The organism is Streptomyces sp. NPDC104106 (assembly GCF_055584345.1).
This window is the reverse complement of sequence record NZ_JBVJMF010000014.1, coordinates 1-56,010: the sequence shown is the minus strand read 5'-3', so window position 1 is coordinate 56,010 and position 56,010 is coordinate 1. Positions and strand designations below refer to the sequence as shown.

The 56,010-nt window shown below is 72.7% G+C and carries 53 protein-coding genes and 2 pseudogenes (1 of these 55 only partly in view); 31 read left to right on the top strand and 24 right to left on the bottom strand.

All coding sequences use genetic code 11. The annotated features are described in order from the left end of the window. The 6 genes from ACZ60X_RS28925 to ACZ60X_RS28900 all read left to right on the top strand — a co-directional run. On the top strand, positions 1-625 hold the final stretch of the coding sequence (locus ACZ60X_RS28925; protein ID WP_469604911.1) for a beta-N-acetylhexosaminidase. Its footprint begins 959 nt before the window's first position; 625 of the gene's 1,584 nt are visible here — the last part of the coding sequence; the start codon falls outside the window, past its left edge; it ends in the stop codon at positions 623-625. A gap of 96 nt (positions 626-721) precedes the next feature. Beyond that, positions 722-1,279, top strand: a complete 558-nt coding sequence (locus ACZ60X_RS28920) for a hypothetical protein (protein ID WP_469604500.1) — start codon at positions 722-724, stop codon at positions 1,277-1,279. A 306-nt stretch (positions 1,280-1,585) separates the two neighbouring features. Further along, the gene (locus ACZ60X_RS28915) at positions 1,586-1,972 is read left to right on the top strand and encodes a hypothetical protein (protein WP_469604498.1); all 387 of its coding nucleotides are present in this window, start codon (positions 1,586-1,588) and stop codon (positions 1,970-1,972) included. A gap of 202 nt (positions 1,973-2,174) precedes the next feature. Then, positions 2,175-2,774 (top strand): RNA polymerase sigma factor, encoded by a 600-nt coding sequence (locus ACZ60X_RS28910; RefSeq protein WP_469604495.1) that lies wholly within the window; start codon positions 2,175-2,177, stop codon positions 2,772-2,774. Between the two features lie 289 nt (positions 2,775-3,063). Beyond that, positions 3,064-3,726 carry an RNA polymerase sigma factor gene (locus tag ACZ60X_RS28905; RefSeq protein ID WP_469604492.1) on the top strand — a complete coding sequence of 221 codons (663 nt, stop codon included), beginning with the start codon at positions 3,064-3,066 and terminating at the stop codon, positions 3,724-3,726. Then, positions 3,726-4,808 (top strand): hypothetical protein, encoded by a 1,083-nt coding sequence (locus ACZ60X_RS28900; protein ID WP_469604489.1) that lies wholly within the window; start codon positions 3,726-3,728, stop codon positions 4,806-4,808. The genes ACZ60X_RS28905 and ACZ60X_RS28900 overlap by 1 nt, the downstream gene beginning before the upstream one ends. Positions 4,809-5,010: 202 nt before the next feature. Here the strand turns inward: ACZ60X_RS28900 and ACZ60X_RS28895 are convergent, their stop codons facing one another. After that, a complete protein-coding gene (locus tag ACZ60X_RS28895) occupies positions 5,011-5,820 on the bottom strand; it encodes a L,D-transpeptidase family protein (protein ID WP_469604486.1) in 810 nt (269 codons plus the stop codon). Positions 5,821-5,900: 80 nt separating this feature from the next. Between ACZ60X_RS28895 and ACZ60X_RS28890 the strand changes: the two genes are divergently transcribed. Together ACZ60X_RS28890 and leuE are read left to right on the top strand one after the other, a co-directional pair. Beyond that, a complete protein-coding gene (locus tag ACZ60X_RS28890) occupies positions 5,901-7,481 on the top strand; it encodes an acyl-CoA mutase large subunit family protein (RefSeq protein WP_469604483.1) in 1,581 nt (526 codons plus the stop codon). A 52-nt stretch (positions 7,482-7,533) separates the two neighbouring features. Next, entirely contained in the window at positions 7,534-8,187 is a 654-nt protein-coding gene (leuE, locus tag ACZ60X_RS28885; RefSeq protein WP_469604480.1) for a leucine efflux protein LeuE, read from the top strand. On the opposite strand, the gene ACZ60X_RS28880 is transcribed toward leuE, so the two are convergent. After that, on the bottom strand, positions 8,162-9,562 hold the full coding sequence (locus tag ACZ60X_RS28880; protein ID WP_469604477.1) for an FAD-dependent monooxygenase: 1,401 nt from the start codon (positions 9,560-9,562) through the stop codon (positions 8,162-8,164). The two genes, leuE and ACZ60X_RS28880, sit on opposite strands and share 26 nt — an antisense overlap. Before the next feature lie 70 nt (positions 9,563-9,632). Between ACZ60X_RS28880 and ACZ60X_RS28875 the strand changes: the two genes are divergently transcribed. Then, positions 9,633-10,283, top strand: a complete 651-nt coding sequence (locus ACZ60X_RS28875) for a TetR/AcrR family transcriptional regulator C-terminal domain-containing protein (RefSeq protein ID WP_469604474.1) — start codon at positions 9,633-9,635, stop codon at positions 10,281-10,283. Positions 10,284-10,296: 13 nt separating this feature from the next. Here the strand turns inward: ACZ60X_RS28875 and ACZ60X_RS28870 are convergent, their stop codons facing one another. The 3 genes from ACZ60X_RS28870 to ACZ60X_RS28860 form a co-directional block, all read right to left on the bottom strand. After that, a complete protein-coding gene (locus ACZ60X_RS28870; protein WP_469604471.1) occupies positions 10,297-11,436 on the bottom strand; it encodes an acyltransferase family protein in 1,140 nt (379 codons plus the stop codon). A gap of 86 nt (positions 11,437-11,522) precedes the next feature. Beyond that, positions 11,523-12,857, bottom strand: a complete 1,335-nt coding sequence (locus ACZ60X_RS28865; protein WP_469604469.1) for a polysialyltransferase family glycosyltransferase — start codon at positions 12,855-12,857, stop codon at positions 11,523-11,525. Next, positions 12,854-13,831: a glycosyltransferase family 2 protein gene (locus tag ACZ60X_RS28860; protein ID WP_469604466.1), complete on the bottom strand. Its 978-nt coding sequence runs from the start codon at positions 13,829-13,831 to the stop codon at positions 12,854-12,856. Before ACZ60X_RS28860 ends, ACZ60X_RS28865 begins: the two co-directional genes overlap by 4 nt. Positions 13,832-14,029: 198 nt before the next feature. Here ACZ60X_RS28860 and ACZ60X_RS28855 point away from each other — a divergent pair, with 198 nt between their 5' ends. The 4 genes from ACZ60X_RS28855 to ACZ60X_RS28840 are packed head-to-tail and all read left to right on the top strand — an operon-like array spanning position 14,030 to position 18,773. Then, positions 14,030-15,340: a DUF6716 putative glycosyltransferase gene (locus tag ACZ60X_RS28855; protein WP_469604462.1), complete on the top strand. Its 1,311-nt coding sequence runs from the start codon at positions 14,030-14,032 to the stop codon at positions 15,338-15,340. 17 nt (positions 15,341-15,357) lie between these two features. Continuing rightward, positions 15,358-16,596: a cytidylyltransferase domain-containing protein gene (locus tag ACZ60X_RS28850; protein ID WP_469604459.1), complete on the top strand. Its 1,239-nt coding sequence runs from the start codon at positions 15,358-15,360 to the stop codon at positions 16,594-16,596. Positions 16,597-16,609: 13 nt separating this feature from the next. Continuing rightward, positions 16,610-17,548 (top strand): N-acetylneuraminate synthase family protein, encoded by a 939-nt coding sequence (locus ACZ60X_RS28845; protein ID WP_469604456.1) that lies wholly within the window; start codon positions 16,610-16,612, stop codon positions 17,546-17,548. Between the two features lie 52 nt (positions 17,549-17,600). Further along, complete coding sequence (locus ACZ60X_RS28840; RefSeq protein ID WP_469604452.1) at positions 17,601-18,773, top strand: hypothetical protein; 1,173 nt, start codon at positions 17,601-17,603, stop codon at positions 18,771-18,773. Positions 18,774-20,041: 1,268 nt separating this feature from the next. Here the strand turns inward: ACZ60X_RS28840 and ACZ60X_RS28835 are convergent. Then, entirely contained in the window at positions 20,042-20,695 is a 654-nt protein-coding gene (locus ACZ60X_RS28835; protein WP_469604449.1) for a class I SAM-dependent DNA methyltransferase, read from the bottom strand. Between the two features lie 233 nt (positions 20,696-20,928). On the opposite strand from ACZ60X_RS28835, the gene ACZ60X_RS28830 reads away from it, so the two are divergent. The 8 genes and pseudogenes from ACZ60X_RS28830 to ACZ60X_RS28795 all read left to right on the top strand — a co-directional run bounded on the left by ACZ60X_RS28830 (position 20,929) and on the right by ACZ60X_RS28795 (position 30,232). After that, positions 20,929-22,164, top strand: coding sequence for an amidohydrolase (locus ACZ60X_RS28830; RefSeq protein WP_469604446.1), 1,236 nt, complete (start codon positions 20,929-20,931; stop codon positions 22,162-22,164). 322 nt (positions 22,165-22,486) lie between these two features. Then, positions 22,487-23,542 carry a BMP family lipoprotein gene (locus ACZ60X_RS28825; RefSeq protein WP_469604442.1) on the top strand — a complete coding sequence of 352 codons (1,056 nt, stop codon included), beginning with the start codon at positions 22,487-22,489 and terminating at the stop codon, positions 23,540-23,542. Positions 23,543-23,854: 312 nt separating this feature from the next. Next, positions 23,855-25,381, top strand: a complete 1,527-nt coding sequence (locus tag ACZ60X_RS28820; protein WP_469604908.1) for an ABC transporter ATP-binding protein — start codon at positions 23,855-23,857, stop codon at positions 25,379-25,381. Further along, on the top strand, positions 25,378-26,505 hold the full coding sequence (locus tag ACZ60X_RS28815; RefSeq protein ID WP_469604440.1) for an ABC transporter permease: 1,128 nt from the start codon (positions 25,378-25,380) through the stop codon (positions 26,503-26,505). Before ACZ60X_RS28820 ends, ACZ60X_RS28815 begins: the two co-directional genes overlap by 4 nt. Beyond that, positions 26,505-27,791 (top strand): ABC transporter permease, encoded by a 1,287-nt coding sequence (locus ACZ60X_RS28810; protein WP_469604438.1) that lies wholly within the window; start codon positions 26,505-26,507, stop codon positions 27,789-27,791. The genes ACZ60X_RS28815 and ACZ60X_RS28810 overlap by 1 nt, the downstream gene beginning before the upstream one ends. Next, positions 27,788-28,192 (top strand): cytidine deaminase, encoded by a 405-nt coding sequence (locus tag ACZ60X_RS28805; RefSeq protein WP_469604435.1) that lies wholly within the window; start codon positions 27,788-27,790, stop codon positions 28,190-28,192. The genes ACZ60X_RS28810 and ACZ60X_RS28805 overlap by 4 nt, the downstream gene beginning before the upstream one ends. Positions 28,193-28,269: 77 nt before the next feature. After that, the gene (locus ACZ60X_RS28800; protein ID WP_469604432.1) at positions 28,270-29,553 is read left to right on the top strand and encodes a thymidine phosphorylase; all 1,284 of its coding nucleotides are present in this window, start codon (positions 28,270-28,272) and stop codon (positions 29,551-29,553) included. Between the two features lie 95 nt (positions 29,554-29,648). Continuing rightward, positions 29,649-30,232 (top strand): annotated as a pseudogene (locus ACZ60X_RS28795) (Uma2 family endonuclease). A gap of 13 nt (positions 30,233-30,245) precedes the next feature. Here ACZ60X_RS28795 and ACZ60X_RS28790 read toward each other — a convergent pair. Then, positions 30,246-30,362 (bottom strand): annotated as a pseudogene (locus ACZ60X_RS28790) (AEC family transporter); the annotation flags it as partial. A gap of 77 nt (positions 30,363-30,439) precedes the next feature. On the opposite strand from ACZ60X_RS28790, the gene ACZ60X_RS28785 reads away from it, so the two are divergent. Next, complete coding sequence (locus tag ACZ60X_RS28785) at positions 30,440-30,835, top strand: STAS domain-containing protein (RefSeq protein WP_469604906.1); 396 nt, start codon at positions 30,440-30,442, stop codon at positions 30,833-30,835. On the opposite strand, the gene ACZ60X_RS28780 is transcribed toward ACZ60X_RS28785, so the two are convergent. The 3 genes from ACZ60X_RS28780 to ACZ60X_RS28770 all read right to left on the bottom strand — a co-directional run bounded on the left by ACZ60X_RS28780 (position 30,719) and on the right by ACZ60X_RS28770 (position 34,381). Then, a complete protein-coding gene (locus ACZ60X_RS28780) occupies positions 30,719-31,732 on the bottom strand; it encodes a sigma-70 family RNA polymerase sigma factor (RefSeq protein ID WP_469604429.1) in 1,014 nt (337 codons plus the stop codon). The genes ACZ60X_RS28785 and ACZ60X_RS28780 overlap by 117 nt on opposite strands. Positions 31,733-31,841: 109 nt before the next feature. Then, positions 31,842-32,978: a DNA polymerase III subunit beta gene (gene dnaN, locus ACZ60X_RS28775; RefSeq protein ID WP_469604427.1), complete on the bottom strand. Its 1,137-nt coding sequence runs from the start codon at positions 32,976-32,978 to the stop codon at positions 31,842-31,844. Positions 32,979-33,082: 104 nt separating this feature from the next. Continuing rightward, entirely contained in the window at positions 33,083-34,381 is a 1,299-nt protein-coding gene (locus ACZ60X_RS28770; protein WP_469604423.1) for an MFS transporter, read from the bottom strand. 63 nt (positions 34,382-34,444) lie between these two features. Between ACZ60X_RS28770 and ACZ60X_RS28765 the strand changes: the two genes are divergently transcribed. Next, complete coding sequence (locus ACZ60X_RS28765; RefSeq protein ID WP_469604421.1) at positions 34,445-35,407, top strand: LysR family transcriptional regulator; 963 nt, start codon at positions 34,445-34,447, stop codon at positions 35,405-35,407. A gap of 31 nt (positions 35,408-35,438) precedes the next feature. Here ACZ60X_RS28765 and ACZ60X_RS28760 read toward each other — a convergent pair whose 3' ends face one another. After that, positions 35,439-36,200, bottom strand: coding sequence for a dienelactone hydrolase family protein (locus tag ACZ60X_RS28760; protein WP_469604418.1), 762 nt, complete (start codon positions 36,198-36,200; stop codon positions 35,439-35,441). Positions 36,201-36,345: 145 nt separating this feature from the next. Here ACZ60X_RS28760 and ACZ60X_RS28755 point away from each other — a divergent pair, with 145 nt between their 5' ends. Both ACZ60X_RS28755 and ACZ60X_RS28750 read left to right on the top strand, forming a co-directional pair. Then, complete coding sequence (locus ACZ60X_RS28755) at positions 36,346-37,509, top strand: adenosine deaminase (RefSeq protein ID WP_469604415.1); 1,164 nt, start codon at positions 36,346-36,348, stop codon at positions 37,507-37,509. Positions 37,510-37,660: 151 nt separating this feature from the next. Beyond that, entirely contained in the window at positions 37,661-38,002 is a 342-nt protein-coding gene (locus tag ACZ60X_RS28750) for an ATP-binding protein (RefSeq protein ID WP_469604412.1), read from the top strand. Between the two features lie 85 nt (positions 38,003-38,087). On the opposite strand, the gene ACZ60X_RS28745 is transcribed toward ACZ60X_RS28750, so the two are convergent. From ACZ60X_RS28745 to afsQ1, 5 genes are all read right to left on the bottom strand, one after another. Continuing rightward, positions 38,088-38,288, bottom strand: a complete 201-nt coding sequence (locus ACZ60X_RS28745) for a PspC domain-containing protein (protein ID WP_469604409.1) — start codon at positions 38,286-38,288, stop codon at positions 38,088-38,090. A gap of 115 nt (positions 38,289-38,403) precedes the next feature. Further along, positions 38,404-38,973, bottom strand: a complete 570-nt coding sequence (locus tag ACZ60X_RS28740; RefSeq protein WP_469604407.1) for a VanZ family protein — start codon at positions 38,971-38,973, stop codon at positions 38,404-38,406. Between the two features lie 51 nt (positions 38,974-39,024). Further along, positions 39,025-39,642 carry a hypothetical protein gene (locus ACZ60X_RS28735; protein ID WP_469604404.1) on the bottom strand — a complete coding sequence of 206 codons (618 nt, stop codon included), beginning with the start codon at positions 39,640-39,642 and terminating at the stop codon, positions 39,025-39,027. After that, positions 39,639-41,237 carry an ATP-binding protein gene (locus ACZ60X_RS28730; protein ID WP_469604401.1) on the bottom strand — a complete coding sequence of 533 codons (1,599 nt, stop codon included), beginning with the start codon at positions 41,235-41,237 and terminating at the stop codon, positions 39,639-39,641. The genes ACZ60X_RS28735 and ACZ60X_RS28730 overlap by 4 nt, the downstream gene beginning before the upstream one ends. Then, complete coding sequence (gene afsQ1 / locus ACZ60X_RS28725) at positions 41,234-41,911, bottom strand: two-component system response regulator AfsQ1 (protein ID WP_106980762.1); 678 nt, start codon at positions 41,909-41,911, stop codon at positions 41,234-41,236. The genes ACZ60X_RS28730 and afsQ1 overlap by 4 nt, the downstream gene beginning before the upstream one ends. Positions 41,912-42,153: 242 nt before the next feature. On the opposite strand from afsQ1, the gene ACZ60X_RS28720 reads away from it, so the two are divergent. Beyond that, entirely contained in the window at positions 42,154-42,891 is a 738-nt protein-coding gene (locus ACZ60X_RS28720) for a SigE family RNA polymerase sigma factor (RefSeq protein WP_469604397.1), read from the top strand. Positions 42,892-43,048: 157 nt separating this feature from the next. Here the strand turns inward: ACZ60X_RS28720 and ACZ60X_RS28715 are convergent, their stop codons facing one another. Beyond that, positions 43,049-43,684 (bottom strand): uridine kinase family protein, encoded by a 636-nt coding sequence (locus ACZ60X_RS28715; protein ID WP_469604395.1) that lies wholly within the window; start codon positions 43,682-43,684, stop codon positions 43,049-43,051. A 127-nt stretch (positions 43,685-43,811) separates the two neighbouring features. Here ACZ60X_RS28715 and ACZ60X_RS28710 point away from each other — a divergent pair, with 127 nt between their 5' ends. Next, positions 43,812-44,216 carry a hypothetical protein gene (locus ACZ60X_RS28710; protein ID WP_469604392.1) on the top strand — a complete coding sequence of 135 codons (405 nt, stop codon included), beginning with the start codon at positions 43,812-43,814 and terminating at the stop codon, positions 44,214-44,216. 337 nt (positions 44,217-44,553) lie between these two features. Here ACZ60X_RS28710 and ACZ60X_RS28705 read toward each other — a convergent pair whose 3' ends face one another. From ACZ60X_RS28705 to deoC, 3 genes are read right to left on the bottom strand one after another with little or no spacing between them, the layout of a single operon-like run. Continuing rightward, on the bottom strand, positions 44,554-45,438 hold the full coding sequence (locus tag ACZ60X_RS28705) for an aldehyde dehydrogenase family protein (protein WP_469604390.1): 885 nt from the start codon (positions 45,436-45,438) through the stop codon (positions 44,554-44,556). Further along, positions 45,431-46,867 carry an aldehyde dehydrogenase family protein gene (locus ACZ60X_RS28700; RefSeq protein WP_469604387.1) on the bottom strand — a complete coding sequence of 479 codons (1,437 nt, stop codon included), beginning with the start codon at positions 46,865-46,867 and terminating at the stop codon, positions 45,431-45,433. Before ACZ60X_RS28700 ends, ACZ60X_RS28705 begins: the two co-directional genes overlap by 8 nt. A gap of 5 nt (positions 46,868-46,872) precedes the next feature. Beyond that, entirely contained in the window at positions 46,873-47,832 is a 960-nt protein-coding gene (gene deoC / locus ACZ60X_RS28695; protein WP_469604903.1) for a deoxyribose-phosphate aldolase, read from the bottom strand. A 147-nt stretch (positions 47,833-47,979) separates the two neighbouring features. On the opposite strand from deoC, the gene ACZ60X_RS28690 reads away from it, so the two are divergent. Further along, positions 47,980-48,651, top strand: a complete 672-nt coding sequence (locus ACZ60X_RS28690) for a PH domain-containing protein (RefSeq protein ID WP_469604385.1) — start codon at positions 47,980-47,982, stop codon at positions 48,649-48,651. Between the two features lie 108 nt (positions 48,652-48,759). Here ACZ60X_RS28690 and ACZ60X_RS28685 read toward each other — a convergent pair whose 3' ends face one another. The 4 genes from ACZ60X_RS28685 to ACZ60X_RS28670 all read right to left on the bottom strand — a co-directional run bounded on the left by ACZ60X_RS28685 (position 48,760) and on the right by ACZ60X_RS28670 (position 52,156). After that, on the bottom strand, positions 48,760-50,406 hold the full coding sequence (locus ACZ60X_RS28685) for a phospho-sugar mutase (RefSeq protein ID WP_469604382.1): 1,647 nt from the start codon (positions 50,404-50,406) through the stop codon (positions 48,760-48,762). Between the two features lie 51 nt (positions 50,407-50,457). After that, entirely contained in the window at positions 50,458-51,282 is an 825-nt protein-coding gene (locus ACZ60X_RS28680) for a purine-nucleoside phosphorylase (protein ID WP_469604379.1), read from the bottom strand. A 106-nt stretch (positions 51,283-51,388) separates the two neighbouring features. Next, positions 51,389-51,667 (bottom strand): type II toxin-antitoxin system RelE family toxin, encoded by a 279-nt coding sequence (locus ACZ60X_RS28675; protein ID WP_469604376.1) that lies wholly within the window; start codon positions 51,665-51,667, stop codon positions 51,389-51,391. 51 nt (positions 51,668-51,718) lie between these two features. Beyond that, on the bottom strand, positions 51,719-52,156 hold the full coding sequence (locus ACZ60X_RS28670) for a gamma-glutamylcyclotransferase family protein (protein WP_469604372.1): 438 nt from the start codon (positions 52,154-52,156) through the stop codon (positions 51,719-51,721). 116 nt (positions 52,157-52,272) lie between these two features. On the opposite strand from ACZ60X_RS28670, the gene ACZ60X_RS28665 reads away from it, so the two are divergent. The 3 genes from ACZ60X_RS28665 to ACZ60X_RS28655 all read left to right on the top strand — a co-directional run bounded on the left by ACZ60X_RS28665 (position 52,273) and on the right by ACZ60X_RS28655 (position 55,072). Beyond that, on the top strand, positions 52,273-53,721 hold the full coding sequence (locus ACZ60X_RS28665) for an NAD(P)H-quinone dehydrogenase (RefSeq protein ID WP_469604369.1): 1,449 nt from the start codon (positions 52,273-52,275) through the stop codon (positions 53,719-53,721). A gap of 166 nt (positions 53,722-53,887) precedes the next feature. Beyond that, positions 53,888-54,820 carry a DeoR/GlpR family DNA-binding transcription regulator gene (locus tag ACZ60X_RS28660; protein WP_469604366.1) on the top strand — a complete coding sequence of 311 codons (933 nt, stop codon included), beginning with the start codon at positions 53,888-53,890 and terminating at the stop codon, positions 54,818-54,820. Between the two features lie 63 nt (positions 54,821-54,883). Further along, entirely contained in the window at positions 54,884-55,072 is a 189-nt protein-coding gene (locus ACZ60X_RS28655) for a ScoMcrA-related endonuclease (protein ID WP_469604364.1), read from the top strand. The last annotated feature ends 938 nt before the right edge of the window (positions 55,073-56,010 follow it).

The following is a 56,010-nucleotide window of genomic DNA, read 5'->3' as shown; positions in this document are numbered from 1 at the left end:
GCACCTCGGCGGCGACGAGTACCAGGCGCTGACCGTGAAGGACCCGCAGGCCTCGTACCCGCAGCTCGCGGCCGCCGCGCGCAAGGCGTACGGCTCCGGCGGCACGGTCGCCGACCTGGCCACCGGCTGGCTCAACGACCGCGCCGGCACCGTCCGCGCCCACGGCCGGACCATCCGCGTCTGGAACGACGGCTTCTTCCGCGGCACGTCCGTGCAGCCGGCCAAGGACCTCCAGGTCGCCTACTGGACCGGCAAGGAGCTGGGCGCCCGGCCGCCGACGGACTACCTGGGCGCGGGCCGGAAGGTCATCAACTACAACGACGAGTTCCTCTACTACGTCCTCGGCCAGCCGCAGACCTTCGTCTACCCGACCGGGCAGCGGATCTACGAGCAGTGGAACCCGCTGGTGCTGCGCGGCACGAGTGCCGTACCGGCGCGCTACGACGGGCAGATCCTCGGCGGGTCGTTCGCGGTGTGGTGCGACTTCCCGAACGCACAGACCGAGGCACAGATCGCGGCGGGCATCCGGCTGCCGCTGCGGGCGACCGTGCAGAAGCTCTGGGACCCGGGCAAGCCCTCGCTGTCCTGGGCGGACTTCCAGCGGCTTTCGGCCAAGCTGGGCTGAGGCGGCGCTCCCTGTGACACCCGGAGGGGCCCGGACGCAGTAAGGGGAAGTGCGGGCTCCGTACCGGTCGGCGCCCTGGCGTCGAGGGAGACATTGATGAGCCTGGTGGAACAGATCGCTCAAGCCGACGAACGAGGGCTGGCCGCCAGCGGGTTGGCTTGTTTGGACCGGTGCCTTCCGCTGCTCGGTGCCGACGACGAGCTGCTGCGGCCACTGTGGGCGAGTCTCGCCGACGGCTCCGACTGGGGCGCGAGCCTGGAGCGGGCCCGGGGCGGTGTCGCGATCGCGAACTCCGACGACGACGAGGCCGCCCGGCTGGCCCGGCGCATGCTGGACGCCGCCCCGGCCGCGCGCACCACCGACACGGTACGGCCCTGGGCCGACGCCTGCTCGGTCGCCTCGCTGCGGATCCACCGGCTGCTCGACCCCGCGGTGGACGGCACGGCGGGCGGCGCGGGGCTCGACGCCGGGCGCGCGGGCGACACGGAGCACCTGCCGCCGCTCGTCGCCGCCGAACTGCGCCGCCAGCGCACGGTTCTGGACCTCCTCGCCGAACACGGCACCCACGGCCTGCGCGGCGCGCTCGACGTCTCGGTGGAGGGACGCCGGGTGCTGCGCGCGGTGGTGTCGCGGCGGGCGCGGAGCACGCCGTAGGGCCGGACGGCGTCCGGCCCTCGCGGGGGCCGGGGGCGTCCGGCGCGCGGGGCGAGGGCCGGGCTGACGGTGCCGGGGTCCGCCGTGCGTCATGGTCCCGCGGTGCCGACGGGCCGGCGGTGTCCGGGCCCGGCGGCGGCATGCCCCGGTCCCCGGCGGGGCGGTGCCCGGATCCCGCGGACGCGGCGATCCTGTGAGCACCCTGGGGTGGACCCGGGGCGATCCTGCGACAGTCGGCGAGATGGCGCGAAACGCGGTGACGCCCGACCCGTCCGGGCCGCTCTTCCCTATGTGACAGCCCAGGACGTGACAGCACAGCAGCAGACCCGGCCGCACGCCGCGGCGAAGCCGGCGCGGTGGGCGGCCGACACCGTGGCGATGGCGCGCGAGGGCGCCCGGGTACGGCTCGACTACTCGGCGCAGAGCCTGTGGCGGGTGGACCGGATGATCGACGACATCCGCCGCGAGGGTCCGCCGTTCGCCGCCGTGCAGAGCGTTCTGCGCGGCTTCGGCGCCTACGCCGGCGAGGTGATCGTCCGCCAGACCGGAGCCGAGTGGTGGGCGAGCGCCGGCGAGCACTGGCTGCGCACCCCCGACGGCCGGATGTGGGACCCCATCGACGAGGCCCGCCGCGCCTACGGCGGCCACGGCTCGCTGCGCCTGCTGTGCCGCGACGCGACCACCCCGCACTGACCCCGGGCCGCCGGCGCCGGGTCGGCCGGAGGTCCCGCCGGAAGTGCCGCGACACGCCGTCGGTCGGCCGCGGGTCCGCCGTGACCGCCCGGTGACGGCGTCATCGTGCCAGGCCCGGGAGGGCGATCGGGACTGTGACATTTCTGTGAGCCCTGACGCTGATGTCGCTGGGGGTGCGTGTTCGTACGGACGAGGACGGTTCTTGGGCCACGGAGGGGAACGCCGGCGCCGGCCGGGGAACGACGGCGAGCTGGCAGAGGCCGTCGCGCGGGCGCAGGAGGGGGACGAGGCGGCCTTCGCCGCCGCGTACCGCATCGTCCAGCCCGGACTGCTCGGCTACCTGCGCGGCATCGTCGGCGACGACGCGGAGGACGTGGCCTCGGACGCCTGGCTGGAGATCGCCCGGGACCTGGGGCGGTTCCGGGGCGACGGCGCGGGCTTTCGCGGCTGGACCGCCGCCATCGCCCGCCACCGCGCCCTGGACCACCTGCGCAGACAGCGCGTACGACCCCGGGCGGGCGCGCCCGATGCGGAACTGCTCCAGTTGCCCGGCCCGCACAGCACCCATGAGCAGGCGCTGGAGTCCCTGTCCACCGAGCGGGCCCTCGCACTGGTCCGGGATCTGCCCCGCGACCAGGCGGAGGCCGTGCTGCTGCGGGTCGTCGTCGGCCTGGACGGCCCCGCCGCCGCCCGCGTCCTCGGCAAACGGCCCGGCGCCGTGCGGACGGCCGCGCACCGGGGGCTGAAACGACTCGCGCGGCAACTGGGCGTGCCGGGTGCGGGAGAGGCCGACGGCATCTGAAGCCGGCGCGACCAGCGGTCCGCCGGGGCAACGGCCGGGGCCGCCACCCCCCACAGGAGAGGCCCCGGCCGTCGCGCGGACGGGCCGCGCACGGCCCGTACTCCCTTCAGCGCCGTGCGTGCGTTTTCTGTCACACCCCGAGACCGCCGGTCCGGAGCCCGCGCGGTTCCCGGCCCGGTCACGAGTGGGTTGCATCGTCTACAGACTGTCGACAGACGTGGACGAGGAGAGGTTTCACGCCGTAACGTGCCTTTCGCGCCGACCGGGAACCAGGCGTAAAGGGAGTACGGTGCTGGGGGACGACGCGGAGCTGACCGCCGCGGTGCGTAAGGCACAGGACGGGGACGAGGCCGCATTTCGTACGGTGTACCGCGCCGTGCATCCGCGGCTGCTCGGATACGTCCGCACGCTGGTCGGTGATCCGGACGCAGAGGACGTCGCGTCGGAGGCCTGGCTGCAGATCGCCCGCGACCTGGACCGGTTCAGCGGAGACGCCGACCGCTTCCGCGGCTGGGCCGCCCGGATCGCCCGCAACCGCGCCCTGGACCACATACGGATGCGCGGCCGCCGCCCCGCGATAGGCGGTGACGAGACGGAACTGACCGGTCGGGCCGCCGAGTCCGACACCGCGGGCGAGGCCATCGAGGCCCTGGCCACCGACAGCGCCCTCTCCCTCATCGCGCGGCTCCCGCAGGACCAGGCCGAGGCGGTCGTGCTGCGCGTGGTGGTCGGCCTCGACGCCAAGACCGCCGCCGAGACACTCGGCAAACGCGCCGGTGCCGTACGCACCGCGGCGCACCGAGGCCTGAAGCGGCTCGCGGAGCTGCTCGGCCAGGATCCGGAATCCGCGGGCGCCCTCGACGCGCTCCCACCCCAGCGAGAACCGCGCCGCGGCGCGGTGTCGTCCGCAACTGTGACGCACACGCGAACGCGGACGCAGAAGGACATGTGATGGCCGACGAGCAGGACAAGTGGCTGAACCGTGAGACGGCGGAACGTCTGCTGCGCGGTGAGTCGCTGGAAGCCGTCGACGCCTCCGCCCGTGACCGGGCAGAACGTCTTTCCGAGGTGCTCGGCGCGCTGTCCGCGCAGGCGGCCCCGGCCACCGGTGAACTCCCCGGCGAACAGGCCGCCCTGGCCGCGTTCCGCAAGGCCCGCGAGTCCGCCGGGGCCGAGCGGACCGCCGTCGAGGACGCCCCCGGCCGGCGCTCCGGCGCGGCCGTCCCGCCCGCCGACGCGGGCCTGGTCCGCATCGGCGCGCCCGCCCGCACGGCCCGTACCGGAATCCCGGGCGGCCGTCCGCGCCGCCCCCGCTGGGCCCGCCCGGCCCGCCTGGCGCTGGCCGCGGGTGTGAGCGTGGGACTGCTCGGCGGGGTCGCCATGGCCGTCGGGAGCGGGGTGCTGCCCTCGCTCGGCAGCGACCAGCCCGACCCCGCCGCCTCCGTGTCGACCGGGCAGAACTCCGGCTCACCGCTCGCGTCGGTCTCGCCGTCGGCCCCCTCGGGCTCCGGCTCGGGCGTGCCCGGCGGCTCGGGCGGTGCCTCCGGCCCGGCCACCGGAGCGGACCGCGGGGCGAGCCCCGACCCCGGCCCGAGCACCAGCACGCCGGACAGCCGTGGGCAGGACCTGGCCGGGCTCTGCCGGGACATCCGCGACGGCGGGGCGCCGGACTCGGGCCGGCTGCGCGCGCTGGAGGATCTGGCGGGCGGCTCCTCCCGCGTCGGCCGCTTCTGCAAGGTGATCCTCGCTCCCGGCGACTCCGGCTCGGGCGGCCTGCTCGGCGGCGACGGGGGCGGTGCCGGTGACGAAGGCGCCGGCCGGGGACAGCACCCGGGCAAGGGCGACGGCCGGGGGAACGGCAACGGCCAGGGAAACGGGAACGGCAAGGGCGGTGACGACGGCGACCACTCCGGCAGCGGCGGTCACCTCGGCCCCGGCGGCGGTACCGGCGGCCGCCACGGCGGCGACCGGCTCCACGGCGCCGTGGCCCCACTCCCGCCGGCTCCTGAGCTGCCCTTGCCGCACCCAAGCTGACCTGCGGTTTCTCGGTCGGCAGAAATTTTTCGGCGCGAGGTGTGACGTTTCCGGGGCCCGCGACGCAGTACAGAGTGAGCCGACTGGTCATCGGCCGTCGCACTGAGCCGGGGTTCCCCCCGTACCCACGGCTCGTGCACCCGGCGCGGGCGGGACACGTTCCCCCGGTCCCGCCCGCGCCCGTCTTCCCTCCCCCGTGTGCCTACCAGTGGACGACGACCGTGTCGCCCACCCGCACCTGCGCGAACAGCCGCTGGATCGCCGCCTCGTCGCGGACGTTCACGCAGCCGTGCGAGCCGCCCGCGTAGCCGCGCGCCGCGAAGTCGTAGGAGTAGTGCACCGCCTGACCCCCGCTGAAGAACATCGCGTACGGCATCGGTGAGTGGTAGAGCGTGGACGTCCAGGTCCGGGCCTTGAAGCGGACGTGGAAGACGCCCTCGCGGGTCGGGGTGTACTGCGTGCCGAACCGCACCGGCATGGCCGACACCGTCCGGCCGCCGACCATCCAGCGCAGCGTCCGGGTGGTCTTGTCGATGCACAGCACCCGGCCGGTCAGACAGCGCGGGTCGGGTGGCCCGGCCGGCTGACCGCCCATCAGGTACAGCTCCCACTCGCCGGGCCGGTGCGTCATCGCCACCAGCCGCTGCCAGGTGACGGTGTCCGTCCGGCCGGTCCGGGGCAGGCCGCGCTTGCCCTGGAAGCCCTCGACCGCCCGCTCGGTGAGATCGTCGTACGACCCCGTCGGCCCGTCGAACAGCCAGTCCAGCTGGCGCAGCCGGGCCTGGAGTTCCCGTACGCCGGGCCCGCTGTCGCCGCGTGCCCACAGGACGCGGGAGGCCGGTACGACGGCCGGGGCCGAGGGCGGGCGGGTGGTGCCCGGGCTCCGGCTCGCCGGCGGGCGGGCGTCGCTCCCGAGGCCGGGCCCGCCGGCGCCGGCCACCGGCCGGACGGTGCAGCCGGCGAGGGCGGCGCAGGAGACGAGTACGGCGGCGAGCGGGCCCCTGATCCTCATGCCGGGGATGCTTCCCCGCGTGACCGCCGCCGAACTCCGGGGCATGGTGGGGGGAGACCACACGTCCTGCGGAGGCATCCATGGCACGCGAGTCGGAGTCGGGCCTGCCCATCGAGCCGGTCTACGGTCCGGGCGAGCTGACCGGCTGGGACCCGGCGCGCAAGCTGGGCGATCCGGGCGGGTATCCGTTCACGCGGGGGGTCTACCCGACCATGTACACCGGCCGCCCCTGGACCATGCGCCAGTACGCCGGTTTCGGCACGGCCGCCGAGTCCAACGCCCGCTACCGGCAGCTGATCGAGCACGGCACCACCGGCCTGTCCGTCGCCTTCGACCTGCCCACCCAGATGGGCCACGACTCCGACGCGCCCCTCGCGCACGGCGAGGTCGGCAAGGTCGGCGTGGCGGTCGACTCGGTCGAGGACATGCGGGTGCTGCTCGACGGCATCCCGCTGGACCAGGTCTCCACGTCGATGACGATCAACGCCCCGGCCGCCCTGCTGCTCCTCCTCTACCAGCTGGTGGCCGAGGAACAGGGGGTCCCGGCGGACCGGCTGACCGGCACGGTCCAGAACGACGTGCTGAAGGAGTACATCGCGCGCGGCACCTACATCTTCCCGCCCAAGCCGTCGCTCCGGCTGACCGCCGACATCTTCAGGTACTGCACCGCCGAGATCCCGAGGTGGAACACGATCTCGATCTCCGGCTACCACATGGCCGAGGCGGGCGCCTCGCCCGTGCAGGAGATCGCGTTCACGCTCGCCGACGGCATCGAGTACGTCCGCACGGCGGTCGCGGCGGGTATGGACGTGGACGACTTCGCGCCCCGGCTGTCCTTCTTCTTCGTGGCGCGCACGACGCTGCTGGAGGAGATCGCCAAGTTCCGCGCGGCGCGCAGGATCTGGGCGCGGGTGATGCGGGAGGAGTTCGGGGCGCGGAACCCCAAGTCGCTGAGCCTGCGCTTCCACACGCAGACGGCCGGGGTCCAGCTGACCGCGCAGCAGCCCGAGGTGAACCTGGTCCGGGTCGCCGTCCAGGCCCTGGGCGCGGTGCTCGGCGGGACGCAGTCGCTGCACACCAACTCCTTCGACGAGGCGATCGCGCTGCCGACGGACAAGAGCGCACGGCTGGCGCTGCGCACGCAGCAGGTGCTGGCGTACGAGACGGACGTGACGGCGACGGTGGACCCGTTCGCGGGGTCGTACGCGGTGGAGCGGATGACCGACGACGTCGAGGAGGCGGCCGTCGCGCTGATGCGGCGGGTCGAGGACCTCGGCGGCGCGGTGGCCGGGATCGAGCGGGGCTTCCAGAAGGCCGAGATCGAGCGGAACGCCTACCGCATCGCGCAGGAGACCGACTCCGGCGAGCGGGTGGTCGTGGGCGTCAACCGGTTCCGGCTGGACGAGGAGGAGCCGTACACGCCGCTGCGGGTGGACCCGGCCATCGAGGCCCGGCAGGCGCAGCGGCTGGCGCGGCTGCGGGCGGAGCGCGACCGGGGGGCGGTGGACTCGGCGCTGGCCGCGCTGAAGAAGGCGGCCGGGGGCGAGGACAACGTGCTGTACCCGATGAAGGAGGCGCTGCGGGCGCGGGCCACGGTGGGCGAGGTGTGCGACGCGCTGCGGGAGGTGTGGGGGAGGTACGAGCCCAGCGACGTCTTCTGAGGCCGAGGGACGTCTCACCCGGTTGTCGTACCCGCGTGCGACACTCCTTTCCATGTTCGGCGTCATCGATCTCCCCACCTACCTGGCAGGCCTCGCCCTGATCGTGGTGCTGCCCGGTCCCAACTCGTTGTACGTGCTGTCCGTCGCCGCCCGGCGCGGGGTGCGGGCCGGGTACACCGCCGCGGCGGGCGTGTTCTGCGGGGACACCGTGCTGATGACGCTGTCGGCCGCCGGCGTCGCCTCGCTGCTGAAGGCGAACGCCGTGCTGTTCGGGGTCGTGAAGTACGCCGGCGCCGGATACCTGACCTGGCTGGCGGTCGGGATGCTGCGCTCGGCCTGGCAGTTGTGGCGGACGCGGCGGGAGCGGACCGTGGCCGAGGCGGCGGCGCCCGCGCGGGAATCCGAGGAGCGGCCCTTCCGCCGGGCCCTCGTCGTCAGCCTCTTCAACCCCAAGGCGATCCTGTTCTTCGTCGCCTTCTTCGTGCAGTTCGTCGACCCCGGCTACGCCTATCCGGCCCTCTCCTTCGCCATCCTCGGCGCCCTCGGCCAGCTGGCCAGCTTCCTGTACCTGAGCACACTGATATTCGGCGGCACGAGACTTGCGGCCGCGTTCCGCCGCCGCAAGCGGCTGTCGGCCACGGCCACGTCGGCGGCGGGGGCGCTGTTCCTCGGGTTCGCGGTCAAACTGTCGCTGGCCGGCTCGTAGCCGCGCCGAGACCGACCCGGGAGAGATAGGCGGGCAGTCCCTCCGCCGTCTCGCCCGCCCAGCCCACATAGCCGTCGGGCCGGACCAGGAACACGCCCGGCCCGTACGACCGCGGGGCGGCGGGGAGCGCGCGCACCCCGGCGACCGGGGCGTCCGCGCCCAGCAGCGTCCAGTGCGGCCCCCTGAACGCGTCGAAGAGCCGTACGCCGCCCACCGTGCCGTCGGGAGCGCGGTCGCCGGCCCGCACCCCGGCCGGGTCGCGGCGGGTCTCCTCGGTGATGCTCGACTCCCGGTAGCCGAGGGCGAGTTGGACCGTCGCCCGGCCGCGCCGCACCTCGCCGCGGTGCACCCCGGTGGACAGCTCCAGCATGGCCGCCGCGTTCGCCCGGCGCTCCTCCTCGTAGCTGTCCAGCAGGGAGTCCGGGGCGCCGTCGCACAGCACCGCGCCCAGCTTCCAGCCCAGGTTGCAGGCGTCCTGGACGCTGGTGTTCAGGCCCTGGCCGCCGGCCGGTGAGTGGACGTGGGCCGCGTCGCCGGCGAGGAGGACCCGGCCCACGCGGAAGCGGTCGGCCAGGGCGGCACGGGGGCGGAAGCCGGACGCCCAGCGCAGGTCCGTCACGTCGGCGGCGTCCAGGTGGGTGTACGCGGCGACCAGGGCGCGGATGCCGGCCGGGGACAGGTCGGGTGCCGTGCCCGGCGCGAGGCGGGCCTGGAGCTGGAAGTCGTCGGTGCCGGCCAGCGGGCACAGGCCCACGGCCGTGCCGTCGTCCTTCGGGAACATGTGCCAGTGCCGGCGGTCCAGGCCCCGCAGCGTGACGTCCGCCACCACGAACGGCGCCGGGTCCACGCTCTCGCCGGTCATCCCGACGCCCAGCGCCCGCCGGACCGCCGAGCGCCCGCCGTCGGCCGCGACGACGTACCGCGCGCGCACCGCCGTGCCGTCGGCGAACATCACGTCCGCCCCGTCCGCGTCCTGCCCGACCCCCGTCACCTCGCGCCCGAAGGCGACCTTCCCGCCCAGCTCCAGCAGCCGGGCGTGCAGCACCTCCTGGGTGCGCCACTGGGGGACCATCAGCGGCTCGGTGTACGGGGTGCCCTCGTCCGGCTCGATCCGGTCGAACACCGGCTGCCCGCCGGCCCGCTCGCCGTCCCTCCAGATCAGCCGGTCCGGATACGGCCCGCCCGCCGCGCGGATCGCGGCCAGCACGCCCAGGTCGTCGAAGACCTCCTGGGTGCGCGGCTGGATCCCCTTGCCGCGCGAGCCGGGGAACAGGCCGTCGGCCCGCTCCACCACCAGCGCCGCCACACCGCGCCGGGCCAGGTCGACACCGAGGGCGAGGCCGGTCGGCCCCGCGCCCGCGATCAGGACGTCCATCCCATCCTCCTTAACGTTGTTAAGTTCCCTCGCCCATGAGCGTGCCCTTAACGTTGTTAAGCTGTCAAGGGTGAGCCCCGAGAAGCGCGCCCCCCTGGACCGCCGCCGCGTCGCCGACACGGCGCTGCGGCTGCTGAACGAGACCGGGCTGGACGGTCTGACCCTGCGTGCCATCGCCAGGGAGCTGGACGTCAAGGCGCCCGCCCTGTACTGGCACTTCCAGGACAAGCAGGCGCTGCTCGACGAGATGGCGACCGAGATGCACCGGCGGATGGTGGCGCACACGGCGCTCGATCCGGGCGACAGCTGGCAGGAACGGCTGCTGCGGACGGGCCGCGCGCTGCGCGCGGCGCTGCTCGGCTACCGCGACGGCGCCAAGGTCTACAGCGGCTCACGCTTCACGGGCACCGAACACGCGCCCGCCCTGGAGGCGAACCTGCGGCTGCTGACGGACGCCGGGTTCACCCTCGCCCAGGCGGTCGACGCGGTCCGGACGGCGGGCGCGTACACCCTCGGCTTCGTCACCGAGGAGCAGGGCGTACGGCCCATGCCGGGCGAGCGCCGGGAGGGGTACGACGTGGGGGAGCGGGCCCGGCGGCTCGCGGACTTCCCGCTCGCGGCGGCGGCCGGCGAGCTGCTCTTCGACGACTACGACCGCCGGTTCGAGGAGGGGCTGGCGGTCGTGATCGAGGGAATCGGGGCGCGGTACGGAATCGGCTGACCGGCGCGCAGGCTCAGCCGGCCGGGACACGCACCGTCTTGAGGGCCCGCTTCAGCCGGGGCCCGAACGGCCTCTCCACGAACCGGTGGATCAGCCAGGCCAGCACCAGCATGCCCAGCACGGTCACCGCGAGCGTCGGCCACGGCCCGAGGCCCAGACCCCGGTGCAGCACCCGGATGACGAACCAGCCCAGGTGCTCGTGGACCAGGTAGAACGGGTACGTCAGCGCGCCGGCCGTGACCAGCCAGCGCCAGTCCGCCCGGCGCGTCCAGCCGAGCGCCACGACGGCGACGGCCGCGAAGGCGACCGTGACGATCGCGATGACGACGTACGGGTTGCGGTGCGGGTGGTGCCCCCACAGGCCGACGGTGGCCTCCCGCTGCGCCAGCAGCCAGGACATCCCGACGATGCCCCAGGTGAGCAGGTCGCTGCCGAAGCGGTGGATCAGGTACAGCGCGAGACCGCCGATGAAGAACGGGGCGTACTCGGGCATGACCACCTGGTTCAGCAGCTCGTTCTTGGAGCTGTGGCACAGCACGGCCGCCAGCGTCCACAGGCAGGCGAACAGCACCGCCCGGCGGTAGGTCACCCCGCGCACCACGACGAAGAGCGCGAAGAGTACGTAGAAGCGCAGCTCGACCCAGAGCGTCCAGCACACGCCGAGGACCCGCCTCGCCCCCGTCGGCTGCTGGAGCATCGTCAGGTTGACCAGGAACTCGTCCAGCCGGACCGCGTGGACCACGTAGGGCATGACCACGGACGCCCCGGTGACCAGGACGAGGGCCACCCAGTAGGCGGGGTACAGCCGCGCCACCCGCGAGCGGAAGAAGTCCCCGAGGGTGCGGCCCCAACTGCTCATGCAGATCACGAAGCCGCTGATGACGAAGAAGAACTGCACCCCGAAGTTGCCGTAGACGGCCGCCTTGGACAGGGTCGGGAAGAGGTGCGCCGGGCTGGCGTGCCAGGACGCGGCGACCGCGCCGCCGCGTCCGGCGTAGTGGTAGAGGCAGACCATCAGCGCGGCCACGAGCCGCAGGCCGTCCAGCGCCATGAGGCGGCTGCCGCCCCCGGCGGACCGGGGCGGGGCGCCGGCCGGACGCGGGATCAGGGGACCGGGCGCGGGGGCGGCGAGGCCGGAGGGTGGAGCAGCCATGTGCGGTTTCCTTCCTGGAACGATGTCACGGCCGGCCCCGCCGACGGCGCACCGGCTGCTGAGAACTCACCTGCGGGCCGACGCCGCTAACCCCGCGCGCCCCGGCGCAGGCTGCGGGCCTTGCGGGCCACGCGGCGGACGGTGGCGTTGCGGGGGATGAAGGCCAGCTGGGACGGCACCCCGCCGGGCAGGGCCAGGGAGGTCAGCCGGCGGCGCTTGAAGTAGCGCAGGGTGCGCGGGTGCAGGTTCCCCGCCAGATAGGCCTCCGCCTCCGGGCGCAGCCTCGGCAGGATCTTCGGCTGCATCGCGAAGCCCACCGCCCGCACCAGCGCCCCGAGCGCCTCGACGTCCGTGCCCCGGCGCTGCTCCCGCACGGCTGCCGGCTCGCCCAGGTCGGGCAGCAGCGCGTCCACGATCGTGACCGGGACGCGGTTGCTGTTCTCGTACGGCGTCACCTGCTCCAGCAGCAGCTCGGTGCCGATCCGGGCGACCGGCAGGCCGTAGAGCGCCTGCGCCGTGAGCAGGGCGGTGGAGAAGCAGCCGACGACCAGCGCGGGACGCATCCGCTGGTACAGCACCTCGGCGAGGACCGGGGTGGCGAGCACGGTCAGCTCGACCTGGAGCTTCTCGGCCTCCCGCTCCAGGGAGCGGGTGAAGCCCGCCGGCGCGGACGGATGCGGCTTGAACACCACCGTGGTGTGCCCGAGCGCCGCCGCGCCCCGCAGCATCCGCAGATGCAGGCTCTCCTCCTGCTCGGGCGTGAGGATCTCCAGCGCCGACAGGTACTGGCCCAGCAGCAGCGCCGGCTCCTCGATCTCGGGCAACTCCTCGGCCACGGGCGCGAGTTCGGCGAGCACCTTGGTGAAGGCGGGGGTCGGCACGATCTCGCCCTCGACGCCGAACTCGGTGAGCAGCAGCGGCTTCAGGCCCGGCACCAGGTCCAGGTGCAGCACCCGGTCCACCCGGGTGCCGACCAGCGGGTCGATCTTGTTGCGCGTGGGGCCGTAGCTCATCAGGCCGTCGGCGTAGACCGTCACCGGGGCGCCGGTGAAGATCTGTCCGAGCGCCAGGGACGGGTTGACCTGGATCGACTCGACGGCCAACGCCACGTCGTCGTCGCCCAGTTGCCACTCGTGGCGCAGGAAGCGTTCCCACAGCGGCATGTCGTCCACGCGGGGCGCCCAGCCGCCCGGGTGGAACGGGAAGATGGTCTCGTTGTACGAGATCACGTCGTCGAAGCGGTCGCGCAGCTTCTCGAAGCCGGGCGCCCGGTCGAAGCCCGGCGTCGTCTCCGGCGTGGTGGAGTTGTTGCAGACGAGCAGGATCCGCCGGTCGGCCGGGCGGAAACAGCCCGAGTCCAGGGCGGCGGCGAGCGTCGCCGTGCCGTAGAGCGTCGACGCCTGGAAGATCTGGGTGGTCACGCGGCGGCTCCCGCGGGGGCGGGACGGCGGCGCACCCGGCGCAGCTTGGAGGCGCGCTGGATGTCCATGGAGTCCAGCGCCTCGTCCAGCACGTCCTGCGGCATGCGCCGCAGGGCCGCCGCGCTCATGGATTTGAGTTTCCTCGCCACCGCCGGCTCGAACCTTTCGATGGAACCCAGATGATGGGAAATGATGGCGCAATAGGTCCGGACGGCCTTCGGCAGCAGTTCGTCCGCCTGCGCGTCCTGTGCGGTTTCCGTCACGACCTGGTCGAACGCGCGAATGAAATCCAGCTGCCGGACATCGCCGATCTGGGTGAGGGACGAGGCGACCCCGCGCCGGTAGAACACCCCCAGCAGGCTGACCGCGGCGAAGGATTCCGCCTCCCGGTGCAGCTTCCAGATCCACGGCCGGTCCTCGGCCGTGCGCAGCCCGTCGGTGAAGTGCAGCAGCCCCCTGTCCACCAGCCGGCGGTGGTAGACCCCGGCCCACGCGTACGCGTAGTCCACGGACGTCGAGCGGTCGGCGGGCAGTATCGCCTCGCGCGGGTTCATCACCACACCGCGCCGCCCGACCGGCACCCGGTGCACCTGGCGCGAGCGCGCGGTGCACTGCACGTGGTCGGTGCGCAGGAAATCGCAGCCCAACTCCTCTATGGCCCCGACCAGGTGGGTGAGGTAGCCGGGGGCGAGCCAGTCGTCGCCGTCCAGGAAGGTCAGGTACTCACCGCGCGCCCGGTCGATCCCGGTGTTGCGCGCGGTCGCCAGGCCCCCGTTCCGCTCGTGCCGGACGTGCACCGCCCCGGGCAGCTCGCGTTCCGCGCGCGCGAGAATCTCTGGTGTCCCGTCGCGGGAACAGTCGTCCACGAGAATGAATTCGAAGTCCTCCCGGGCGTTCGCCTTCAGGCTCCTGAGCGTGTCGGGCGCGTATTGCTGCACGTTGTAGAACGGCACGATGACGGAGAGCTTGACCACGTCAGGGACGTTAGGTGGAAGCCCGTCATTCGTCTTGACGCTTTGCTTGATGCCGGGTGAACGACACGTGGCGAAGCTGTGAACCGGGTTTAATTCCGGCGAGATGACGGCCCGACTCCCCATTCGGCGATGTGCTGTTAACCGTTTGTTGCATTCGGGTTGGGCGGAACAACGGAATGGCTTCCTAGCGTCTTCGGCGTGCCAGCCAGTGCTACGAACTCCCTGCGGGTCGCCGTCATCGCCGATTCCGACACCCGGTGGAAGTGGGGCGCGCTCACCGCGCAGCGCCTCGCCCCCGCCGGTGCCGGGATCCGGCTCGACGGCTACCTCCTGCGGGGGCGCGCCACCCCGACAGCCCGCCAGCTGGGGGAGGTCGGCGTCCGGGCGGACTCGCTCAGCGAGGTCACCGGGGTCGAGTTCCTGCGCGCGATGGCCCGGGAGTCGTACGACGTCCTCGTGCTCGCGCTGGTCGGCGGCGGCGTACAGGCGATGCTGCACGGGCTGCGGGGCGCGTGGGGTACGGGCGAGCGCCCCGTGGTGGTCACCGGCTACGTCGGTGTCGTCTACGAGAAGCTCGCCGACGGCCTGCTGCTGCGGCACGGCGCCGACCTCGTCCTCGCCAACTCCCGCCACGACGCGGACCGGTTCCGGGCCGTGTACGAGGGTGTGGGCGCGGACGCCTCGGCGGTCACCGAGGTCGCGCTGCCGTTCCTCGGCGGGGCGCCGTACGCCGGCGAGCAGCAGCCGTACACCGTCGTCTTCGCCGCCCAGCCCTCGGTCCCCGACAACCGCAGGGACCGCGCCTACCTCCTGGGCCGCCTGATCGGGCACGCGCGCAGGCACCCCGAGCGCGAGGTGCTGCTGAAGCTGCGCTCCAAGCCGGGCGAACACACCACCCACATCGAGGAGCTGCCGTACCAGAAGCTGGCCCGGGGCAAGGACGTCCCCGCCAACTTCCGTCTGGTCTACGGCCACATGGGCGAGGTGCTGGACCGCACCGACCTGCTGGTCACGGTCAGCTCCACGGCCGCCCTGGAGGCCCTGCACCGCCGTATCCCCACGGTCGTGCTGACCGACCTCGGGGTGCGCGAGGTGCTCGGCAACCACCACTTCACCGGCTCCGGCTGCCTCGCCTCCTGGGACCAGCTCGACGCCGGGCACCGGCCGGTGCCGGACGAGGAGTGGGTGGCCCGGCAGGGCGTACGCGCCGACGGCTCCTACGAGACGGCCTTCGACACCGCCCGCGAACGCATCGCCACGCTGCTGGCCCGCCCCGGCGGCCTGCCCCCGCTGAACCCCTACTACACCCCCGAGACGGCACCCGGATACCTCCCCGGCATCCTCGCCCGCCACCACCTCGGCCCCGACGGCGCCCCGCTGCCCGGCGCGCCCGCCGCCGACAAGGAACCCGGCCCGGTCCGCCAGATCGTGCGCCGCGCCGCCCGCGGCGCCTACCGCCACGGCGTACAGCGCGTGGCCCCCGTGATCCGGCGGATGGGGGAGCTGTGACCTTCCAAGGAGACTCCATGTCCAACCCGCAGGCGGGCCGAGGCCTTTCGCTGCGCCGAGTGCTCGCGGTGATCCCCGCGCGCGGCGGCTCCAAGGGCGTGCCCGCCAAGAACCTGGCCCCCGTCGGCGGCGTGCCGCTCGTGGCGCGCGCGGTGCGCGAGTGCCGGGCGGCCCGGCTGGTGACCGACGTCGTCGTCTCCACCGACGACCAGGCCATCGCGGCCGCCGCCCGGCAGGCCGGCGCCGAGGTCGTCCTGCGGCCCGCCGCCATCGCCGGGGACACGGCCACCTCCGAGGCCGCCGTGCTGCACGCCATGGAGGCCCACGAGGCGCTGCACGGCAGCCCGGTCGACGTGGTCCTGCTCGTGCAGTGCACCAGCCCGTTCCTCGCCCGCGAGGACATCGACGGGGTGGCCGGCGCGGTCGCCGAGCAGGGTGCGGACACCGCCGTCACCGTGGCCCCGTTCCACGGCTTCATCTGGCGCAGCGGCGAGGACACCCCCGGCGCGCCCGACGGCGGCTTCGGCGTCAACCACGACAAGTCCTTCCGCCCCCGCCGCCAGGACCGCCCGCAGGACCTGCTGGAGACCGGCGCCGCCTACGCGATGGACGCGGCCGGCTTCCGCAAGCACCGGCACCGCTTCTTCGGCCGTACGGAACTGGTGCGCACCGACCCCGCGCGCGTGCTGGAGATCGACGACCCGCACGACCTGGCCCGCGCCCGCGCCCTGGCCCCGCTCTTCGACGCGGACCGCCCGGGATCGCTGCCGACCGCCGACGACGTCGACGCGGTCGTCCTCGACTTCGACGGCACCCAGACCGACGACCGGGTGCTGATCGACTCCGAGGGACGGGAGTTCGTCTCCGTGCACCGCGGCGACGGACTCGGCATCGCCGCCCTGCGCAGGAGCGGCCTGAAGATGCTGATCCTGTCCACGGAGCAGAACCCGGTGGTCGCCGCCCGCGCCCGGAAGCTGAAGCTTCCCGTGCTGCACGGGATCGACCGCAAGGACCTCGCGCTGAAGCAGTGGTGCGAGGAGCAGGGCATCGCGCCGGAGCGCGTGCTCTACGTCGGCAACGACGTCAACGACCTGCCGTGCTTCGCCCTCGTCGGCTGGCCCGTGGCGGTCGCGAGCGCCCACGACGTCGTACGCGGCGCCGCACGCGCGGTCACCGCCGTCCCCGGCGGTGACGGCGCGATCCGGGAGATCGCCAGCTGGATCCTCGGCCCCTCTCTCGATTCCCTCCCCAAGTAAGGACATCCCCCTCATGAGCACCAACTCCCGTCTGCGCACGTTCGGTTCGCGCGAGGTCGGCCCCGGCCGGCCCGTCTACATCTGCGGCGAGATCGGCATCAACCACAACGGTGAGCTGGAGAACGCCTTCAAGCTGATCGACGTGGCCGCCGCGGCCGGCTGCGACGCGGTCAAGTTCCAGAAGCGCACCCCGGAGATCTGCACTCCGCGCGACCAGTGGGACATCGAGCGCGACACCCCCTGGGGCCGGATGACCTACATCGACTACCGCCACCGGGTGGAGTTCGGCGAGGACGAGTACCGCCGGATCGACGCGTACTGCAAGGAGAAGGGGATCGACTGGTTCGCCTCCCCGTGGGACACCGAGGCCGTCGCCTTCCTGGAGAAGTTCGACCTGCCCGCCCACAAGGTGGCCTCCGCCTCCCTGACGGACGACGAACTCCTGCGCGCCCTGCGCGCCACGGGCCGCACGGTCATCCTCTCCACGGGCATGTCGACCCCGAAGCAGATCCGCCACGCGGTCGAGGTCCTCGGCTCGGACAACATCCTGATGTGCCACGCCACGTCGACGTACCCGGCGAAGGCCGACGAGCTGAACCTCCGCGTGATCAACACGCTGGAGCAGGAGTACCCGAACGTCCCGATCGGCTACTCCGGTCACGAGACCGGCCTGCAGACCACGCTGGCCGCCGTCGCCCTCGGCGCCGCGTTCGTCGAGCGCCACATCACCCTGGACCGCGCCATGTGGGGCTCGGACCAGGCCGCGTCGGTGGAGCCGCAGGGCCTGGAGCGCCTGGTCCGCGACATCCGCGTGATCGAGGCCTCGCTGGGCGACGGCGTCAAGAAGGTCTACGACTCCGAGCTGGGCCCGATGAAGAAGCTGCGCCGAGTCACCGGTGTCGTCGCCGAGGCCGAGATCGCGGCGGCGGCAGGCGAGCCGGTCACCGTCTGACCACCGGCCCTTGAGCCCCTTACGTCTCCTACGACGGGACGGTCGCACGCCGATGAGCCCCCGCGCCGGTCAGCCCGGCCCCCCTCCCCGCACGCTCGCCTTCGTGGAGAGCCCGGTCCAGTTGCTGAACGTCCTGGAATGGGCCCATCGGAACGGTCTGAGCACCGCGGAGCCTTCCGGCGGGGAGCCGTTGCCGTCCGTGCCGGCGCAGGTGCGGCGGACGGTGCCGGCGGGCGACGCTCCGGCCGCCGCTCCGCCGGCCGGCGCGGAACTCACGGTGGTCGTCCTGTCCCCGACCGACCCGATGACCCGCGGCCAGCTGCGCCGTATGGCGGACCTGGCCCGGGACGAGGGGTACCGGGTGCGGTGGGAGGAGGCGCGGGGCGGTACGACCGCGCCCTTCGCGACGATCGGCGGCCTGGCGGGCCCGCTGCGCCGGGCAGACCGGATCGTCATGGGGGACCCGTTCTCCCGCTACGTGCAACTGCTGCTGACGATCACCCGCGCCCGCGACCTGGTGGTCGTGGACGACGGCACGGCGACGATGGAGTTCGTGGCCCAACTTGCGCGCGGCGAACGGCTCGTACGCTGGCACCGCAAGGGCGGCCGTCGGGGCCCGCGGGACCTCCTCTTCGCCCCGGTGGCGGCGTCGGCCCGCCGCCGCCTGACGCCGAACGCGCACCGCCGGGTCGAGGTCTTCTCCTCCATGCCGGTGACGGAGACGCCGGACGGCGTGACGGTCACGGCCAACGACTTCTTCTGGACCCGCTCCCGCTTCGGCCCGCCGCGCATCACCAAGGGCGCGGACCTGGTCGGCACGTCCCTGGTGGAGACGGGGGTGGTGGACGGCGAGCGCTACCTGGACGCGGTGCGCACCCTCGCCAAGACCCACGGCGCGACACGTTACTTCGCCCACCGCAGGGAGAGCACGGACAAACTCCACCGCCTGGCCGTCGAGACCGGCCTGGAGATAGTCCGCCCGGACCTCCCCCTGGAGCTGATCGCCCGCCGCGGCCCGATCGGCCGCACGATCCTCAGCTTCCCCTCGACGGTCGTCCACACCCTCCCGCTGGCCCTGGCCGGCACGGGCGTGAAAGTGGCCGTCTGCGACATCGACCCCACCTGGCTGACGGACACGGCCTCCCCCCGCGCCCAGGGCTTCCTGTCAGGAGTCACGGGCACGGCCCGGGACGTGCACCGGCTGGAGGCGGTGGGACTGGCATAGGCTCGGTGTCCGTGATGCCCTGGTCCACGTCCGCTCCGGTGCCCCGGCCCGAGCGCTTCGCCGCGTGCCGCGAGACCGGCGCCCCGGCTCTGGAACACGCCCTGAGGGGCCCCGCGACGCTCTGCGGGATACCTCGGCCACGTGTCACGGTCCACCGGCACCTCTTCCACGCCGGGAGCCCCGGGGCGTGCCCGGCCTGCCGGGCGAAATCGGCCGGCGCCTCGCCGTGGCGCGGCCTCACGGGCCTTCTTCGTCGTCGGCGTCCGCCGCTGCCGTGATCGCCGTCTCGTAAGGCCGGCTTCGGCTACGGCACCAGGCCGGAACGCCGGACCTGTCGGGTCGTTCAGGCCCACGTGCCGGCAGCCGTCGGCCCGGTTCGGCGACCGGGGCACGTACGTGTGGTGCCGGCCGGCGGCGGTGTGAGCCGAACGGGTGAACCGCGCGGCCGCTCAGCGGGGCGCGGCCAGTCCCGGGTCCACCACGGGCCGCCGGGACCGTCCGCCCTGCCGACGCCGGCGTCCGTGGGGGTCGCAGGTGGACAGGATCGCGCGGTGCGGCGGGCCGGCATCCGCCGGGCGACGGCCGCGTCCGCGTCGGCGGAGCCCGCCGCCACGGCATCGCCGGTGGCCGTGGGGCGGTAGTCGCCGGTCCGCATCCGGTCCTCCGGGGGCGGGCGTCCGTACGGGGGTGGACGAGGTGCCGGCGCGCGGACATGTCCGAGCTGGGCGCCTGGGCGACCCGGCCGAGCGAGGTCCGCACCCGTACCGGCGCGCAACCCGCCTGAGCGCGGAGCCGGTTCAGCTCGGCCACCACGTCACCGGCGGCCGGTGTCGAGGCCGCGCGCCACTGCCTGGGAGCCGACATCGGCCACCCGGTTGCCTCGTCGGCCTGCGGCCCGGCCCAGGCGGTCGGCGCACAGGACCTGAGGGCGGCCAGGAGCACGGCCGGGGCCGCCGTGTACGCCGCGGCGGACCGCCGGGGCACCGCGGCGTTCTCCCGGCCCGGCGTCGCGGACGAGTCGGCTCGCGGGGAGACGCGCACGGTGCGGCCCCTTCCACGGATCTCCCGGCATCCCGTCACTCAGAGCGATTGTCCCGGGGCCCGGAACGCCTCGCCAGGGGGCGTCTGCAGCACGGACCGGCGGAATCCGGCGCGAGCGGCGGCAGCCCGCTTCGGGTGCGACAGCGGCCCGGCGGTGCGCGCCGGGGTACGGACGGCGTCCGGACAACCCGGCCCCGCCACGCGGCCGCCGGCGGCGTCCGGGCCGGTCAGGGCTTGCGGGCCAGCACGAACGCCCGGGGCCGGGTCTCCTCCCCGGCCGGCTCCCGGCGCACCGTCGCCACCGTCTCCAGCCCCGCCCGGGTGAGGAGCGCCGTCATCTGCGCCGGCGTACGCCAGTAGTAGTCGAGATCGATCTCGTGGCCGTAGCGCTCCGGCACGTGCAGGCGGCCCGGCTCGTCGCCGGTCTGGAAGGCGAGGAGGGCCGGGGCGCCGGGGGCCAGGGTGCGGTGGAATTCCGCGCAGGCCGCCGGCAGCCGGTCGTCGGGGACGTGGATCGTGGAGTAGAGGGCGAGGATGCCGCCCAGGGTGGCGTCGGGCAGGTCCAGGGCGGTCAGGGAACCCACGTGGAAGCGCAGTCCGGGGTGGGCCGCACGGGCCAGCGCCACCATGGCGGGGGAGAGATCCACCCCGAAGGCCGGGACGCCCAGGTCCCGCAGGAGCGCCGTGACCCCGCCGGGGCCGCTGCCCAGGTCGGCGCCGGGGGCCGGACCGTTCGCCGTGACCAGCTCGGCGAAGGCCGTGACCAGGGAGCGGTCCAGCGGGTGGGTGAGCCCGGTCGGGTGCTGCTCCGTGTACTCCTCGGCGATGGCGTCGTACGAGGTACGGGTCGTGTGGAGGAAGGCCTCTGCCGCGTCGGTCACGGGTCCGGACCCTATCGGCAGGCGGTTACGGGCCGGGTCCGGTTCATGGACAAGTCGAGCAGGACTGTGGTGAGGCGTGGTATCCGTGGAAGAGGAAACAGTGGTTTTACCCATCAGAGTCCGCCGCCATGCGTCCGCCGGTCAGATTTTCTTCCCCTAACGGACTGAACTTTTGTTGATCGAGGGGTAGTTGACCACCCGGGCGTCCTACCCTTCAGAGGGTGAAGCAATTGATGTCCCTAGAGTCCGAGGCCGGCCTCGCGGGGGATGTGCTCCCCGGCGCGCTGAGCGAAGCACTGCACGCCGAACTCGTAGCCTTCCGCCGCGACTTGCACATGCACCCTGAGCTGGGCAATCAGGAGTTCCGTACGACCGCCGCGATCAAGGAGCGGCTGGAGCGGGCAGGGCTGCGGCCCCGGGTGCTCGGCAAGGGGACCGGGCTCGTGTGCGACATCGGGCTCACCGAGGGTGAGCGTCCGGCCGTACCGCTGCTCGCCCTGCGCGCGGACATCGACGCCCTGCCCATTCCGGACACCAAGGCGGACTGCCCGTACCGCTCCACCGTGCCCGACCGGGCGCACGCCTGCGGCCACGACGTGCACACGACCGTGGTGCTCGGAGCCGGGCTGGTACTCGCCGACCTGCAGGCCAAGGGGCTGCTGCCCCGGCCGGTGCGGCTGGTCTTCCAGGCCGCCGAGGAGGTGCTGCCCGGCGGCGCCATGGACGCGATCGAGGACGGGGTGCTCACCGGAGTCGGCCGGATCCTCGCCGTGCACTGCGACCCCCGGGTCGACGCCGGGAAGGTAGGGCTGCGGCACGGGCCGATCACCAGCGCCTGCGACCGGCTGGAGATCGCGCTCGACGGGCCCGGCGGGCACACCGCCCGCCCCCATCTGACCACCGACCTCGTCACGGCCGCCGCCCGCGTCGCCGTCGACGTGCCCGCGCTGGTCGCCCGCCGGGTCGACACCCGGGCCGGGCTGGTGCTGACCTGGGGCCGGATCGAGTCGGGGCACGCGCCGAACGTGATCCCGCAGCACGCCGAGCTGTCCGGCACCGTGCGCTGCCTGGACCTGGACGCCTGGCGACAGGCGCCCGACGTCGTGCACGCGGCCATCGACGAGGTCGCCACCCTGCACCGCGCCAAGTCCGAGATCACCTACGTCCGCGGAGTGCCGCCCGTCGTCAACGACCGGGAGTCCGCAGACCTGCTGCGCCGGGCGATGTCCGCGCGGCGCGGCCGCGACTCGGTCGAGTCCACAGAGCAGAGCCTGGGCGGGGAGGACTTCTCCTGGTACCTGGAGCACGTGCCCGGCGCCATGGCCCGGCTCGGCGTCCGCAGGCCCGGCGAGCGCACCGTCCGCGATCTGCACCAGGGCGACTTCGACGCCGACGAGCACGCGATCACGGTCGGCGTGGAGATGTTCACCGCCGCCGCGTTCCTGGACGCGAACGGCGCTCAGGGCTGAACCCCGGGTACGCGCAAGGCGGGAAAGTAAGAGGTGGGGCCCCTTCGGGAAGCGCCTCTTACTCATTTCCCTGACCGGCGCAACACCCTCGTGAGCCATTCGTACACGCACCGCGACAAGGCGCCGTCGGAAGCGAAGAGCATGAGTTCAGATGCTGTTTGCCTCGAATCGATAACGGCTTCGAGAGGGGGTTTTTTGCGACATCTACGCGCGTTACGATGCCGCGAAGCCGACGCCGACGGGGCGTCTCGGCTGGAGCGCCGGCACGGTGCTCACATCAAGCGCCGACATGGCGCTCAGGTCAGGTGAAGGAGCCTTCCCGATGCGCCGGGTAGCCAAGCTTTCCGCTGCGTGTATCGCTACCGCAGCTCTCGCCGTGACTGCCACCGCGTGTGGCAGCACGTCCTCGGACAACTCCAGCTCTTCCTCCTCCGGGGGCGGCGGCAAGACGATCAAGATCGGCCTCGCCTACGACGTCGGCGGCCGCGGTGACCGCTCCTTCAACGACTCCGCCGCGCGCGGTGCCGACAAGGCCGAGAAGGAGTTCGGCGGTTCCGTCAAGGAGCTGACCGCGAAGACCTCCGACACCGAGGCCGACCGCGAGCAGCGCCTGTCGGACCTGGCGGACGCCGGCTACAACCCCATCGTCGCCGTCGGTTACGCCTACGCGCCGTCCATCACCAAGGTCGCCGCCAAGTACCCGAAGACCACCTTCGGCATCGTCGACTCGGTCGTGAACGCCAAGAACGTCGACAGCATCACCTTCACCGAGGAGCAGGGCTCCTACCTCGCCGGTGTCGCCGCCGCGCTGAAGACGAAGAAGGACCACGTCGGCTTCATCGGCGGCGTGGACGTCCCGCTGATCAAGAAGTTCGAGGCGGGCTTCACCCAGGGCGTCAAGGACACCAACTCCAAGATCAAGGTCGACGTCCAGTACCTGAGCCACGGCTCGGACACCTCCGGCTTCGCCAGCCCCGACAAGGGCAAGGAGGCCGCGCAGGGCATGCTCGACAACGGCGCGGACGTCGTCTACACCGCCGCGGGCTCCTCCGGCAACGGCGCGATCGAGGCCGTGAGCGGCGTCAAGGGCGCCTGGGCCATCGGCGTGGACTCCGACCAGTACAACATCCCGGGTCTGGCCAAGTACAAGAACTCGATCCTGACCTCGGTGGTCAAGAACGTCGACGTCGGCGTCTACGACCTCATCAAGTCCGTGCACGACGGCAAGGCGCTGACCGGCAACCAGGTGTACTCGCTCGCCAAGAACGGTGTCTCCCTGGCCACCAGCGGCGGTTTCATCAACGACATCCAGCCCAAGCTGGACGCCGCGAAGCAGAAGATCGTCTCCGGCCAGATCAAGGTCAAGACCACCCCGTGACCTGACGGGTCCGGCCGGTGCCGATCACCGGTTCCGGCCGGACCCGGCCTCGGTCTCGGTTTCCGGGCTCCGGTCCCGGAATCGGGTCGCGGCCTGGCCTCGGATCCCCGGTTCCGGCCGGTCCGCCGGACCTCGGCTCGGCGAGGGTACGTCGCCCCACGGCCCCTCGCCGAGCCATAACAATGTGTCAACTCTACGCGTGTAGCGCGGAGTTGCCGCGCTAGCGTCGCCGACGCCTGCCCTCCCCTACGCAGCCCCTTTCCCCGAGGAGAGTGCGCCATCAACGCGTCCAGCCCTCCCGCTGCCGTCGAACTGCGCGGCATCACCAAGCGCTTCCCCGGTGTCGTCGCCAACAAGGACATCGACATCACCGTCCGCGCGGGCACCGTCCACGCCCTGTGCGGTGAGAACGGCGCCGGCAAGTCCACCCTGATGAAGATCCTCTACGGCATGCAGCAGCCGGACGAGGGCACCATCACGGTGGCCGGCGAGCAGGTCGTCCTGCACAACCCCGGCGACGCCATCGCCCGCGGCATCGGCATGGTGCACCAGCACTTCATGCTCGCCGACAACCTCACCGTGCTGGAGAACGTCGTCCTCGGCGCGGAGAAGCTGTACGGCATCGGCGGCAGGGCCCGCGCCAAGATCAAGGAGATCTCCGACGCGTACGGCCTGAACGTCCGCCCCGACGTCCTGGTGGAGGAGCTGGGCGTCGCCGACCGCCAGCGCGTGGAGATCCTCAAGGTCCTCTACCGCGGCGCCAAGACCCTCATCCTCGACGAGCCCACCGCCGTGCTCGTGCCGCAGGAGGTCGACGCCCTCTTCGCCAACCTGCGCGAGCTGAAGGCCGAGGGCCTCACCGTCATCTTCATCTCCCACAAGCTGGGCGAGGTGCTCTCCGTCGCCGACGAGATCACCGTCATCCGGCGCGGCACGACGGTCGGCACGGTCGAGCCGCGGGGCACCACCCCGAAGCAGCTCGCCGAGCTGATGGTCGGCAGCGAGCTGCCCACCCCGGAGACCACGGACTCCACCGTCACGGACGTCCCCATGCTGACGGTGGAGGGACTGCACCTGGCCCAGACCGACCTCGAGGGCATCGAGCGGATCATCCTGGACCAGATCTCCTTCACCATCCACAAGGGCGAGGTCCTCGGCATCGCCGGTGTGGAGGGCAACGGCCAGTCCGAGCTGGTCGAGGCGATCATGGGCATGCGCGACCCGGACGCCGGCGTCATCACCCTCGACGGCGCCGACATCTCCCGCACCCCGACCCGCGACCGCCGCGAGGCCGGCATCGGCTACATCCCCGAGGACCGCCACCGCCACGGCCTGCTCCTCGAAGCGCCGCTGTGGGAGAACCGCATCCTCGGCCACGTCACCGAGAAGCCCAACTCCAGGGGCGCGCTCCTCGACATCAAGGCGGCCCGCGCCGACACCGAGCGGATCGTCGAGGCGTACGACGTGCGCACCCCCGGTATCGACGTCACGGCGGCCTCGCTGTCCGGCGGCAACCAGCAGAAGCTGATCGTCGGCCGCGAGATGAGCCACGACCCCAAGCTGCTCATCGCCGCCCACCCCACCCGCGGCGTGGACGTCGGCGCCCAGGCCGCCATCTGGGACTACATCCGCGACGCCCGCCGCGAGGGCCTGGCCGTGCTGCTGATCTCGGCGGACCTGGACGAGCTGATCGGGCTCTCCGACTCCCTGCGGGTGATGTACCGCGGCCGCCTGGTCGCCGACGCCGACCCCGCCACGATCACCCCCGAGGAGCTGGGCTCCGCCATGACGGGTGCGGCCACCGGTCACCTGGAGCACACAGAGGACGACGCCCGATGAACAAGCTGACCCAACGCATCGACAAGGAGCGGCTGCTCCTCGGGATCGCGGCACCGCTGCTCGCGGTCGTCGCCGCGCTCGTCGTCACCACCCTGGTGATCCTCGGGACCGGCAAGAACCCCGGCCCCGCCTTCCAGGACATGGTGACCTACGGCTTCGCCAGCGACAGCCAGGTCTACATCCTGAACAAGGCGACCACGTACTACCTCGCGGGCGTCTCGGTGGCCATCGGCTTCCGGATGAACCTGTTCAACATCGGTGTCGACGGCCAGTACCGGCTCGCCGCGTTCATCGCCGCCGTCCTCGGCGGCGCGCTGACCGTGCCCGGCTGGATCGCCATCCCGCTGATCCTGGTCTGCGCCATGGCGACCGGCGCCCTGTGGGCCGCCATCGCCGGCGTCCTCAAGGTGACCCGGGGCGTCAGCGAGGTCATCGCGACCATCATGCTGAACTCGATCGCCACCGCGGTCATCGGCTACTTCCTGCAGCCCGGAAAGCTCGGCGAACTCCAGCAGGGCGGCACCCTGGTCTCCACCAAGCCGCTGCCGTCCGGCTCGCACTTCTTCACGATCGACACGGGCCCGGCCGGCCTCCTGGACGGCTTCATCGTCGTCGCCGTGATCGTCGGCATCGCGTACTGGTTCATCCTCGGGCGCACCCGCTTCGGCTTCGACCTGCGCACCGTCGGCCAGTCCGAGTCCGCCGCCTCCGCGAGCGGTGTGTCGGTGAAGAAGATGGTCGCCACCAGCATGATCATCTCGGGTGCGGTGGCCGGTCTGGTCGGCATGCCGACGCTGCTCAACGAGAGCCACCAGTACGACAACAGCTTCCCCACCGGTATCGGCTTCACCGGTATCGCCATCGCGCTGCTCGGCCGCAACAACCCCGTCGGCATCGCGCTCGGCGCCCTGCTGTGGGGCTTCCTGGAGCGCACCACCAACCACCTGGAGTTCCAGGGCTACGACAAGGAGATCCTCGGCGTCATCGAGGGCGTCATCGTCCTCTGCGTCGTGATCGCCTACGAGGTCGTACGCCGCTACGGCCTGAAGCGCCAGCAGCAGAAGGTCGGCGCCGAACTCGCGGCCCAGGCCGCCGCCGCGACGAAGAAGCAGGAGGTGGCGTGATGACTGCCACGATGACCGACGCGCCGCCGCCCGCGGCGCCCAAGGCGGCGGGCGCGCCGCAGCGCTCCGGCCGCTCCCTCGGCCAGATCCTCGTGATCGTCGCCGGGGGCCTGCTCCTCCTGGCCGCCGTCCGCATGATCACCGGCTCGCAGGACCTCGACTCCGCCGGGCAGGTCAGCGCCGCCCTCGGCCTCGCCGTGCCGATCGGCCTCGCGGGCCTCGCCGGCCTGTGGTCCGAGCGGGCCGGCGTGGTCAACATCGGCCTCGAAGGCATGATGATCCTCGGCACCTTCGGCGCCGGCTGGGTCGGCTGGCAGTCCAGCCCCTGGCTCGGCCTGCTCATGGGCATCGCCTTCGGCGTCCTCGGCGGCCTGGTGCACGCCGTCGCCACCGTCACCTTCGGCGTCGACCACATCGTCTCCGGTGTCGCGATCAACCTGCTCGCCCTCGGCGCCACCCAGTACCTCGCCAAGCTGTTCTTCAACAGCGGCAGCGCGGCGAACGCGGGCGGCAACCCCAAGCAGTCCCCGCCCGTGAACTCGCTGCCGCAGGTCACGATCCCCGGCGTCTCCGACGGCCTGGCCTCGGTCGAGAAGCATCACTGGTTCCTGGTCTCCGACCTCGCCGGCGTCATCGGCGGCCTGGTCACGAACCTGTCGGTGGTGACGATCCTCGCCGCGGTGCTGTTCGCCGGCACCTGGTGGCTGCTGTGGCGCACCCCGTTCGGCCTGCGGCTGCGCTCCTGCGGCGAGAACCCGACCGCCGCCGAGTCCCTCGGCGTGAACGTCTACACCTACAAGTACGCGGCCGTCGCCGTCTCCGGCGGCCTCGCCGGCCTCGCCGGCGCCTTCCTCGCCCTGGTCACCTCGCACACGTACCTCGAAGGCCAGACCGGTGGCCGCGGCTACATCGGCCTCGCGGCGATGATCTTCGGCAACTGGCGGCCGGGCGGCCTGGCGATGGGTGCGGGCCTGTTCGGCTACTCCGACGCGCTGCAGCTGCGCAACGGCGGTACGACCGTGCACGCGCTCCTGCTCCTGCTGGTCGTCCTGCTCGTGGCCCTCGGCGGCTGGAAGCTGTACCGCAAGGCGACGCTGCAGGGCGTGATCAGCCTCGGCATGGCCGCGCTGGTCCTGGTCTGGTACCTGCTCACCGACACCGTCCCGAGCGACTTCGTGGGCGCGACGCCGTACGTCGTCACCCTCCTGGTGCTGTCCCTGTCGGCACAGCGCCTGCGGATGCCGAAGGCTGACGGCATGCGCTACCGGAAGGGCCAGGGCAAGTGACGAGCACCGACGCCGCGTTCGACTGGGAGGCGCTGCGGGCGCTGGCGCGCGAGGCGATGACCCACGCGTACGCGCCGTACTCCGGCTACCCGGTCGGTGTGGCCGCCCGGGTCCACGACGGCCGCACCGTCACCGGCTGCAACGTGGAGAACGCCTCCTACGGGCTCGGCCTGTGCGCCGAGTGCGGCCTGGTCTCCGAACTGCAGCGCACGGGCGGCGGCCGGCTCACGCACTTCACCTGCGTGGACGGCTCCGGCGGCCTGCTGGTGCCCTGCGGCCGCTGCCGCCAGCTGCTGTACGAGTTCGGCGGCCCGGACCTCCTCCTGGACACCCCGCAGGGCGTCCTGCCCCTCTCTGAGATGCTGCCCCAGGCCTTCGGCCCGGCCCATCTCACCAAGTAACTCCCGTGTACGGCCCCCCTGACCCGCATCCGCGCAGGGGGGCCGTACGCATCGCACTTCCTTTCGAAGGGATCGCCATGGCCATGGACGCCATCTCCGTCATCCGCACCAAGCGGGACCGCGGTGAGCTGACCGACGAGCAGATCGACTGGGTCATCGACGCCTACACCCGGGGCGAGGTCGCCGACGAGCAGATGTCCTCGCTCGCCATGGCGATCCTGCTCAACGGGATGAACCGCCGCGAGATCGCCCGCTGGACGGCGGCGATGATCGCGTCCGGCGAGCGCATGGACTTCTCCTCGCTGTCCCGTCCGACGGCCGACAAGCACTCCACCGGCGGCGTGGGCGACAAGATCACGCTGCCGCTGGCCCCGCTGGTGGCCGCGTGCGGTGCCGCGGTCCCGCAGCTGTCGGGCCGGGGCCTCGGCCACACCGGCGGCACCCTGGACAAGCTGGAGTCGATCCCGGGCTGGCGCGCGCTGCTGTCGAACGAGGAGATGCTGTCCGTCCTGGACGGCGTCGGCGCGGTGATCTGCGCGGCGGGCGACGGCCTGGCCCCGGCGGACAAGAAGCTCTACGCGCTGCGCGACGTGACCGGTACGGTCGAGGCCATCCCGCTGATCGCCTCCTCCATCATGTCGAAGAAGATCGCGGAGGGCACGGGCAGCCTGGTCCTGGACGTGAAGGTGGGCAGCGGCGCCTTCATGAAGACGATCGAGGACGCCCGCGAACTGGCGACGACCATGGTCGGCCTCGGCACGGACCACGGCGTGCGGACGGTGGCCCTGCTGACCGACATGTCGACGCCGCTGGGCCTGACGGCGGGCAACGCCCTGGAGGTCCGCGAGTCGGTGGAGGTCCTCGCGGGCGGCGGTCCGGCGGACGTGGTCGAACTGACCCTGGCGCTGGCGCGCGAGATGCTGGACGCGGCGGGCCTGAAGGACGCCGACCCGGCGAAGGCCCTGGCCGACGGCTCGGCGATGGACGTCTGGCGCCGCATGATCGCGGCCCAGGGCGGCGACCCGGACGCCACGCTTCCCACGTCGAGGGAGCAGCACGTGGTGAAGGCGCCGACCTCGGGTGTCCTGACCCGCCTCGACGCCTACGACATCGGCATCGCCGCCTGGCGCCTCGGCGCCGGCCGCGCCCGCAAGGAGGACCCGGTGCAGGCCGCGGCGGGCGTCGAGATGCACGCCAAGCCGGGTGACACGGTCCAGGCGGGCCAGCCGCTGCTGACCCTGCACACCGACACCCCCGAGCGCTTCGAGTACGCCCTGCAGGCGGTGGCGGGTTCGTACGACATCGCGGCGGCGGGCACGGACTTCCCGGCGTCGCCGGTGGTGCTGGAACGTATCGCCTGACCTGCGGTTTCCCTGTTCGGGTGAACGGGATCGGTGGACCGGCGCCGGTCCCGTTCGGCATGCTGGGATCGGTGACGCACCGATAGGAGACCGCCATGAGCGCACTCACCGTGAGCCAGGACCCCGACCAGAACTGGGACGACCTCGTCCGGTACTGGGAGGAGATGGAATGGCCCGAGGGCAGCAAGGTGGAGATCATCGAGGGATCATCACCGTGTCACCTGCTCCCGCGTTCCGCCACAACGTCATCGCGGAACGCATCCTGCGTCGCCTCTACTCCGTGATCCCCGACCACTGGGGCATCTTCCAGACGCTGTCGATCGCCGTACCGTCACGGCTGGGCATGCTCATCCCGGACCTGCTGGTGACACTGGTGCAGGAGCCCCCGGAGACGGACTCCTACATCCCCGCAGCCCTCGCCGAACTCGTCGTCGAGGTGACCTCGAAGTCCAACGCGCGCCACGACCGCCTCAGCAAGGCCGCCGCGTACACCACCGCGGGGATCCCGCTCTACCTCCTCATCGACCGCTGGGCACCCGGAGGCCCCACCGCGACCCTGTACGGGGAGCCGAAGGGCGATGTCTACCGGCTCCTCAGCGCGGCGAAGTTCGGCGACCCCATCAAGCTCCCGGCACCGTTCGGCGTCACGATCGACACCGGCGAGCTCCCCGTCGACTGACCCGGCGTCACCCCGCCAGCCGGGTCAGGACCTCGATTCCCGGGTCACCGAGCGTGCCGCGGCGGCCGAGGGCATAGCCCACCGCGATGACGATCGCGATCACCGCGAAACCGCTCAGCACCCCCTCCACAGGGCCAACCCTCCGAGGAAGGAGGTGCCCCGGTCAATGTGATCTTCGTCGGGTCCCCGTGGCCGGGCCGGTCCCCGATGAGTTCCGCCCGCCCCGGCGGTCTACCGGGTGTGGAGGCCAGGACACCCGCCGTGCTCGTGCTGCCCGGACCCGCCCGACGGGACGAGGCGGCCGGACTGTGTGCCGCCGTACGGACGCTGCTGAACGGCGGCGGGAGTGAGGAGGAGCGGATCGTCGTGTGCGATGTGGGCGGGCTCGGGCCGCCGGGGCTCGCCGCCGTCGACCTGCTGGCGCGGCTGGAGCTGACCGCCCGCAGGGCCGGCGGGCGGATCCGGCTGCGGGACCCGGACCCGGCGCTACTCGCCCTTCTCGACCTCGTCGGACTCCGCTTCCAGGTGGAGGGGCAGGCCGAAGAGGGGGAACCAGCGCTGGGTGTCGAGGAAGCAGTGGAAACCGGTGATCCGGCCGTCTGAGATCTCCAGGATCTGCACCGCCCAGGGGCTGAAGCCGCCCTTCTCCGGATCCGGCTTGTAGTGCGCGAAGCCCGGCAGCCCGTTGGCCTGGACGGGCCGCAGGCGGGAGCCGGCGCAGGAGGCGCCGAGCGTCGTCATGAAGCCGGTGATGTCCGCCGTACCGCGCAGCCACAGGTCGAACGGCGGCATCGTCATGATGGCGTCCTCGTGGAGCAGCGCGGTCAGCGCCGTCATGTCGTAGCCCTCGAAGGCCTTGACGTAGCGCTCCAGGAGCTTTCGCTGCTCCTCGTCCAGCGGGTCGGACACCGCGCCCTCGGGGCCGGCGTCGGCGCGCTCCGCGAGCGTGGCGCGGGCCCGCTGGAGCGCGCTGTTGACCGAGGCGACCGTGGTGCCCAGCAGCTCGGCGACCTCGCTCGCCTTCCAGGCCAGCACCTCGCGCAGGATCAGCACCGCCCGCTGCTTGGGCGGCAGTTGCTGCAGCGCCGCCATGAACGCGAGCCGGACGGACTCCTTGGCGACGGCCGCCTCCGCCGGGTCCTGCGTCTCGGGCAGCACGCGCGCGTCCGGCATCGGCTCCAGCCAGGTGTTCTCGGGGCGGGGGGAGAGCGCCGCCCGGGCGAGCGGGGTCGCGTCGGTCAGGTCCATGGGCCGCGCCCGCTTGTTGCCCGCCGCCAGCATGTCCAGGCAGACGTTCGTCGCGATCCGGTACAGCCACGAGCGCAGCGAGGAGCGGCCCTCGAACGTGCCGTAGCCGCGCCAGGCCCGCACCAGGGTGTCCTGCACCGCGTCCTCGGCCTCGAAGGAGGAGCCGAGCATGCGGTAGCAGTAGCCCGTCAGCTCGGTCCGGTGCTTCTCCAGTGCGACGTCCAGGTCCGCCGTCGCCGTGCCGTCACCCATCGTCCACCCACCCCTGTGGCCGTCCCTGTTCGCGCTCCGTCGCGCCCCAGCACCTCGGAAGCTACCGCAGCCCACTGACAATGGCCCCCGGAGTCCGAAAAAGCCCAGCTCAGACCAGTTGCTTCACGGACATGAGCAGATGCTGGTGCCCCGGTGAGCCGAGCAGCACCCGCTGTCCCGCCCCCAGCAGCTCCAGCCGCAGCTCGGGCCCCTCGAAGGAGTTCAGCGCGTCGAGCAGGTACGACGGGTTGAAGGCCACGGTGACCTCCGCGGCTCCCTCCAGGGCGGCCGGCAGACGCTGCACCGCCACGTCGTCCCCGTACCCCGCCCGCACCAGCAGCGAGCCCTCGCCGGCCGAGAAGTCCAGGCGCACCGGGCTGTTCCCGTCCGCGACCACGGCCACCCGGCGTACCGCCTCCGCGAGCGCCGCGCACTCCGCCACGGCCACGGCGGCCCCCGACAGCGCGAACAGCGACCCGTACCCCGGCAGCCGGCCCTCCAGCCGCCGCAGCACCGCGCGCGTGCTGCTGCCGTCGGACTCGCCCTCGAAGCCGACGACCCCCGCCCCGCCCGCCCCCGCAGGATCCAGCAGGATCCCGAGTGTCCCGCACCGCCCGAGTGCCCGCGCCACCTCCAGCAGCCGCCGCGCGGGCAGCAGCACCTCCACGGCCTCCCCGGCCGTCCCGTCCGGTGCCGCCGGTCTCCAGTCCAGGCCGCGCACCGCGTACCGGTACCGGTCGGACGCCGACAGCGTCATCCGGCCGTCGTCGAAGCGCAGTTGGACCCCGGTGAGCACCGGCAGCGTGTCGTCGCGCCCCGCCGCGACCGCCACCTGTGCGACCGCCGTCGCGAACGCGGCCGCGTCCACCTCGCCGTACCCCGGCGGCGCGGCGGGCGGCGCCGGATACTCCTCGTACGGCAGCGTCGACAGCCCGAAGCGCGTGCCGCCCGCCTCCACCGTGAACCGGTTGCCCTCCAGCGCGCAGGTCACCGGGCCGTCGGGCAGCACCCGGCAGATGTCCAGCAGCCGCCGGCCGAGGACGAGCACCCGGCCGGGCACCGTCACCTCGGCGTCCGTCTCCACCCGGGCCGCCGTCTCGAAGTCCGACCCCGACACGGCGAGCCGCCCCGCCCGCGCGGTCAGGACCAGCCCGCCCAGCACCGGCACCGGCGTCCGCGCGGGCAGCGCCCGCCCCGCCCGGCCCACCGCCTCCGCAAGCTCCGCGCGCGTGATCCGCAGTTCCATACGACCAACCCCCTGCCCGGTGGACTAGTTGACCGGTGGACGCTATCCGCGCCCCCTGACAACCGCCCCTGAGCAGGGGGTTGGCTGAAGACCGAGGGGAGGGCTCAGTGCGCCGCGACCGGCTGCGGGCGGGCCGCCACCCGGGCCGCCCGCGAACCGAGGACGGTGATCGTGACGACCCCGGCGACGGCGAGGAGACCCACCCCCACCGTGCCGCCCCAGCCGTCCGCGTGGAAGGCCACGGCGCCGACCGTGCTGCCGGCGCTGGAGCCGATGTAGTACATCGACTGGTACAGCGCCGAGGCCTGGGCGCGCCCCTCGGTGGCCGTCTTGCTCACCGCCGAGGACGCCACCGCGTGCCCCGCGAAGAAGCCCGCCGTGATCAGCACCAGGCCCAGCAGCACCAGCGGCAGCGAGGGCACGAGCGACAGCAGCAGACCGGCCGCCGTCGTACCGCCCGCCAGGTACAGCGCGCCCCGGCGGCCGAGCCGGCCCACCAGCCGGCCCGCCGTGGACGCCGACACCGTACCCACCAGGTAGACCAGGAAGATCGAGCCGATGATGCCCTGCGGCAGCCCGAACGGCGCCTCCGTCAAGCGGTAGCCGATCACCGTGTACACGCCGCCGAACACCGTCATGAACAGCGCGCCGATCGCGTACAGCCGCCGCAGCAGCGGGTTGGCGAGGTGGTCGCGGACCGTGCCGAGCAGGACGCGGGGCCGCAGCGAGCCCGCCGTGAAGTGGCGCGGCGCCGGCAGCAGCAGCCGGAAGGCGATCGCGCAGCCGACCGCGGTCACGCCGATCACCGCGAGGGCGACCCGCCAGCCCCACGTCTGGGCCACCCAGCCGGTGATGATCCGGCCGCTCATGCCGCCGACGCTGTTGCCCGCGACGAACAGGCCGATCGCCGTCACCAGCGCCTTCGGCCGGACCTCCTCGGCCAGATACGCCTGCGCCGAGGCCGGCAGACCGGCCAGCGCCGCGCCCTGCACCGCCCGCAGGACCACCAGCACGCCGAGCGAGGGCGCGAACGGCACGAGCAGGCCGACGCTCACCGCGACGGCCAGGGACGCCGTCATCACCGCACGCCGGCCGAAGCGCTCGGACAGGGCGCTCATCGGCAGCACGAACAGCGCCAGTCCGCCGGTCGCGCCCGCCACCGTCCAGCTCGCGTCGCTCGCGCTGACCCCGAAGTCCCCGGAGATCAGCGGCAGCAGGGCCTGCGTGGAGTACAGCAGCGCGAAGGTCGCGACCCCGGCGAGGAAGAGGGCGAGGCTCATCCGGCGGTAGCCGGGGCCGCCCGGTGTCATACGGGAGTCGGCGGCGGAGTCGGGGGTGTCGGCGACGGGGACGGGCGAGGTGGCGCCCACGGCGGTGGACGCCCCGGTACTGGCGGGAGACATGCCTCGACGGTAGGGACGACCGGCCTCATGCGTCCAATGCATGGAATCGCCATAATCGTTCCCATGGCGCATCAGAAGAGGCCACAGCCTCGCCTGTCACCGAACAGTGACACAGAAGACATGTCCGTGATGTCGAAGGTGCTCGCTCCCCGCCTCGCCTACTTCGCCGGCGTGGCCCGCACCGAGCACGTGACCAGGGCCGCGCTGGAGCTGAACGTCCCGCAGTCCACCCTCTCGCGGGCGATGGTCCGCCTGGAGCAGGACCTGGGCGTCGACCTCTTCGCCCGCCAGGGCCGTACGGTCTCCCTCACCCCGGCCGGACGCACCTTCCTGGCCTCGGTGGAACGCGCCCTCGCCGAGGTCGAGCGGGCCGCCGAGGAGGTCCGCGCCGACGCCGACCCGGCCACCGGCAAGGTCGCCTTCGGCTTCCTGCACACCATGGGCGCGGAGACCGTGCCCGGCCTGCTGCACGCCTTCCGCGCCGACCATCCGCGCATCCGCTTCAGCCTCGTGCAGAACCACGGTGAGGCCATGCTGGAGGGGCTGCGCGCGGGCGAGCTGGACCTGTGCCTGACCTCGCCGGTGCCGGACGCCCCGGACCTGGTGGCCCGCCGCCTGGACGAACAGAAGCTCCGTCTGGTCGTCCCCGCCGACCACCCGCTGGCCGGCCGCCGACGCATCCGCCTCGCCGAGGCGGCCGAGGAGACCTTCGTCAGCCTGGAACCCGGCTACGGCCTGCGCCGCATCACCGACGCCCTGTGCCGCGAGGCCGGCTTCCGCCCGAGGGTCGCCTTCGAGGGCGAGGAGGCGGAGACCCTGCGGGGCCTGGTGGCGGCCGGGCTGGGAGTGGCCCTGCTGCCCCCGCCGACGGTCCCGCGGCCGGGAGTGGTGGAACTGACGGTCACGGCCCCCCGGGCGGCCAGGGAGATCGGTGTCGCGTGGCTGGCTGACCGCCCGGACACCCCGCCGGTGGCCGCCTTCAAGACGTTCCTGCTGTCGAGAAGGGGCAGCCTGCTGCCGGCCTGAGGGCTGCCGGCCCGAGTGAGCGGGCAGGCCCCTACCGTTTCAGTGACTTCCCGAACCCCGTGGCCAGCGGCATCCTCAACCCGATCGGCGGCGGTGCGGCCAACGCGTCCTCGACGGGCCGGGAGACGTGGTGCCCGAACAGCGCGCCCATCACGAAGTCGACGGCGAGGCACGCCACCTCGTCCCGGTGCCCGCCCAACCCGTGTCCGTCGGAGTGCACTTCGAACCGGCACACCTCCCGGTTCACCTTCTTCGCCCGCGCCGCGTACCGGAACGACAGCTCCGGGTCGGTCCGTTGGTCGTTCGTGCCGTGCACGATCAGCACGCGTCGCCCCACCAGCTGCTTCACCGGCTCGGCGGGCGCGGCCACGTCGTCCTCCGGGAGCCAGGGGGCGAGCGCCACCACCGAGTTGACCGCCTCGTGGCCGCCCGCCCGCAGCGCCGCCCGGCCGCCCATGTCCACCCCGACCAGACAGACCGGGACGTCCCCGTACCGCCGTACGGTCTCGTCGACCGCCCACTCGGCGTCCGCCGCCAGGTGCGCCTCACTGCCGTTCCAGCCCCGGTAGCGGTAGCGCACGGTGTGCACGGCCAGCGCCTCGGCCCGCCCCGCACGCGCGAACCGGCGACCCAGCGAGCGCAGGGCGATCGCCGTCGGCACGGGGGACGGCCTGCGCGCGGACACCTCCTCCCCGCGGGGGAGCAGCAGCACCGCTCCGCACACGGACGCCGGCGCCGTGCCGACCGCCTTTCCCAGTCCGGCCGTTCGGACCGGCGTCGCTTGCTGTCCCATGACAGAACAGTGTCAGAAGGGGCGGTGTACGAAACCCGTACGCGTGGTCACCGTTGGGTATCGACGGGAAAGCGCCGGAAAGGCGCTGTGAAAGAGCCGCCGCGTTCACCGGGACCTCTACGCGCGTAGGCGTTAGAGTGCGGAAATGACGAGCCAGACTGCACCCATGGGAGCCGTTCCGACGCCGGACCAGATCCGCCGGGCGCCCAAGGTTCTGCTGCACGATCACCTCGACGGCGGGCTCCGGCCGGGCACCGTCGTCGCCCTCGCCCGCGAGACCGGGTACGCCGGCCTTCCGGAGACCGACCCGGACAAGCTGGGCATCTGGTTCCGCGAGGCCGCCGACTCCGGTTCCCTGGAGCGGTATCTGGAGACCTTCCGGCACACCGTCGGCGTGATGCAGACCCGGGACGCGCTGATCCGGGTCGCGCGCGAGTGTGCCGAGGACCTCGCCGAGGACGGGGTCGTCTACGCCGAGGTGCGCTACGCCCCCGAGCAGCACCTGGAGGGCGGGCTGGCCCTCGAGGAGGTCGTCGAGGCGGTCAACGAGGGCTTCCGGCAGGGCGAGCGGCTCGCCCGGGAGGCCGGGCACCGCATCCGGGTCGGCGCGCTGCTGACCGCCATGCGGCACGCGGCCCGCTCCCTGGAGATCGCCGAACTCGCCAACCGCCACCGCGACTCCGGCGTGGTCGGCTTCGACATCGCCGGCGCGGAGGCGGGCTATCCGCCCACCCGGCACCTGGACGCCTTCGAGTACCTCAAGCGCGAGAACAACCACTTCACGATCCACGCCGGCGAGGCCTTCGGGCTGCCGTCCATCTGGCAGGCCCTGCAATGGTGCGGCGCCGACCGGCTCGGGCACGGGGTGCGGATCATCGACGACATCGAGGTCCGCGAGGACGGCTCGGTGCGGCTCGGCCGGCTGGCGTCCTACGTCCGGGACAAGCGCATCCCGCTGGAGCTGTGCCCCAGTTCCAACCTCCAGACCGGGGCCGCGCCCTCGTACGCCGAGCACCCGATCGGGCTGCTGCGCCGGCTGCACTTCCGGGCCACCGTGAACACCGACAACCGGCTGATGTCGAACACCAGCATGAGCCGGGAATGCGAGCATCTCGTCGAGGCGTTCGGTTACACGCTCGACGATCTCCAGTGGTTCTCCGTCAATGCGATGAAATCAGCCTTCATTCCTTTCGACGAACGACTCGCCATGATCAATGACGTCATCAAACCCGGATATGCCGAGCTGAAATCGGAATGGCTGTTCCGGCAGACGGCGTCCATCAGCGGTTCTGCCGATCCGCAGGGCTGATCGGGGCGGGCACCTCGGTACGGGCCGCGGACACCCCTTCACCGGGTGTCCGCATTTCGGTGTTTGCGGCGGGTGGTTCGGCATGTTTACGGTCGTGGACCGCTCAGATCGTTTGTGATCTTCCGTCTCCCCAATCAAGGACGCATTCACCATGAAGCAGTCTGCTGCCAAGACCCTCGGGGTCGCCGCCCTCGGCGCCGCCTTCGCCGCCGCCGGTGCGGGCGCGGCCAACGCGGCCACGGCCCTCCCGGACGCGGGCCAGGCCACGCGGGGCCACGGCTCCGTCGCCTCGACGCTGCCGGGTGCCCCCGAGGAACTGGCCCAGGGGCAGGGTGCCGTGGGTGCCGCGACGAGTGCCGCGCAGCCGGCCGTCCAGAAGGCGCTCGCCAAGGGCCCGACCGTGCCGGTCGCCGGGCTGCTCGGCGGACTGCCGGTGGCCAGGGCGGGCCTGCCCACGCACGGGCTGCCGGTGAACGGGATCCCGGTCGGCTGACCCCGCGTTTTCCCCCGACGCCGCTGTGGCGCCCCGGAACGGTCCGGGAGCGCCCCGGCGGCGTTCGTGCGCGCGCTGCTCCCGCCTACCAGGCGGTGCGGGTCCTCTCCTCGGACGGCAGCAGGATCCACAGGGCTATGTAGACCAGGAACTGCGGGCCCGGCAGCAGGCAGGACAGCAGGAAGATCACGCGCATCGTCGTCGCGGAAGTGCCGAAGCGCCGGGCCAGCGCGGCGCACACTCCGCCGAGGACGCGGCCGTGGGTGGGGCGGGCAAGGGCGGTCATCTCCGGTCTCCTCCGTGGTCGTCGGCCCGTTTCCGGAACCGGTGGCCGGGGCCGCCCCGGCGGCGTCCCTCGACCTTCTTCCACGGTACGGAGATGAAGGGGACGAAGCGTCGCTCTACGGGGCGATCCCGACCCTGGGAATCGTCGGGGTGCGACCCTGAGACAGCTCCTCCTGGACGGTGACGGCCCACTCCGCCTCGGGCTCGGTTCCCTCGTCCGTGCCGCGCCGGCGCAGCCAGGCGCGGCCCGCCGGGACGACCGCCAGATGGGCCAGGACGACGCCGGCGGTGTTCAGCAGCAGGGCGTCGACGTCCACGACCCGGCCGGGCACACCGGTCTGGAGCAGCGCGATGCCGGTGGAGATCAGGGCGCCCGCCGCGGCCGTACGGATCAGTGAGGCGAGCGGGGAGACGGCGAGCCTGCCGTGCACCGCCGGCAGCAGCACGCCCAGCGGGGCGAGCAGGGCGAGGCCCTCGCCGATGCGCCGGGCGGCCTCCCGGTCACCGAGCGCCAGGTCGGCGCGGATGCCGGCCAGCGGATGCAGATTCGGGGGCGTCACCCAGGGGACGTCCAGCGGGCGCAGCGTCAGCCAGGCGACGAGGGCGAGGTGGGCGACGAGGAGAACACCTCCCGTCACCCTGATGCGGAACGTGGCACTGCCGCCGAAGGAGCCTTGACGCTGCACGCCCCCCTAGACGCAGCGCCGGGCACGATCGGTTCCGCCGGCCCCGCTCGCCTACCGCTCCGGCACCGCGCTCGACGGCGGCGGGCTGTTCCCCGGGCGGCCTCGGACGTCGTCCGTGCAGGAGTAGCGGCGGGGGGCGTCGGGGGCGGGGCCGGCGAGGATGACCGAGCCGTCGCCCTCCGTGGCCGCCGAGTCGGACAGCGTGCACACCAGCTGGGCGAGGGCGTACGACGTCAGGTGCGAGGGGGGCGTGCTCAGGCGGAGCATGTCCTCCGGGTCCCGCGGGCCGGGGCCGAGGACGCCGAGACCGCCCGGCACGTAGGTCGTGTAGCCCGCGGAGCGCTCGGGGGCGGAGGGCGACGCCGCCAGCTGGTCCAGCAGGCCCTGGGCCACGATCACCCGGCGCCGGGCGTCCGGGGTGCCGTCGGGGACGCCGACGGTGCGGTCGACCGTCACCAGCGACGCCCCGCACAGCAGGAAGACCTGCACGGGCACGCCCCGCGAGGACTGCGCGGCGAGGTCCGGCCCGGCCAGTGAGCACGGCACCCGGGAGGGCGCCGCCCCGAAGTCGGTCGGCACCTGGGTGGCCCGGATGCCGCAGCCGGAGAGCGCCAGGCCCAGGAGGGGCAGCGCCAGCAGGCGGCGTGCGGCCCGGTGACGTACGGTCATGACCCCTCCCTTCCCGAGCTGTCGTCGTCGCTCCTGTCGCTTGCGGTGTCCTTCGTGCCCTCGTCCGGCTCCTCCGTCAGCCGTGAGGCGTCCCGGGGCAGCCGCAGCGTGAACACCGCGCCGCCCTCCGGGGAGTTGGCGGCGGTGATCTCGCCACCGTGGATGTGGGCGTTCTCCATGGCGATGGACAGGCCCAGTCCGCTTCCCTCCGAGCGCGGCCGGGAGGCGCTCGCCTTGTAGAAGCGGTCGAAGACGTGCGGCAGGACGTCCTCGGGAATGCCCGGCCCGTGGTCACGCACCGCGATGACCACCTCGTCGTCCGCCTCGCGCACCGACACCCGCACCGGCGAGCCGCCGTGCTTGAGCGCGTTGCCGATCAGGTTGGCGAGGACGACGTCCAGCCGGCGGGGATCGAGCCGGGCGTGGATGCCGCGCTCGGCGTCCAGCTCGACGGCGTCCAGCCAGGCGCGCGCGTCGATGCAGGCGGTGATCTGGTCGGCGACGTCCACGTCGTCCAGGACGAGGCGGGCGGTGCCCGCGTCGAAGCGGGTGACCTCCATCAGGTTCTCGACCAGGTCGTTCAGGCGCCGCGTCTCGCTGACGACCAGCCGCACCGCCGGCTCGATCATCGGGTCGACGCTGCCCGACTCCGCCTCCAGCTCCTCCTCCAGGATCTCCGTCACGGCGGTGATGGCGGTGAGCGGCGTACGCAGCTCGTGGCTCATGTCGGCGACGAACCGGCGCGAGGCCTCGTCCCGGGCGGCCATCTCCGAGACCCGCTTCTCCAGGGCCTCGGCCGCGTTGTTGAACGTCCTCGACAGATCGGCGAGTTCGTCGGTGCCGGAGACCCGCAGCCGGGTGTCCAGCTTGCCCTCGCCGAGCCGCCGGGCGGCGACCCCCAGCCGGTGCACCGGCTTCAGCACGGTCGTGGCGGCGGCCTGCGCGAGCAGCGCGGCACCGATCAGCGCGAGACCCGTGGCGATACCGAGCGACCAGGCCAGCGAGTTGAGGTCCTTGGCCTCCGGCTCCAGCGACTTCGCCATGTAGCCGGTCGGACCGCCGCCGATCACCCTCGTACCGGCCACCAGGTACGGCGTGCCGTGGTTCACGATCCGCTGCCAGTACAGGTGGTACGCCTGCTTGTTGGCGTCGGTCACCTTCTGCTGCTTGTCCACCGCGGCCCGCAGCGAGGCGGGCACGTCCTCGAGCGAGAAGCCGTTGATCCCGCCCGAGTTGCCGTACACCGTCTTGCCGCGCGTGTCCTGGCCGACCAGCAGCACGCTGAAGCCCTGGCTGCTGGCCGCCATCTGCCCGGCGGTGCGCTGGAGCTGGTCCTGCGTGGGGTGCGAGGGCAGCGCGCCCGCGCGGTTCTGCATCTCCTGGCGGAAGTCGCGCAGCACCGCGTCCTGGGCGCGGGTGAGCACCGCCTCCCGGTTCAGCCAGTACGCGATCCCGGACGCCGACACGGCGGCCGTCAGCGCCACCAGCCCGAAGACCACCACCAGCCGCAGCCGCAGACTGGTGAACCGCAGCCGCGCCAGACTCCTCGTACGCCCCGCGGCCCAGCCGCGCAGCCCCCCGTGCGTGTCGGTCACTGAGGAGCGTCCAGGCGGTAGCCGACACCACGGACGGTACGGATCAGCGTCGGGGACGACGGCACGTCCTCGACCTTGGCGCGCAGCCGCTGCACACAGGCGTCCACCAGCCGCGAGTCACCGAGGTAGTCGTGCTCCCACACCAGCCGCAGCAGCTGCTGGCGGGACAGCGCCTGACCGGGCCGCCGGCTCAGCTCCAGCAGCAGCCGCAGTTCGGTCGGGGTCAGCTGCAGGTCCTCGCCGTTCTTCGTCACGGTCATCGCCGAACGGTCGATGACGAGGTTGCCGAAGGTCGCCGAGTCGCTCGACTCGCGCTCCCCGCGCCGCAGCACGGCCCGGATCCGGGCGTCCAGCACCCGGCCCTGGACGGGCTTGACGACGTAGTCGTCGGCGCCGGACTCCAGCCCGACCACCACGTCGATGTCGTCGCTGCGCGCGGTCAGCAGGATGATCGGCAGCTGGTCGGTGCGCCGGATGCGGCGGCACACCTCGAAGCCGTCGATGCCGGGCAGCATCACGTCCAGCACGATGAGGTCGGGCCGCTGCTCACGCAGCAGCTTCAGACCGTCCTCACCGCTGGCAGCGGTCGCCACCCGGTGTCCCTGGCGCGTCAGGGAGAGCTCCAGGGCCGTACGGATGGCGTCGTCGTCCTCGATCAGCAACAGGGAAGGCACGGGCTCATTCTGGCCCATGGACCCGCGGTCCTCCCACCTGCCCGCACCAGCCCCTCCTTACCGCCACGACATGTGCACGTTCTGTGAGGTCCCTGAGGGGGACCCCTGTGACAGGTCTGTGACAGTCGGCGGACACGGCCATGAACTGGCCCCGGCAGAGTTTTCGTCACGGACCGGACGGCCATCCGCCGAGCCGGTCCGGCAAGACCGAACCACCGGACGTCCACGACGGGGAGCGCGAGATGAACACGCTGCACAGCATCAGCACCAGCGCAGTGGTCACGCGTCTGCACGACGTGCACATGCACCGGTCCGGTTCCGAGAAGTCCGGTGCCGTGAGCGGGCGGGGGTGCGCTCGCGGCACCGGGCGTCAGCACCCGGCGTACATGTCGGTGGTCGACACAGGGGCTCACGGGGGAGCCGCGTACAAGGAGGACTCGGGGGAGCGCCGCTCGCTGACGGAGGCGGAGTTCACCGCCTACGTCCAGGAGCGCCGCGCCTCCCTGTACGCCACCGCCTACCACCTGACCGGCGACCGCTTCGAGGCCGAGGACCTGCTGCAGAGCGCGCTGTTCTCGACGTACAAGGCGTGGGACCGGATCAGCGACAAGGCGGCCGTCGGCGGCTACCTCCGTCGCACCATGACGAACCTGCACATCAGCGCCTGGCGGCGGCGCAAGCTCAACGAGTACCCGACCGAGGAACTGCCGGAGACGCCCTCCGACACGGACGCGATGCGCGGCACCGAACTGCGCGCGGTCCTGTGGCAGGCGCTGGCCCGGCTGCCCGAACTCCAGCGCACCATGCTGGTCCTGCGCTACTACGAGGGCCGTACGGACCCGGAGATCGCGGACATCCTCAACATCAGCGTCGGCACGGTGAAGTCCAGCATCTGGCGCTCGCTGCGCCGGCTGCGCGAGGACGAGGTCCTCAGCTTCGGCCGTGACGAGGAGAACGCCTTCGGCGAACTGGTCGCCTGAAGGTCAGGGGTCACCGGGGGGGTGACCCGAGGGGGGACACGGGGGAACCAGGGGAGGGGAAACGGGGGAAACACGGGGGAGCACGAGAAGCGGGACTGGAGGGCCGGGGGGCCTGTCCAGTCCCGCTTTTTCGCGTTCGCCCGCGGGGGTACGGCCGTTACGCCGCCGTCTGCTGCCGTGCCTGGCGCCCCGCCGCCGCGTCGGCGAGCCTCCCGAGCGCCTCGTCGCGATCACAGGGGTACGCGCCGAGCGAGACCTGGCGGGTGATGATCGTCCGCTCCGCGCGCATCAGCCGCCAGCCGCGGCGCAACAGGAACGGCACCGACTTGCGGCCCTCCCTCAGATCCCGCACGAAGCGGCGGCGGAAGGTGGTGACCGGGCCGCGGCTCAGGCACAGCGCGTCCGCGAGCACGCCCAGCTCCCGGCAGCGCTCGACGATCTCCGCGGCGAAGATGCCCTCCGCGATGAACAGCGGGGTACGGCCGATGTGGAGTGTCTCCTCGCCGGTGCGGGCGCTCAGCGCGATGTCGTACACCGGCACCGGCGTCGAACCCGTGGCGCACAGCCTGGTGATGGCCTCGACCGCGACGTCCGCGTCCCAGGACTCCGGATGGTCCCAGTCGATGTCCGAACTCCCCTCCACCAAGGGCAGAGTCGGGTCGTCACCCTCCTTGTAGAAGTCGTCGAGACGCAGCACGGGGAGCCCGGAACGGGCGGCGACGAGTGACTTGCCCGAGCCCGAGGGGCCGCACAGCAGCACGACGCGGGCGGGGGACGGGGGATGAATGCTCACGGAACACCAGTTTGACGCATGGGGGCCCGCCTGCCGACCCCGCGGTCCGGCTTTTGGGCGTGACTCGCGCCTCAACTACCCTGTGTGCCGACATTGTTACCGTGCGCACCGGAAGGCGGCCCCAGTGATGCCCCGACAGACCTCCCCCCACCATCCCGTCGCGCAGCGCGCCCTGATCGCCCTCGCGACCGCAGGAGCGGCCCTGGGCGCCGGCGCCGCCACGGCGCACGCGGATGCGGCCCCCCGGTTCCGTGATGTGCCGTGGCGCCCGGCGTCCCTCGGCGGGATCGACCCGCAGGCGGGCCTGACGGTCCTGACGGGAACCGTCGGCCACGTCACCGGCCCGGTCGCGGGCCTCAAGCCCAACCCGCTGGCCGGCACGGGCGTCGACCCCCTGGACAACGGCGTGGGCACCCAGGTCGCCGACTTCAAGCCCGTCGGCACGCGGATGCTGACGGCCCCGGTGGCGGAGGCGCGGTCGGCGGGAGAGGTGCCGGGGGTGGGGCAGGCGTTGGGTGCGCTCGGTTACTGAGGTCGGGGATGTGAACCACCTCGCTGTCGATGACGTACAGAACGCGGTAGTCACCGATGCGCAGGCGAGGGAGATCAGGTGAGCCGTACGCAGCCGACCCCACAGGGCGAGGATCACGGGCCAGGACCAAGACAGGGCGGCGACGTGGCCGTGGTCGGCGAGGGCGATGGTCTCGCGGCCGCGGGCGGCGCGGCGGACCAGGTCGCCGAGCTGGGAGCGGGCGGCGCTGATGGCGATCTCAACCATGCGCCACGGTTGCGCTACGTTGCACTTGCGTGCGATGAAGGAGCCGCGCCGCCCCGGACGGAGGGCGGCGCGGCTCCTGGTCGGTGGGGCGTCAGTACGACGACCCCGACGCGCCCAGCGATCCCGTCGGATGCCACACCGTCTTCGTCTCCAGGAACGCCGTCATCCGCTCGGTCCCCGGCGTCTCGAAGTAATCCACAGCCTGTGGACGCAGGACGCGCTTCAGATTGTCGGCCGCCGCGATCTCCAGCTCCTTGGCCAGCTCCTCGTCGGCGCCCGCGAGGTCGATCGCGTTGACGTCCTGGTGCGCGGCCAGCGGGGCCGCCAGCTCCGCCGTACGTCCGGACAGGACGTTGACGACACCGCCCGGGACGTCGGAGGTGGCCAGGACCTCGCCCAGACAGAGGGCGGGGAGCGGGGACTTCTCGGACGCCACGACGACCGCCGTGTTGCCGGTGGCGATCACCGGGGCGAGCACCGACACGAGGCCCAGGAACGACGACTCCTGCGGGGCCACGACGGCGACCACGCCCGTCGGCTCCGGCGAGGAGAGGTTGAAGAAGGGGCCCGCGACCGGGTTCGCGCCGCCGGTCACCTGGGCGATCTTGTCGGTCCATCCGGCGTACCAGACCCAGCGGTCGACCGTCGCGTCCACGACCGCGGCCGCCTTCGACTTCGACAGGCCCTCGGCGTCGGCGACCTCGCGCACGAACTGCTCGCGGCGGCCCTCCAGCATCTCCGCGACGCGGTACAGCACCTGACCGCGGTTGTACGCCGTCGCGCCCGACCAGCCGCCGAACGCCTTGCGCGCGGCCACGACCGCGTCCCGGGCGTCCTTGCGGCTGGACTGCGGAGCGTTGGCCAGCCAGTTGCCCTTCGAGTCCGTCACCTCGTACACCCGGCCGCTCTCGGAACGCGGGAACTTCCCGCCGACGTACAGCTTGTAGGTCTTGAAGACAGACAGGCGATCAGACATCGAGGTATGCCTCCAGGCCGTGGCGGCCGCCCTCGCGGCCGAAGCCCGACTCCTTGTAGCCGCCGAACGGCGAGGTCGGGTCGAACTTGTTGAAGGTGTTGGACCAGATCACGCCCGCGCGGAGCTTGCCCGCCACCGCCAGGATCCGCGAGCCCTTCTCGGTCCAGATGCCCGCGGACAGGCCGTACTGCGTGTTGTTGGCCTTGGCGACCGCCTCGTCCGGGGTGCGGAAGGTCAGGACCGACAGCACCGGGCCGAAGATCTCGTCACGGGCGATGGTGTGCGCCTGGGTGACGTTCGTGAAGAGGGTCGGGGCGAACCAGTAGCCGGACGTCGGCAGTTCGCAGGCCGGGGACCAGCGCTCGGCGCCCTCCGCCTCGCCCCGCTCGGCGAGCGCGGTGATCCGGGCCAGCTGCTCGGCGGAGTTGATCGCACCGATGTCGGTGTTCTTGTCCAGCGGGTCGCCGAGGCGCAGGGTGGACAGGCGGCGCTTCAGGGCGTCCAGCAGCTCGTCCTGGACCGATTCCTGGACGAGGAGGCGGGAGCCCGCGCAGCAGACCTGGCCCTGGTTGAAGAAGATGCCGGTCACGATGCCCTCGACGGCCTGGTCGACGGGGGCGTCGTCGAAGACGATGTTGGCGCCCTTGCCGCCCAGTTCGAGCGTGAGCTTCTTGCTCGTGCCCGCGACCGTGCGCGCGATCTCCTTGCCGACCGCCGTCGAACCCGTGAAGGCGACCTTGTTCACGTCCGGGTGCGCGACGAGCGCGGCGCCCGCGTCGCCGTACCCCGGAAGGATGTTGACGACGCCCTTGGGCAGACCCGCCTGGCGGCAGATGTCCGCGAAGAACAGGGCGGACAGGGGGGTCGTCTCGGCCGGCTTGAGGACGACGGTGTTGCCGGTCGCCAGGGCCGGGGCGATCTTCCACGCCAGCATCAGCAGCGGGAAGTTCCAGGGGATGACCTGGCCCGCGACGCCCAGCGGGCGCGGGTCCGGGCCGAAGCCGGCGTGGCCGAGCTTGTCGGCCCAGCCCGCGTAGTAGAAGAAGTGGGCCGCCACCAGCGGGAGGTCGGCGTCCCTCGTCTCCTTGATCGGCTTGCCGTTGTCCAGCGTCTCCAGGACGGCCAGCTCACGGCTGCGCTCCTGGATGATCCGGGCGATGCGGAACAGGTACTTGGCGCGCTCGGAGCCGGGCAGCGCCGACCACTTCTCGAACGCCTTGCGGGCGGCCCTGACCGCGCGGTCGACGTCCGCCTCACCGGCCTGGGCGACCTCGGACAGCACCTCTTCCGTGCTGGGGCTGACCGTCTTGAAGACCTTGCCGTCGGCCGCCTCGCCGAACTCGCCGTCGATGAACAGGCCGTAGGAGGGGGCGATGTCGACGACCGAGCGGGACTCGGGCGCGGGTGCGTACTCGAATGCGGATGCCATGGGGATCAGTCCACCGTCACGTAGTCGGGGCCGGAGTAGCGGCCGGTGGCCAGCTTCTGACGCTGCATCAGCAGGTCGTTCAGGAGCGAGGAGGCGCCGAAGCGGAACCAGTGGTTGTCCAGCCAGTCCTCGCCCGCGGTCTCGTTGACCAGGACCAGGAACTTGATGGCGTCCTTGGAGGTGCGGATGCCGCCGGCCGGCTTCACGCCGACCTGGATGCCGGTCTGCGCACGGAAGTCCCGTACGGCCTGAAGCATCAGCAGGGTGTTGGCGGGCGTGGCGTTGACGGCGACCTTGCCCGTCGAGGTCTTGATGAAGTCGGCGCCCGCCAGCATGCCCAGCCAGGAGGCCCGGCGGATGTTGTCGTACGTCGACAGCTCGCCGGTCTCGAAGATGACCTTCAGCCGGGCGGCCTGGCCGCAGGCCTGCTTCACGGCGACGATCTCGTCGTAGACCTTCAGGTACTCGCCGGCGAGGAACGCGCCCCGGTCGATGACCATGTCGATCTCGTCCGCGCCCGCGGCGACGGCCTCGCGGACGTCGGCCAGCTTCACGTCGAGCGCGGCGCGGCCGGCCGGGAAGGCGGTGGCGACGGAGGCGACCTTGACGCCGGAACCGGCGACGGCCTCCTTGGCGACGGCCACCATGTCGGGGTAGACGCAGACGGCCGCCGTGGTCGGGGTCGTCCGGTCCGTGGGGTCGGGATGGACCGCCTTGGCGCCGAGCGCCCGGACCTTGCCCGGGGTGTCCGCGCCTTCCAGCGTCGTCAGGTCGACCATCGAGATGGCGAGGTCGATGGCGTACGCCTTCGCGGTGGTCTTGATGGAACGGGTGCCGAGAGACGCGGCCCGCGCCTCCAGGCCGACCGCGTCGACGCCGGGCAGCCCGTGCAGGAAGCGGCGCAGCGTGCTGTCTGACGCGGTGACGTCGGCGAGCGCGTGTGCTGGGGGAGCAGTAGTGGGCATGGTCACCAGACGAGCATATCTACGCGCGTAGCGGACGTAAACCCCCGGGATGCCGTCGGCTGCTCATCTCCTGCTCGTGGGTCACGGATGAGCACCGGTGCCGGGGTGCGTGGGGCACGGGCGCTGGCGTCATGCAGAATCGGCAGCATGACGACCCCGGACCACCAGTCACCCGCGACGCCCGTCGTGAAGGACCGGATCTACCGCTCGCCCATGGCGCTCGCGGGCGGTGTGCTGCTGCTCGCCGTCATCCTCTGGCTGGGCTTCGACGCCCTGGTCCGGGGCCATGGCCGTGCGCCGTGGCTGGCGCTCGCCGGGATGATCCTCGTGGTGCCGCTGGTGATCGCCTTCACCCTGCGCCCGGCCGTCTTCGCGGGCGAGGACCGGCTGCGGATCCGCAACCCGTTCCGCGTGATCAGCCTGCCCTGGGGCGAGATCGCCTCCTTGCGCTCCAGCTACTCCAACGAGGCCGTGGTCAAGGCGGGCGGCAAGTACCAGCTGTGGGCGCTGCCCGTCTCGCTGCGCGCCCGCAAGAAGGCGGAGGTGCGCAAGGCGCGGGTGGCGGCGGACGCGGCCCGCGGCGGTGCGCCCGCCCGCCGGGGCCTCGGCGGCTTCGGCGGCGCCGGTGGCGCCCAGGCCCCGGCCGGCCCGACCCGGCCCGAGACCGACCAGGCCATGGACGACCTGCGCGAACTGCTGGAACGGCGTGGCGAGGCCGAGCCGGCGCAAGGAGAGATCACCGTGCGCTGGGCGTACGAGGTGCTTGCACCGGCGCTGGCGGGCGCGGTCCTCCTGGCGATCCTGCTGGCGACGGGCTGACGCCGCACATGTGCGCCGGTGCGCCGACGGGGTGCCCCCGGTTCTCCGGGAGCACCCCGTCGGCGTCGTACGGGCGCCCTGCGGCGTCGTACCGGTGTCCTGGGCGGGTCAGATGCCGGCGGCCGCCGACAGGTCCCGCTTGACGGCCGTCAGCAGCTCGGTCGCGCGGGCGCGCGCGGCCGGCAGGGCGGTGTGGTCCGCGACCGGTACGACGACCTCCAGGTAGCACTTCAGCTTGGGCTCGGTGCCGCTCGGGCGGACGATCACGCGGGCGCCGTCGAGCGTGTAGCGCAGGCCGTCCGTGGGCGGGAGGTCGTCCGTGCCCCGGGTCAGGTCCTCGGCCCGCGTGACCGCCAGGCCGGCCAGCTCGGTCGGCGGCCGCTCGCGCAGGCGGCGCATCGCGTCCGCGATCAGGGAGAGGTCCTGGACGCGGACCGAGAGCTGGTCGGTGGCGTGCAGACCGTGCTCCACGGCGAGGTCGTCGAGGAGGTCGAGGAGGGTGCGGCCCTCCTCCTTCAGCACGGACGCCAGCTCGGTGACGAGCAGGGCCGCCGTGATGCCGTCCTTGTCCCGCACGCCCTCGGGGTCCACGCAGTAGCCGAGGGCCTCCTCGTAGCCGTAGCGCAGGCCGTCCACCCGGGCGATCCACTTGAAGCCGGTCAGGGTCTGCGCGTAGGGGAGGTCCGCCTTCTCGGCGATCCGGCCGAGGAGGGAGGAGGAGACGATCGACTCGGCGAACACGCCGGTCGCGCCGCGGCGCACCAGGTGGGCGGCGAGCAGCGCGCCCACCTCGTCGCCGCGCAGCATGCGCCAGTCGGCGCCGTCCTTGACGGCCACCGCGCAGCGGTCGGCGTCGGGGTCGTTGGCGAGCACCAGGTCGGGGCCGGTCGCACGGGCCCGGGCGAACGCCAGGTCCATCGCGCCCGGCTCCTCCGGGTTCGGGAAGGCGACCGTGGGGAAGTCGGGGTCGGGCTCCGCCTGCTCGGCGACCAGCTCCGGGGCGGGGAAGCCGGCGCGGGCGAACGCGGCGAGCAGGACATCCCTGCCGACGCCGTGCATCGCCGTGTAGACCGTGCGGGCGGTGCGCGGGGAGCCGGGGGCGAGGACGGCGTCCGTGCGGGCCAGGTAGGCCTGCAGGACCGAGTCGTCCAGGGTCTGCCAGCCGGACTCCGGACGCGGTACGTCGTGCAGCGAGGCGATCGCGTCGATCTCGGCCGCGATCCCCGCGTCGGCGGGCGGCACGATCTGGGAGCCGTCGCCGAGGTACACCTTGTAGCCGTTGTCCCGGGGCGGGTTGTGGCTGGCGGTGACCTCCACGCCCGCGACCGCGCCGAGGTGCCGTATGGCGAAGGCGAGGACCGGGGTGGGCAGGGGGCGGGGCAGGACCGCCGCGCGCAGCCCGGCACCGGTCATCACGGCGGCCGTGTCCCGGGCGAAGTCGGCGGACTTGTGGCGGGCGTCGTAGCCGATGACGACGAGGCCGGCCCGCTCGTCCCCGTGCGGGGTCCCGTTCTTCTTCAGGTACGCGGCGAGACCCGCGGCGGCGCGGATGACGACGGCGCGGTTCATGCGCATCGGGCCGGCGCCGAGTTCGCCGCGCAGGCCCGCGGTGCCGAACTGGAGGGTGCCGCCGAAGCGGGCGGCCAGTTCGGTCACGTCACCGGAGTCGATCAGCTTGGCCAGTTCGTCGCGCGTCTCCTGGTCGGGGTCCTCGGCGAGCCAGGCCTTGGCCCTGCTGATGAGATCGTCGTGCACCTTGGGATCAACCTCTCGTTGTCTACCGCCGCCGCAGCGCCTGCGGTCCGCTTACAGCTTGCCCAGCACCCGCGCCAGCAGCTCGCCCATCCGCGCCGCGGAGTCGCGGCCCGCCTGGAGGACCTCCTCGTGGTTGAGGGGTTCGCCGGTCATGCCGGCGGCCAGGTTGGTGACCAGGGAGATGCCCAGCACCTCGGCGCCGGCCTCGCGGGCGGCGATGGCCTCCAGGACCGTGGACATGCCGACCAGGTCCGCGCCGATGACGCGGGCCATGCGGATCTCGGCCGGGGTCTCGTAGTGCGGGCCGGGGAACTGCGCGTAGACGCCCTCCTCCAGGGAGGGGTCGATCTCCTTGCACAGGGCGCGCAGGCGGGGGGAGTACAGGTCGGTGAGGTCGACGAAGTTCGCGCCGACGATCGGGGAGGTCGCCGTCAGGTTGATGTGGTCGCTGATCAGGACCGGCTGGCCGGGGCGCATGCCCTCGCGCAGCCCGCCGCAGCCGTTGGTGAGGACCACGGTCTTGCAGCCGGCGGCCACCGCGGTGCGCACACCGTGGGCGACGGCGGCGACGCCACGGCCCTCGTAGTAGTGCGTGCGGCCCAGGAAGACCAGCGCGCGCTTGTCACCGAAGGCGTACGAGCGGACCTTGCCGCCGTGCCCGGCGACGGCCGGCGGCGGGAAGCCGGGCAGCTCGGTGACCTGGAACTCGGCGTCGGGGGCGCCCAGGGCGTCGACGGCCGGGGCCCAGCCGGAGCCCATCACGAGGGCGACGTCGTGGGTCTCGGCGCCGGTCAGTTCGCGCAGGCGCGCGGCGGCGGCGTCGGCGGCGGCGTACGGGTCGCCCTGGATGTCGTCCGGAAGAAGAGATGCGTTCACGCCGACGAGGGTAGCTCGTCTTCGCCTACGCGCGTAGATGACAGACGTCACGGGATCGGGATCGTTGTCTTGTCGTTTCCGACAAGGGGGCGTGAGCGCCTCGGCGTCACTCCTCGGTGATGAGGACGTCCTTGTCGTTGAAGACCTCGACGATGAAGATCAGCAGACGGCCGCGGCTGACGGTGTACTCCACCAGGATGTTCTGGGTGAGGCGGATCGTACGGTCGTCGCCGGTGGACCCTATGGGCCGTGACACCGGCAGGAAGGGGTCGCGGGCCAGCAGGGCGATGCCCTTGTCGAAGGCGGTGCGCTGCCGGTCGTCGAGCCGGTCGCGGGCCTCCGCGGCCTGCACCGTGTAGTAGACGTCATAGGTGGTGGGGGCCATGCGTTCTCCCGTTGGTACGACGGTGTCCCGAGTCTAGGAGCCGCTCCCGGGTCAGCACGGCCGCTTGCGCAGCTCCATCACGTAATCGTGTGGCGCCCCCGCGGACTCGGCCGCGTCGGCGATCTCCCCGAGGTACCGGGCCGACGGCAGGCCGCCCTCGTAGCCGTCCAGGACGTACGTCCAGGCCGGCTCCTCGCCGTCCAGCGTGTGCACGCGCACGCGTACGCGGCGGTATATGCCGAGGCCGACACCCTCCCACCGGTCGAGGGACTCCTCGTCCAGGGGCGCGATGTCGTACAGGCCGACGAAGACCTGGGCCAGCGGGTCCTCGACGATCGTGGCGAGCGCGCCCTCCCAGCCCAGCTGCTCGCCGCCGAACGTCAGCCGCCAGCCGTTCAGCCAGCCGGTGGCGCGCAGTGGGGAGTGCGGGGCGCGACGGGACATCAGCCGTGCGTCGAGGTTGCCGGCGTACGCGGCATAGAGCGACATGGGGAGAGGGTACGGCAGGGCGCCGCTCGGGGAAGTCCCGTCACTCCAGCCCCGTAGGACGCCGGGAGGCACGTGCGTGCGCCCCCGGGCAGTGGCACCTTGAAGCGTGCGGGACAATGGAGTACGTGACTCGGATCGTGATCATCGGTGGCGGACCCGGCGGATACGAAGCGGCGCTGGTGGCCGCTCAGCTCGGCGCGGAGGTGACCGTCGTCGACTGCGACGGTCTGGGCGGAGCGTCGGTGCTGACCGACTGCGTGCCGTCGAAGACCCTGATCGCTACGGCGGAGGTGATGACCACCTTCGACTCCTCCTACGAGGAGCTGGGGATCATCGTCGCCGACGACACCCCGCCGCTGGAGCGGGCCGCCCGGGTGGTGGGGGTGGACCTGGGGAAGGTCAACCGCCGGGTGAAGCGGCTGGCCCTCGCCCAGTCGCACGACATCACCGCCTCCGTCACGCGCGCCGGCGCCCGGGTCATGCGCGGGCGCGGGCGCCTGGAGGGCATGCAGGCCCTCGACGGGTCCCGCAAGGTCGTCGTCACCGCCGCCGACGGCACCGAGGAGACCCTCACCGCCGACGCCGTCCTCATCGCCACCGGTGGTCACCCGCGCGAACTGCCCGACGCCCGGCCCGACGGCGAGCGCATCCTGAACTGGACCCAGGTCTACGACCTCACCGAGCTGCCGGAAGAGCTGATCGTGGTCGGGTCCGGTGTGACCGGTGCCGAGTTCGCCGGCGCCTACCAGGCCCTGGGGTCCAAGGTCACCCTCGTCTCGTCCCGCGACCGCGTGCTGCCCGGCGAGGACCCGGACGCCGCCGCCGTGCTGGAGGACGTCTTCCGGCGCCGGGGCATGAACGTCATGGCCCGCTCCCGCGCGCAGTCCGCCAAGCGCGTCGGCGACCGGGTCGAGGTGGCGCTCGCCGACGGGCGCGTCATCAGCGGCACGCACTGCCTGATGGCCGTGGGCGCCATCCCGAACAGCGCCGGGCTGGGGCTGGAGGAGGCGGGCGTCAAGCTGCGCGAGTCCGGTCACATCTGGACCGACAAGGTGTCGCGCACGACCGCGCCGGGTGTCTACGCGGCCGGCGACGTGACCGGCGTCTTCGCCCTGGCCTCCGTCGCGGCCATGCAGGGACGTATCGCCATGTACCACTTCCTCGGCGACGCGGTGGCCCCGCTGAACCTGAAGACGGTCTCCTCCAACGTCTTCACCGACCCCGAGATCGCGACCGTGGGCTACTCGCAGGCGGACGTGGACGCGGGCAAGATCGACGCGCGGGTGGTGAAGCTGCCGCTGCTGCGCAACCCGCGCGCGAAGATGCAGGGCATCCGGGACGGCTTCGTCAAGATCTTCTGCCGGCCGGGCACGGGCATCGTGGTCGGCGGCGTGGTCGTGGCGCCGCGCGCCTCGGAACTGATCCATCCCATCTCGATCGCCGTCGACAACAATCTGACGGTCGAACAGATCGCGAACGCGTTCACGGTGTACCCCTCCCTTTCGGGGTCGATCGCCGAGGTCGCCAGGCAGCTCCACACCCGCAAGGCGAGCGCGGAGGCCTGACGGCGCATCCGGACTTCCCCCTGGTCACGGGGGTTTGCCGGATGTGCGCGCGGCATAGTCGGGGTGGGCGGGCCCTATACCACTTCCCACCCCGGCATGCGAACAACTTCTGTTATTCGGCGCAAACTGCTGAAAGCAGACGGTCGCTGGGGTTACTGTCAGTTTCGTGTTCGCTGCTGAACGTCGCCAATTGATCCTCGAAATGGTGCGAGCGAACGGTGCGGTGTCGCTCCGTGAACTCGCCCGCGTCGTCCAGACCTCCGAAGTGACCGTACGGCGGGACGTGCGGGCACTGGAGGCAGAAGGACTCCTCGACCGCCGGCACGGCGGTGCGGTACTGCCGGGTGGCTTCACGCGGGAGTCGGGCTTCCCGCAGAAGTCCCATCTCGCGACCGCCGAGAAGACGGCCATCGCCGACCTCGCGGCGGGCCTCGTCGAAGAAGGCGAGGCCATCGTCGTCGGGGCCGGTACGACCACGCAGGAGCTGGCCCGCCGGCTCGCCCGGGTGCCCGGGCTGACGGTGGTCACCAACTCCCTGCTGGTCGCCCAGGCGTTGGCCCATGCCAACCGGGTGGAGGTCGTGATGACCGGCGGCACCCTGCGCGGCTCCAACTACGCCCTCGTCGGCTCCGGCGCCGAACAGTCCCTCCAGGGACTGAGAGTCTCCAAGGCCTTCCTGTCCGGGAGCGGCCTGACCGCCGAACGCGGCCTGTCCACCTCCAACATGCTCTCGGCGTCCGTCGACCGGGCCCTGGTGCAGGCCGCCGCCGAGGTCGTGGTCCTCGCCGACCACACCAAGCTCGGCACGGACACGATGTTCCAGACCGTGCCGACGGACCTCATCACGCGCCTGGTCACCGACGAGCCCCCGGCCCACGACGACCGCGCCGCGACCGAGTTGCAGGCCCTCGCCGACCAGGGCGTGCAGATCGCCGTGGCCGGGGCGAGCGGAAACGCTCCGGGGGGTGAACAGGCCCCGGCCCGCCGCGCCCCGCTGCCGGGGCCACGCAGGGGGCACGTGGCACTCCGCTCGGGCACGAGCCTGGGCGAACCGACGGGAGCGGAGCGCGGACGCGTCGCCGACCTGCGGCGGCGGTAGTCCTCGGGCCGTTCCCTCAGGAGGACCCCCCGGGTTGTCAGTGCCGCGGCGTGCAGTCCCCGCATGGCGATCGCCGGAGCGGCGCACGGGCAGCTGCCCGGGCAACGGCCCTTCGCCGCAAGCGAGTTCTCGGGTGGCGCCCCGCCCGCGGTGGCCGTCCTCATGGGCCTCGGCTTCACGGTGGTGCGGGCGTCCTCCGCCGGCGCCCTGCCCGAGGACGAGCTGGTGCGGCGCCTGACGGACCGACGGTGAACCGTTCCTCCGGCCGCCCCCCACACGCCCATCGTGCTGCTGTGGGCCATGGGCCGCGCCCGGGCGCGGCGAGCCCCGGCTGCTGTCCCGGACGCCAGACCGAGCAGGCGCTGTCGGACCTGCCGCGGCGCCACGCGCGGCACGGAGAGCGCCCGCGGCCCCACTACCCCGTGGCCTGCCGGTGCCGGGACGGCGTGCGGGCCCTGCCCGACCGTCCCGGGGAGGTGCCCACGGCACACGGAGACACGCGGCTGCGCCGCTGCCGTGGGGCTCCACCGCGACCCGGCTCGGCGGGCTGGACGAGTTGATCGGCACGTTCTTCGACGGCCTCGACCCCGCCCGCTCCTCGACGACGGCGGTCTGGCGGGCGCGGAGGGCGCGGCCGCCGGGGAGGCACGGCCATCGGGGCGGCCGGAGCGCCGGCTCATCACCGCGACGGAGTACGAGCGCGGCCGCGGGCTCGCGGAGGAGCAGAAGGCGCACACCCGCGGCGCACACCCGCGGCGCACACCGCCCCCGACGCTCCCGCGCCGCCCGCTGCCTGGCCCTCCGGCGCAGCCGGGGCCGCTGGGAGAACCCGAAGTGCCCGGGCCGGCCCGCGGACGTGACGGGCCGCCAAGAGCCGATACCGGAGATCGACCACGGCCTGGACCTCGCCCAGGGCGGCCGTGACCACCCCGGCCGGATGGTGGCCCTCTGCCCGAACCGCCACGCGGTGAAGCTGCCACGCGGTGAAGGCCCGTGGAAGCTCACGCGAGGCGCTCCGCGACCTCCTGCCCGGGAAAACGCCGGACGCCCGCTGCGCCGGGCGGGTGGGGCAGCGGGCGTCCTGGGGAGGTGGGATCAGTCCTTGATCTCGCAGATGGGGGCGCCGGAGGTGAGGGAGGCGCCGACTTCGGCGGTCAGGCCCTTGATGGTGCCTGCCTTGTGGGCGTTGA

Coding starts and splice junctions, on each gene's coding strand:
- ACZ60X_RS28920 (WP_469604500.1), top strand. CDS start 722: ATGAGCCTGGTGGAACAGATCGCTCAAGCCGACGAACGAGGGCTGGCC.
- ACZ60X_RS28900 (WP_469604489.1), top strand. CDS start 3,726: ATGGCCGACGAGCAGGACAAGTGGCTGAACCGTGAGACGGCGGAACGT.
- ACZ60X_RS28895 (WP_469604486.1), bottom strand. CDS start 5,820: ATGAGGATCAGGGGCCCGCTCGCCGCCGTACTCGTCTCCTGCGCCGCC.
- ACZ60X_RS28890 (WP_469604483.1), top strand. CDS start 5,901: ATGGCACGCGAGTCGGAGTCGGGCCTGCCCATCGAGCCGGTCTACGGT.
- leuE (WP_469604480.1), top strand. CDS start 7,534: ATGTTCGGCGTCATCGATCTCCCCACCTACCTGGCAGGCCTCGCCCTG.
- ACZ60X_RS28880 (WP_469604477.1), bottom strand. CDS start 9,562: ATGGACGTCCTGATCGCGGGCGCGGGGCCGACCGGCCTCGCCCTCGGT.
- ACZ60X_RS28870 (WP_469604471.1), bottom strand. CDS start 11,436: ATGGCTGCTCCACCCTCCGGCCTCGCCGCCCCCGCGCCCGGTCCCCTG.
- ACZ60X_RS28850 (WP_469604459.1), top strand. CDS start 15,358: ATGTCCAACCCGCAGGCGGGCCGAGGCCTTTCGCTGCGCCGAGTGCTC.
- ACZ60X_RS28845 (WP_469604456.1), top strand. CDS start 16,610: ATGAGCACCAACTCCCGTCTGCGCACGTTCGGTTCGCGCGAGGTCGGC.
- ACZ60X_RS28840 (WP_469604452.1), top strand. CDS start 17,601: ATGAGCCCCCGCGCCGGTCAGCCCGGCCCCCCTCCCCGCACGCTCGCC.
- ACZ60X_RS28830 (WP_469604446.1), top strand. CDS start 20,929: ATGTCCCTAGAGTCCGAGGCCGGCCTCGCGGGGGATGTGCTCCCCGGC.
- ACZ60X_RS28825 (WP_469604442.1), top strand. CDS start 22,487: ATGCGCCGGGTAGCCAAGCTTTCCGCTGCGTGTATCGCTACCGCAGCT.
- ACZ60X_RS28815 (WP_469604440.1), top strand. CDS start 25,378: ATGAACAAGCTGACCCAACGCATCGACAAGGAGCGGCTGCTCCTCGGG.
- ACZ60X_RS28810 (WP_469604438.1), top strand. CDS start 26,505: ATGACTGCCACGATGACCGACGCGCCGCCGCCCGCGGCGCCCAAGGCG.
- ACZ60X_RS28800 (WP_469604432.1), top strand. CDS start 28,270: ATGGCCATGGACGCCATCTCCGTCATCCGCACCAAGCGGGACCGCGGT.
- ACZ60X_RS28785 (WP_469604906.1), top strand. CDS start 30,440: ATGAGTTCCGCCCGCCCCGGCGGTCTACCGGGTGTGGAGGCCAGGACA.
- ACZ60X_RS28780 (WP_469604429.1), bottom strand. CDS start 31,732: ATGGGTGACGGCACGGCGACGGCGGACCTGGACGTCGCACTGGAGAAG.
- dnaN (WP_469604427.1), bottom strand. CDS start 32,978: ATGGAACTGCGGATCACGCGCGCGGAGCTTGCGGAGGCGGTGGGCCGG.
- ACZ60X_RS28770 (WP_469604423.1), bottom strand. CDS start 34,381: ATGTCTCCCGCCAGTACCGGGGCGTCCACCGCCGTGGGCGCCACCTCG.
- ACZ60X_RS28765 (WP_469604421.1), top strand. CDS start 34,445: ATGGCGCATCAGAAGAGGCCACAGCCTCGCCTGTCACCGAACAGTGAC.
- ACZ60X_RS28760 (WP_469604418.1), bottom strand. CDS start 36,200: ATGGGACAGCAAGCGACGCCGGTCCGAACGGCCGGACTGGGAAAGGCG.
- ACZ60X_RS28755 (WP_469604415.1), top strand. CDS start 36,346: ATGACGAGCCAGACTGCACCCATGGGAGCCGTTCCGACGCCGGACCAG.
- ACZ60X_RS28750 (WP_469604412.1), top strand. CDS start 37,661: ATGAAGCAGTCTGCTGCCAAGACCCTCGGGGTCGCCGCCCTCGGCGCC.
- ACZ60X_RS28745 (WP_469604409.1), bottom strand. CDS start 38,288: ATGACCGCCCTTGCCCGCCCCACCCACGGCCGCGTCCTCGGCGGAGTG.
- ACZ60X_RS28735 (WP_469604404.1), bottom strand. CDS start 39,642: ATGACCGTACGTCACCGGGCCGCACGCCGCCTGCTGGCGCTGCCCCTC.
- ACZ60X_RS28720 (WP_469604397.1), top strand. CDS start 42,154: ATGAACACGCTGCACAGCATCAGCACCAGCGCAGTGGTCACGCGTCTG.
- ACZ60X_RS28710 (WP_469604392.1), top strand. CDS start 43,812: ATGCCCCGACAGACCTCCCCCCACCATCCCGTCGCGCAGCGCGCCCTG.
- ACZ60X_RS28705 (WP_469604390.1), bottom strand. CDS start 45,438: ATGTCTGATCGCCTGTCTGTCTTCAAGACCTACAAGCTGTACGTCGGC.
- ACZ60X_RS28700 (WP_469604387.1), bottom strand. CDS start 46,867: ATGGCATCCGCATTCGAGTACGCACCCGCGCCCGAGTCCCGCTCGGTC.
- deoC (WP_469604903.1), bottom strand. CDS start 47,832: ATGCCCACTACTGCTCCCCCAGCACACGCGCTCGCCGACGTCACCGCG.
- ACZ60X_RS28690 (WP_469604385.1), top strand. CDS start 47,980: ATGACGACCCCGGACCACCAGTCACCCGCGACGCCCGTCGTGAAGGAC.
- ACZ60X_RS28675 (WP_469604376.1), bottom strand. CDS start 51,667: ATGGCCCCCACCACCTATGACGTCTACTACACGGTGCAGGCCGCGGAG.
- ACZ60X_RS28670 (WP_469604372.1), bottom strand. CDS start 52,156: ATGTCGCTCTATGCCGCGTACGCCGGCAACCTCGACGCACGGCTGATG.
- ACZ60X_RS28665 (WP_469604369.1), top strand. CDS start 52,273: ATGGAGTACGTGACTCGGATCGTGATCATCGGTGGCGGACCCGGCGGA.
- ACZ60X_RS28655 (WP_469604364.1), top strand. CDS start 54,884: ATGGCGATCGCCGGAGCGGCGCACGGGCAGCTGCCCGGGCAACGGCCC.